The organism is Catenuloplanes niger, assembly GCF_031458255.1.
In the GTDB taxonomy this organism is placed as follows: domain Bacteria; phylum Actinomycetota; class Actinomycetes; order Mycobacteriales; family Micromonosporaceae; genus Catenuloplanes; species Catenuloplanes niger.
The window spans coordinates 1435001-1491841 of sequence record NZ_JAVDYC010000001.1 but is presented as its reverse complement, the minus strand read 5'-3'; the positions used below and the strand labels follow the sequence as shown (position 1 = coordinate 1491841).

52 protein-coding genes (2 of these 52 only partly in view) are annotated in these 56841 nt (G+C 74.4%); 25 read left to right on the top strand and 27 right to left on the bottom strand.

What is annotated here, in order from left to right:
* The 6 genes from J2S44_RS06525 to J2S44_RS06500 all read left to right on the top strand — a co-directional run.
* A protein-coding gene (locus tag J2S44_RS06525; protein ID WP_310409845.1) for a sensor histidine kinase crosses the window boundary here: on the top strand, positions 1–1674 show its 3' portion. It extends 762 nt beyond the left edge of the window; 1674 of the gene's 2436 nt are visible here — the last part of the coding sequence; its start codon lies beyond the left edge, outside the window; it ends in the stop codon at positions 1672–1674.
* Complete coding sequence (locus J2S44_RS06520) at positions 1674–2078, top strand: roadblock/LC7 domain-containing protein (protein ID WP_307237910.1); 405 nt, start codon at positions 1674–1676, stop codon at positions 2076–2078. The genes J2S44_RS06525 and J2S44_RS06520 overlap by 1 nt, the downstream gene beginning before the upstream one ends.
* Positions 2078–2443, top strand: coding sequence for a DUF742 domain-containing protein (locus tag J2S44_RS06515; protein ID WP_310409844.1), 366 nt, complete (start codon positions 2078–2080; stop codon positions 2441–2443). The genes J2S44_RS06520 and J2S44_RS06515 overlap by 1 nt, the downstream gene beginning before the upstream one ends.
* A gap of 18 nt (positions 2444–2461) precedes the next feature.
* Entirely contained in the window at positions 2462–3028 is a 567-nt protein-coding gene (locus J2S44_RS06510; RefSeq protein WP_310409843.1) for a GTP-binding protein, read from the top strand.
* A 60-nt stretch (positions 3029–3088) separates the two neighbouring features.
* Positions 3089–4714, top strand: coding sequence for an RICIN domain-containing protein (locus J2S44_RS06505; protein ID WP_310409842.1), 1626 nt, complete (start codon positions 3089–3091; stop codon positions 4712–4714).
* Positions 4715–4929: 215 nt separating this feature from the next.
* Positions 4930–5649 carry a magnesium transporter MgtE N-terminal domain-containing protein gene (locus J2S44_RS06500; RefSeq protein ID WP_310409841.1) on the top strand — a complete coding sequence of 240 codons (720 nt, stop codon included), beginning with the start codon at positions 4930–4932 and terminating at the stop codon, positions 5647–5649.
* Positions 5650–5692: 43 nt separating this feature from the next.
* On the opposite strand, the gene J2S44_RS06495 is transcribed toward J2S44_RS06500, so the two are convergent.
* Both J2S44_RS06495 and J2S44_RS06490 read right to left on the bottom strand, forming a co-directional pair.
* Positions 5693–6028, bottom strand: coding sequence for a nuclear transport factor 2 family protein (locus J2S44_RS06495; protein WP_310409840.1), 336 nt, complete (start codon positions 6026–6028; stop codon positions 5693–5695).
* Positions 6025–6852: a MerR family transcriptional regulator gene (locus tag J2S44_RS06490; RefSeq protein WP_310409839.1), complete on the bottom strand. Its 828-nt coding sequence runs from the start codon at positions 6850–6852 to the stop codon at positions 6025–6027. Before J2S44_RS06490 ends, J2S44_RS06495 begins: the two co-directional genes overlap by 4 nt.
* A 127-nt stretch (positions 6853–6979) precedes the next feature.
* On the opposite strand from J2S44_RS06490, the gene J2S44_RS06485 reads away from it, so the two are divergent.
* Positions 6980–7795, top strand: coding sequence for an SDR family NAD(P)-dependent oxidoreductase (locus J2S44_RS06485; protein ID WP_310429496.1), 816 nt, complete (start codon positions 6980–6982; stop codon positions 7793–7795).
* Between the two features lie 40 nt (positions 7796–7835).
* On the opposite strand, the gene J2S44_RS06480 is transcribed toward J2S44_RS06485, so the two are convergent.
* From J2S44_RS06480 to J2S44_RS06435, 10 genes are all read right to left on the bottom strand, one after another.
* A complete protein-coding gene (locus tag J2S44_RS06480) occupies positions 7836–8690 on the bottom strand; it encodes an anchored repeat-type ABC transporter permease subunit (RefSeq protein ID WP_310409838.1) in 855 nt (284 codons plus the stop codon).
* Positions 8691–9404, bottom strand: a complete 714-nt coding sequence (locus tag J2S44_RS06475) for an anchored repeat-type ABC transporter ATP-binding subunit (protein ID WP_310409837.1) — start codon at positions 9402–9404, stop codon at positions 8691–8693.
* Positions 9401–10279, bottom strand: a complete 879-nt coding sequence (locus tag J2S44_RS06470; RefSeq protein WP_310409836.1) for a choice-of-anchor M domain-containing protein — start codon at positions 10277–10279, stop codon at positions 9401–9403. The genes J2S44_RS06475 and J2S44_RS06470 overlap by 4 nt, the downstream gene beginning before the upstream one ends.
* An 11-nt stretch (positions 10280–10290) precedes the next feature.
* Complete coding sequence (locus tag J2S44_RS06465; protein WP_310409835.1) at positions 10291–11814, bottom strand: anchored repeat ABC transporter, substrate-binding protein; 1524 nt, start codon at positions 11812–11814, stop codon at positions 10291–10293.
* A 66-nt stretch (positions 11815–11880) separates the two neighbouring features.
* On the bottom strand, positions 11881–12498 hold the full coding sequence (locus J2S44_RS06460) for a choice-of-anchor M domain-containing protein (RefSeq protein WP_310409834.1): 618 nt from the start codon (positions 12496–12498) through the stop codon (positions 11881–11883).
* Positions 12495–13145 (bottom strand): choice-of-anchor M domain-containing protein, encoded by a 651-nt coding sequence (locus J2S44_RS06455; protein WP_310409833.1) that lies wholly within the window; start codon positions 13143–13145, stop codon positions 12495–12497. The genes J2S44_RS06460 and J2S44_RS06455 overlap by 4 nt, the downstream gene beginning before the upstream one ends.
* Positions 13146–13207: 62 nt before the next feature.
* Positions 13208–14851, bottom strand: a complete 1644-nt coding sequence (locus J2S44_RS06450) for a TIGR03773 family transporter-associated surface protein (protein WP_310409832.1) — start codon at positions 14849–14851, stop codon at positions 13208–13210.
* On the bottom strand, positions 14848–15888 hold the full coding sequence (locus J2S44_RS06445) for a WxL protein peptidoglycan domain-containing protein (protein ID WP_310409831.1): 1041 nt from the start codon (positions 15886–15888) through the stop codon (positions 14848–14850). Before J2S44_RS06445 ends, J2S44_RS06450 begins: the two co-directional genes overlap by 4 nt.
* Positions 15889–15984: 96 nt before the next feature.
* The gene (locus J2S44_RS06440) at positions 15985–17403 is read right to left on the bottom strand and encodes a choice-of-anchor M domain-containing protein (protein WP_310409830.1); all 1419 of its coding nucleotides are present in this window, start codon (positions 17401–17403) and stop codon (positions 15985–15987) included.
* A 101-nt stretch (positions 17404–17504) separates the two neighbouring features.
* Positions 17505–18674 (bottom strand): ankyrin repeat domain-containing protein, encoded by a 1170-nt coding sequence (locus J2S44_RS06435; protein WP_310409829.1) that lies wholly within the window; start codon positions 18672–18674, stop codon positions 17505–17507.
* Positions 18675–18846: 172 nt separating this feature from the next.
* On the opposite strand from J2S44_RS06435, the gene J2S44_RS06430 reads away from it, so the two are divergent.
* Positions 18847–19818 carry an alpha/beta fold hydrolase gene (locus J2S44_RS06430; protein WP_310409828.1) on the top strand — a complete coding sequence of 324 codons (972 nt, stop codon included), beginning with the start codon at positions 18847–18849 and terminating at the stop codon, positions 19816–19818.
* Between the two features lie 129 nt (positions 19819–19947).
* On the opposite strand, the gene J2S44_RS06425 is transcribed toward J2S44_RS06430, so the two are convergent.
* The gene (locus J2S44_RS06425; protein WP_310409827.1) at positions 19948–21480 is read right to left on the bottom strand and encodes a hypothetical protein; all 1533 of its coding nucleotides are present in this window, start codon (positions 21478–21480) and stop codon (positions 19948–19950) included.
* A gap of 140 nt (positions 21481–21620) precedes the next feature.
* Positions 21621–23276 carry an RICIN domain-containing protein gene (locus J2S44_RS06420; RefSeq protein WP_374727805.1) on the bottom strand — a complete coding sequence of 552 codons (1656 nt, stop codon included), beginning with the start codon at positions 23274–23276 and terminating at the stop codon, positions 21621–21623.
* 263 nt (positions 23277–23539) lie between these two features.
* On the opposite strand from J2S44_RS06420, the gene J2S44_RS06415 reads away from it, so the two are divergent.
* The gene (locus tag J2S44_RS06415; RefSeq protein WP_310409826.1) at positions 23540–25081 is read left to right on the top strand and encodes a tetratricopeptide repeat-containing diguanylate cyclase; all 1542 of its coding nucleotides are present in this window, start codon (positions 23540–23542) and stop codon (positions 25079–25081) included.
* Positions 25082–25162: 81 nt separating this feature from the next.
* Positions 25163–26248 carry an alpha/beta hydrolase gene (locus tag J2S44_RS06410; RefSeq protein ID WP_310409825.1) on the top strand — a complete coding sequence of 362 codons (1086 nt, stop codon included), beginning with the start codon at positions 25163–25165 and terminating at the stop codon, positions 26246–26248.
* A 115-nt stretch (positions 26249–26363) separates the two neighbouring features.
* Here the strand turns inward: J2S44_RS06410 and J2S44_RS06405 are convergent, their stop codons facing one another.
* The 3 genes from J2S44_RS06405 to J2S44_RS06395 form a co-directional block, all read right to left on the bottom strand.
* Entirely contained in the window at positions 26364–26885 is a 522-nt protein-coding gene (locus J2S44_RS06405; protein WP_310409824.1) for an acyl-CoA thioesterase, read from the bottom strand.
* A 31-nt stretch (positions 26886–26916) separates the two neighbouring features.
* On the bottom strand, positions 26917–27390 hold the full coding sequence (locus J2S44_RS06400; protein WP_310409823.1) for an NUDIX domain-containing protein: 474 nt from the start codon (positions 27388–27390) through the stop codon (positions 26917–26919).
* Positions 27391–27473: 83 nt separating this feature from the next.
* On the bottom strand, positions 27474–27842 hold the full coding sequence (locus tag J2S44_RS06395; RefSeq protein WP_310409822.1) for a hypothetical protein: 369 nt from the start codon (positions 27840–27842) through the stop codon (positions 27474–27476).
* 88 nt (positions 27843–27930) lie between these two features.
* On the opposite strand from J2S44_RS06395, the gene J2S44_RS06390 reads away from it, so the two are divergent.
* Entirely contained in the window at positions 27931–28905 is a 975-nt protein-coding gene (locus J2S44_RS06390; protein ID WP_310409820.1) for a DNA topoisomerase IB, read from the top strand.
* A gap of 160 nt (positions 28906–29065) precedes the next feature.
* On the opposite strand, the gene J2S44_RS06385 is transcribed toward J2S44_RS06390, so the two are convergent.
* Positions 29066–30472 (bottom strand): aldehyde dehydrogenase family protein, encoded by a 1407-nt coding sequence (locus tag J2S44_RS06385; RefSeq protein ID WP_310409818.1) that lies wholly within the window; start codon positions 30470–30472, stop codon positions 29066–29068.
* A gap of 140 nt (positions 30473–30612) precedes the next feature.
* Here J2S44_RS06385 and J2S44_RS06380 point away from each other — a divergent pair, with 140 nt between their 5' ends.
* Genes J2S44_RS06380 through J2S44_RS06335 form a run of 10 tightly spaced genes read left to right on the top strand, consistent with a single transcriptional unit; the run spans position 30613 to position 42089 of the window.
* Positions 30613–32256 carry a carbamoyltransferase family protein gene (locus tag J2S44_RS06380; RefSeq protein ID WP_310409816.1) on the top strand — a complete coding sequence of 548 codons (1644 nt, stop codon included), beginning with the start codon at positions 30613–30615 and terminating at the stop codon, positions 32254–32256.
* Entirely contained in the window at positions 32253–33716 is a 1464-nt protein-coding gene (locus J2S44_RS06375) for a glycosyltransferase (protein ID WP_310409814.1), read from the top strand. Before J2S44_RS06380 ends, J2S44_RS06375 begins: the two co-directional genes overlap by 4 nt.
* Positions 33713–35383, top strand: a complete 1671-nt coding sequence (locus J2S44_RS06370) for an HAD-IIIA family hydrolase (RefSeq protein WP_310409812.1) — start codon at positions 33713–33715, stop codon at positions 35381–35383. Before J2S44_RS06375 ends, J2S44_RS06370 begins: the two co-directional genes overlap by 4 nt.
* Positions 35380–36312 carry a glycosyltransferase gene (locus J2S44_RS06365; protein ID WP_310409810.1) on the top strand — a complete coding sequence of 311 codons (933 nt, stop codon included), beginning with the start codon at positions 35380–35382 and terminating at the stop codon, positions 36310–36312. The genes J2S44_RS06370 and J2S44_RS06365 overlap by 4 nt, the downstream gene beginning before the upstream one ends.
* The gene (locus J2S44_RS06360) at positions 36303–37502 is read left to right on the top strand and encodes a glycosyltransferase (RefSeq protein WP_310409809.1); all 1200 of its coding nucleotides are present in this window, start codon (positions 36303–36305) and stop codon (positions 37500–37502) included. The genes J2S44_RS06365 and J2S44_RS06360 overlap by 10 nt, the downstream gene beginning before the upstream one ends.
* The gene (locus J2S44_RS06355) at positions 37502–38101 is read left to right on the top strand and encodes a D-sedoheptulose-7-phosphate isomerase (protein WP_310409807.1); all 600 of its coding nucleotides are present in this window, start codon (positions 37502–37504) and stop codon (positions 38099–38101) included. The genes J2S44_RS06360 and J2S44_RS06355 overlap by 1 nt, the downstream gene beginning before the upstream one ends.
* Complete coding sequence (locus tag J2S44_RS06350) at positions 38098–39510, top strand: PfkB family carbohydrate kinase (protein ID WP_310409805.1); 1413 nt, start codon at positions 38098–38100, stop codon at positions 39508–39510. Before J2S44_RS06355 ends, J2S44_RS06350 begins: the two co-directional genes overlap by 4 nt.
* 5 nt (positions 39511–39515) lie before the next feature.
* Positions 39516–40196: an SDR family oxidoreductase gene (locus tag J2S44_RS06345; RefSeq protein ID WP_310409803.1), complete on the top strand. Its 681-nt coding sequence runs from the start codon at positions 39516–39518 to the stop codon at positions 40194–40196.
* Positions 40193–41107 (top strand): glycosyltransferase family 9 protein, encoded by a 915-nt coding sequence (locus J2S44_RS06340; protein WP_310409801.1) that lies wholly within the window; start codon positions 40193–40195, stop codon positions 41105–41107. Before J2S44_RS06345 ends, J2S44_RS06340 begins: the two co-directional genes overlap by 4 nt.
* Positions 41108–41144: 37 nt before the next feature.
* Positions 41145–42089 carry an AraC family transcriptional regulator gene (locus tag J2S44_RS06335; RefSeq protein ID WP_310409799.1) on the top strand — a complete coding sequence of 315 codons (945 nt, stop codon included), beginning with the start codon at positions 41145–41147 and terminating at the stop codon, positions 42087–42089.
* Positions 42090–42137: 48 nt separating this feature from the next.
* On the opposite strand, the gene J2S44_RS06330 is transcribed toward J2S44_RS06335, so the two are convergent.
* Together J2S44_RS06330 and J2S44_RS06325 are read right to left on the bottom strand one after the other, a co-directional pair.
* Positions 42138–42554, bottom strand: a complete 417-nt coding sequence (locus J2S44_RS06330) for a CBS domain-containing protein (protein WP_310409797.1) — start codon at positions 42552–42554, stop codon at positions 42138–42140.
* A gap of 38 nt (positions 42555–42592) precedes the next feature.
* Positions 42593–44824: a catalase gene (locus J2S44_RS06325; RefSeq protein ID WP_310409796.1), complete on the bottom strand. Its 2232-nt coding sequence runs from the start codon at positions 44822–44824 to the stop codon at positions 42593–42595.
* A 214-nt stretch (positions 44825–45038) separates the two neighbouring features.
* Between J2S44_RS06325 and J2S44_RS06320 the strand changes: the two genes are divergently transcribed.
* Positions 45039–46145 (top strand): SigB/SigF/SigG family RNA polymerase sigma factor, encoded by a 1107-nt coding sequence (locus J2S44_RS06320; protein ID WP_310409795.1) that lies wholly within the window; start codon positions 45039–45041, stop codon positions 46143–46145.
* 49 nt (positions 46146–46194) lie between these two features.
* Here the strand turns inward: J2S44_RS06320 and J2S44_RS06315 are convergent, their stop codons facing one another.
* The 4 genes from J2S44_RS06315 to J2S44_RS06300 form a co-directional block, all read right to left on the bottom strand.
* Positions 46195–47169, bottom strand: a complete 975-nt coding sequence (locus J2S44_RS06315; RefSeq protein WP_310409793.1) for a chemotaxis protein CheB — start codon at positions 47167–47169, stop codon at positions 46195–46197.
* A gap of 129 nt (positions 47170–47298) precedes the next feature.
* The gene (locus tag J2S44_RS06310; protein ID WP_310409791.1) at positions 47299–49497 is read right to left on the bottom strand and encodes a carbohydrate binding domain-containing protein; all 2199 of its coding nucleotides are present in this window, start codon (positions 49495–49497) and stop codon (positions 47299–47301) included.
* A 99-nt stretch (positions 49498–49596) separates the two neighbouring features.
* Entirely contained in the window at positions 49597–49719 is a 123-nt protein-coding gene (locus J2S44_RS06305) for a hypothetical protein (protein ID WP_310409790.1), read from the bottom strand.
* Positions 49676–50671: a hypothetical protein gene (locus J2S44_RS06300; protein WP_310409788.1), complete on the bottom strand. Its 996-nt coding sequence runs from the start codon at positions 50669–50671 to the stop codon at positions 49676–49678. Before J2S44_RS06300 ends, J2S44_RS06305 begins: the two co-directional genes overlap by 44 nt.
* 141 nt (positions 50672–50812) lie before the next feature.
* Here J2S44_RS06300 and J2S44_RS06295 point away from each other — a divergent pair, with 141 nt between their 5' ends.
* On the top strand, positions 50813–51544 hold the full coding sequence (locus J2S44_RS06295) for an AfsR/SARP family transcriptional regulator (protein WP_310409787.1): 732 nt from the start codon (positions 50813–50815) through the stop codon (positions 51542–51544).
* An 86-nt stretch (positions 51545–51630) separates the two neighbouring features.
* Positions 51631–53412, top strand: a complete 1782-nt coding sequence (locus J2S44_RS06290; RefSeq protein ID WP_310409785.1) for a heparinase II/III domain-containing protein — start codon at positions 51631–51633, stop codon at positions 53410–53412.
* On the opposite strand, the gene J2S44_RS06285 is transcribed toward J2S44_RS06290, so the two are convergent.
* Complete coding sequence (locus tag J2S44_RS06285; RefSeq protein WP_310409784.1) at positions 53387–54208, bottom strand: sugar phosphate isomerase/epimerase family protein; 822 nt, start codon at positions 54206–54208, stop codon at positions 53387–53389. The two genes, J2S44_RS06290 and J2S44_RS06285, sit on opposite strands and share 26 nt — an antisense overlap.
* 88 nt (positions 54209–54296) lie before the next feature.
* Here J2S44_RS06285 and J2S44_RS06280 point away from each other — a divergent pair, with 88 nt between their 5' ends.
* Positions 54297–55256 (top strand): helix-turn-helix domain-containing protein, encoded by a 960-nt coding sequence (locus tag J2S44_RS06280; protein ID WP_310409782.1) that lies wholly within the window; start codon positions 54297–54299, stop codon positions 55254–55256.
* Between the two features lie 111 nt (positions 55257–55367).
* On the opposite strand, the gene J2S44_RS06275 is transcribed toward J2S44_RS06280, so the two are convergent.
* Positions 55368–56021 carry a bifunctional 4-hydroxy-2-oxoglutarate aldolase/2-dehydro-3-deoxy-phosphogluconate aldolase gene (locus J2S44_RS06275; protein ID WP_310409780.1) on the bottom strand — a complete coding sequence of 218 codons (654 nt, stop codon included), beginning with the start codon at positions 56019–56021 and terminating at the stop codon, positions 55368–55370.
* A gap of 226 nt (positions 56022–56247) precedes the next feature.
* Positions 56248–56841, bottom strand: partial view of an OmpA family protein gene (locus J2S44_RS06270; protein ID WP_310409778.1) — the 3' portion only. It continues 402 nt past the right edge of the window; the window shows 594 of its 996 coding nt (coding positions 403–996); its start codon lies beyond the right edge, outside the window — the gene reads right to left on this strand; the stop codon is at positions 56248–56250.

The following is a 56841-nucleotide window of genomic DNA, read 5'->3' as shown; positions in this document are numbered from 1 at the left end:
AGCGACGCCTGGTCGCGCCTGCTCGCGGCGGAGAACGAGCTGATCGCGGCCGGCCCGTGGGGGAACGCGCCACCGGCCGGGCTGAACGTCGACGCGGCCTCCTGGGAGGCGGCCAGCGTCGCGGTCTCCGACGCGCTGCTGGAGCTCTCGATCACGCAGGCCGACGCGGTCTCCAAACGCACGCTTGACGACGCGAACACCACGCTGCTCACCGCGCTGCTGGTCAGCCTGGCCGCGATCGGGGTCGCGATCGCCGCGATCGTCTGGGCCGTCCGCCAGTCGCGGATCCTGGTCGACCGCGCGCTCTCCGTTCGCCTCGAGCAGCTCGGTGCGGACGCGGCCACGATGGTGGACAAGCGGCTGCCGGAGATGATGGACCGGTTGCGCCGCCGGGAGAAGGTCGACACCCGCGTCGAGCTGGCCTCGCGAGACTACGGCCAGGACGAGATCGGCCGGCTCGCGGACGTGCTCAACCGCTCGCTGAGCGTGGCGGTCGGTGCGGCCGTCGACGAGGCCGCGACCCGGGCGGCCGGCACCGCGATGCTGATGGGCGTCGCCCGCCGCCCGCAGCGCCCGCTGCAGCGCGGCCTGCGCACCATCGAGGAGCTGCAGAACAAGCTCGGCGACGAGGACGTGCTGGCGGAGCTGTTCGACGTCAACCACCAGCTCGCGCAGACCCGGCGCTTCCTGGAGAACCTGGTCATCCTGGCCGGTGGGCAGATCGGCCGCCGCTTCCACAAGCCGGTGCCGCTGCGCCGGGTGCTGCTCGGCGCGATCGCGGAGACGCAGAAGTACCGGCGCGTCACGCTGCGGAACACGCCGGACCTGTCGCTGGCCGCGGCCGCGGTGGCCGGCACCACGCACCTGCTGGCCGAGCTGCTGGACAACGCGCTGACGTTCTCGCCGCCGGAGTCCGAGGTCTTCATCAGCTGCGGCCAGGCCAGTCACGGCGTGGTCATCGAGATCGAGGACGCCGGCGTCGGCATGCCGCACGACGCGCTGGAGAAGGCGAACGCGCTGCTCGCGGACGCGCCCACGCCGGACGTGACCGCGCTGCGGGACGGCGCGCAGGTCGGCCTCTGGGTCGTCGCGGAGCTGGCCAAGCGCGGCGGCATCCAGGTGTCGCTGCGGACCAGCGCGTACGGCGGCCTGATGGCGATCGTGCTGCTGCCCACCCGCCTGATCCTGACCGCGCCGGACGCGGCCGCGACGCCGCCGGCCCCGCGCGAGCGGATGACACCGCCCGCGGCCGTGCCCCCGGCCGTGCCGCGGCGTGCGCCGGAGCCGCCGGCCCCGCAGACCCCCGCGACCACGGCCGCTCCGGTGGCCGTGGCGGAACCGCCGATGGACGACTCGTACCCCACCGCCGAGATGCCGGCGATCAGGGACGGGATCCCCGCCGTAGGAGGTCAGACGATCGCACCTACCCACGCACCGCCGACACCCCGGCCCGCGTCCCGCCCGCCGCTGCCGGTCCGCCGCCCGCAGGAGCACCTCGCGCAGCAGTTGCGTGACGAGCCACCGGGCCCCGCACCGGAGCCGCAGGCACCGGATACCACCCGCTCGCCGGAGCAGGCCCGCTCCCGCCTCTCGCAGTACCAGCGAGGCTGGAAGGCCGGCCGCGCCGCCGACGAGGGGGACGGACCTCGTACCGACGGAGACAGGAAAGCCTGATGGACCCGACATCGCAGAACGATCTCACCTGGATGCTCGACGAGCTGGTGCAGGTCCCCGACGTGCATCACGCGGTGGTCCTGAGCGCGGACGGTCTGATCATCCAGAAGTCCACGGCGCTCCAGCAGGACGCCGCGGAACTGCTCGCGGCCGGCGCGTCCTCGCTGCACAGCGTGGCGGCCGGCACCGGCCGCCGGTTCGAGAGCGGGCCGGTCGGCCAGGTGATCGTGGAGTACCAGGGGCACACGCTCTTCGTCGCGGCGGCCGGCCCGCACGCGCGGCTCGCGGTGCTCTGCGGCCAGGACGTGGACATGGGCACGGTCGCCTACGAGATGGGCCGCCTGGTCACCCGGATCGGTCAGTACCTCGGGACCACGCTTCGAGTGCCGCAGGGAGCCGCCTAATGCCGGACGAGACCTGGTACGGAGACGACGGCGAGCCCGGTGGCCGGCTGGTCCCGCTCTACATGCTCGTCAACGGGCGCACCACGCCGCGCAACACCAGCCTCAACCTCGCCACCCAGGTGACCGCGTTGCCGGTGGACACCTCGGCGCTGGAGCCGGAGTACCGGGAGATCATCGCCTGCTGCACCGGCTGGATCTCCGTCGCCGAGCTCGCCGCCTACCTGAACAAGCAGCTCACGGTCGTGAAGCTGCTGGTGGACGTGCTGCTGGAGCGGGGCTTCCTGGCGCTGGGCGACCCCGCCGAGCGGACCGTGGCCGACTACCGGCTCCTGGAAACCATTCTCGATCGACTCCAGCGCCTCTAGTACAAAGGACTCTGCTTCGTGAATCGCAAATCGGTCAAGGTGGTGGTCGCGGGCGGATTCGGCACCGGGAAGACCACGCTCGTCGGGTCGGTCAGCGAGATCGCGCCGCTGACCACGGAGGAGGTGCTGACCGCGCCGAGCGAGGGCGTCGACGACCTGACCGGCATCGAGGACAAGTCCAAGACCACGGTCGCACTGGACTTCGGCCGGATCACGGTCAACTCGGACGTGGTGCTCTACCTGTTCGGCACTCCCGGCCAGGACCGGTTCTGGTTCATCTGGGACGAGCTGGCGGTCGGCGCGATCGGCGCGATCGTGCTGGTCGACACGCGCCGGCTGGACGCGAGCTTCCCGGCGATCGACTACTTCGAGCGGCGCCGCATCCCGTTCGTGGCCGCGGTCAACATGTTCTTCGGCGAGTGCCCGTACACCGAGGACGAGATCCGCGGCGCGCTCAAGCTGAGCGCGGCCGTGCCGCTGGTCTGGTGTGACGCGCGGGACCGGCAGTCCAGCAAGCAGGCGCTGATCGCGCTGGTCAAGCACGCGATGACCCGGTTGCCGGCGGGAACCTCGGCCGCTCGTTGAACTGATGCACGCCGGCGTACGTCTTAAGGCCGAACTCCGGCGTCTAGAAGGGTGCGAGTCGTGCCGAACATCAGTCTCCGGTTACCGGCGGACCGGTCCGGGCGGATCACCGCGGCCATGTGCACGGCCCTGGCGATCGTGGTCCTGACCGCCGCGGTCCTCGGCTGGGGGGTGGCCCGCGCGGACGACGAGAAGATCACCGGCAACGCCGTCTCGGACGTGCAGCTCTCGGCGATCCTGCGCGCGGCGCACTCCTGCCCGATGCTCGGCTCGCACCGGATCGCCGGGCAGCTGATGGCCGAGTCCGGCTTCGACGCCACCGCCACCGGCACCGCCTCGGGCGGCTCCGGCCTGGCCGGCCTGAAGGACGCGGACTGGAAGAAGTGGGCGCCGTGGCCGGGCGCGCCGCGCACCGACACCACGGCCGGCGCGCTCGCGCTGGCGCACCGGATGTGCGGGCTCAGCGGCGAGCTGCGGCAGGCCGGGGTGCAGGGCGACCCGTGGCGGCTCTCGCTCGCGGCGTACCACTCGGGCCTGGACGCGGTGACCGAGGCCGGCGGCGTGCCGGAGGCGGCGCAGCTCTACGTCGACGAGTCCGCCGGGTACGCCGCCTACTACGCGGACCTGCCACAGTTCGGCGGCGCCGGCGCGGTCGAGGTGGTCGACGCGGTGGTCGGTGACACGCCGGAGGCGCAGCCGCTGCCGGACGCGTACGTCGGCCTGGTCGCCGAGGCCGGCCGGATCTGCCCCGAGGTGACCCCGGCCGCGGTGGCGGCCGAGCTGATGGCCGCGTCCGCGTTCGACGAGGGCAAGCTGGGCGAGGCCGGCCGCCAGGGGGTGGCGCAGTTCCGGTCGGACGTCTGGTCGCGGTACGCACCGCCCGGCGCGTCCGCGTGGGAGCCGGGCTCCGCGATCCCGGCGCTCGGCCGGGTGCTGTGCGCGCTGACCGACGAGCTCGACGGGCTGGAGGGCGACCCGTACGCGGCCGCGCTGGCCGCGTTCCACGCCGGGCCGGACACGGTGCGCCGGGCCGGTGGCCTGCCGGACGTGATGACCCGCGCGTTCCTGAAGAAGGTCACGGACTACACCGACTACTACCGGCTGGACTCGCGCCTGGGTGCGCCGGTGGCGCCGTCCCCGGTCGCCGGTTCGCCGTCCGCGAGCGCGTCCCCGAGTGCCAAGGCGACGCCGTCCGCGACGCCCAGCCCGACGCCGGGCACGCCGGCCCAGGCGGGCGCGCCCGCACCGGTCGCGCCGGCGCCGCAGGGCACCACGGCCGCGCCGAAGCCGCCGGTGTTGCCCGGTCAGCAGATCACCCACTGGAAGACCGGCAAGTGCGTCGACGCCGGCGCGGCCACCGACGGCGTGATCATGACGGTTACGGACTGCAACCCGACGTCGCGGACCGCGCAGCGCTGGGACGTCCGCTCGGACGGCACGATCCGGTCGTACCTGACCGGTCTCTGCCTGGACGTGGCCTGGGCGAAGGTCGAGAACAACGTCAAGGTCCAGACCGCCAACTGCAACGGTACGGCCGCGCAGCAGTGGACGATCGCGGACAACACGCTCTACACCGGACTGGACAGCAACTACTGTCTGGACGTGAACCAGAGCGAGGCCGGCCTGCCCGTGGTCATCTGGTGGTGCGTGCACCACGACAAGCAGTCCTGGACCGTCAAGAAGTGACGCAGCGTGGCGGCCCGGCGATGACCGGGCCGCCACGGCCGGTCGAACGGGGTGTGATCAGCGCCGTTCGGCGATGGCGCTCGTAACCTGGTCGTGCTATCCAGTCCTGAGCAAACGGTAAGCAGGTCCTCCACGGCCTGTCTCGGCGGCTGGGCGACCACAGGGAGAGCACCATGCTGATGGGCGGGATGATGCCCGTTAACCAGCTGATAGTCATGATCAGAAATTCTCCGCCGGCGAACGGCGTGACGTTGATGAAAGGCATGCCGCCGGACCGCCTGCCGGTGGTGGTGAAGGAGCTGACCCCGGCCGACCTGGCGCGGTTGATGCCCGCGATGACCGGGGACTACCGCGACCGGGTCATCGGGATGCTGTCCGACGCCCAGCTGGTCGGGCTGGCCGGGAAGGTGCCGCCGGACTCCGCGGTGGCGGTGCTGCGCACGCTGCCGGAGGACCGGCTGGTCGCGATCGTCGACCGGCTGCCCGGCGCGGTGTCCAGCGCGCTGTTCGGCTCGCTGCCGTCCGCGGTGCAGCCGGACGTGCTGTCGAAGCTGGATCCCCGGCAGGCCCAGGCCGCGGTCGCGCCGCACTACGAGCGTGCGGTGGCGGACGCGCTGGCCAGGGCGAACACCGAGGTGATGATCCCGCACTCGGGGCCGGCCGGGGTGTTGCTGGTGCCGCTGTTCGGCCGCCGGGTGGCGATCGCGGCGCGGCACGGGGACGACGGGCGGGTGGCGGTCCGCGACGCGGAGGAGGCCGCCTACCACCACCGGGCGCACGCGGCGCTGGCGATCACGGACCTGCCGGCCGCGGACGACGTGCTGGCGTACTGCTCGCAGGCCCGCCGCGAGGGCCGGGCGCTGGACACCGCGCTGTGGGCGAGCGACCGGCACGACAGCGCGCTGAAGAAGGCGTTGGTCAGCCTGTTCCGCTGACCCGGTGCCCGCCGCGCCGCGTCCAGCGGCGCGGCGGGCGCTCTCAGGGCGCGATCGTCAGTGACCGGATCAGGCCGTCGGCCAGCGTGAACTGGTAGTGCAGGTCGATCACGCCGCCGGGGAAGTCGCCCTCCAGGTGCACGACGACGTGGTGCCCGGTCCGGCCGACCGGTTCCGCGTGCGTGAGCGTGGCGGTGTAGGTGAAGGCACCGGCGGCCTCCTCGCGCCAGGCGCGGATGGCGGCCCGCCCGACGTGCAGGCGGGAGTCGTCGACCACCACGCTCTCCTCGTGGAAGCACGCCGCCAGCGTCTCCCAGTCGTGGTCGTCGCCGGCTCGGAAGTGCTTCTCCAGCAACGGTGGCAGTGTGCTGCGGGTCATGAGATCCCCTTCGGTGACGTGGTGGTGAAGACCGGCCAGCCGATCTCGGTGCGCCAGGCCGTGGCGTCCGGCGTGTCCCGCGGGCCGACCAGGTAGGTCTCGTGCACCGGGCCGTCGAGGACCAGCGCGTGCGCGGTGAGGTGGGCGCCGAGCGCGCCGTAGGTGACGTCGATGTCGTCGTGCGGCCCGTGGTGCATCACCAGGGCGAGCTCGCGGGCGGGCAGGTCGAGCGGCCGCACCCGGCCGGAGCGCACCTCGCGGTCGGTGGGCACGAAGACGGTCATCCGGCCGGTGCCGTGCGTGAACAGTTCGTTGTCGTACTGCCCGGCCGGCGGACCGGTGAGCCGCGCGCCGGTGCCGGTGACGGCCGCGCCGATCTCCTCCATCGCGTCCGCGTACCAGGTCAGCGTGTCCGCCACGGTCACCACGTCGCTGATCGCGGTGACCCGGCGGGCCGGGTCGACGCGGTGGGTGACCTCCAGACGCGGCGGGTCCGGGGCGAGCAGCCGGTGCAGCGCGCCGACGGCCGCGGCGGTCGAGGCCAGCCGCCGCTCCAGGCGCGTGAGGTGCTCGCTGATCAGCGAGGTCCGTTCGCCGACGTCCGCCGCCAGCAGGCGCGCGACGTCCCGGACCGGCATGTCCAGGTCCCGGAACCGGCGGATCACCTGCGCGGTCGGGATCTGCGCCGGCGAGTAGTACCGGTAGCCGGTGTGCGGGTCGATCCGTTCCGGCTCCAGCAGCCCGGCGTCGTGGTAGTGGTGCAGCGTCTTGACGCTCAGATGGGTCATCGCGGCGAACTCGCCGACGCTCAGCAACGCGGTCACGGCACCAGCCTGCACCCTCCGGCAGCCGGAGGGTCCAGCACCGGTGACGGTCCGCACGCCGCCTGGACCCTCCGGTGGCCGGAGGCCGGAGCGTTCGTGCCATGAATGACGACACGAAACCTGGTTCATCACCGGCGGTACGCCCGGCGGTCTCGGCGTCGCGTTCGCCGAGGAGGCACTGGCCCGTGGCGACCGGGTGGCGCTGACCACGCGCCGGCCCGGGCAGCTGGCGCGGTGGGTGGCCCCGTACGGGGACCGGGCCGTCCTGCTCGACGCGGACGTCACCGACCCGGCGGCGGTGGCGGACGCGGTGGCCGCGGCCGAGGAGCGCTTCGGCGGCATCGACGTGCTGGTCAACAACGCCGGCCGGGGCTGGGTCGGCTCGGTCGAGGGGATGGCCGGGCCGGCCGTGCGGGACCTGTTCGAGCTCAACTTCTTCGCGGTGGTCACGGTGCTGCGCGCGGTGCTGCCCGGCATGCGCCGGCGGCGTACCGGCACGGTCGTGAACGTCTCCTCGGTCGCCGGCCTGATCGGCGCGGCCGGGTTCGGCTACTACACGGCGGCCAAGTTCGCGATCGAGGGGCTCACCGACGTGCTGCGCCGCGAGGTGGAGCCGCTGGGCATCGACGTGCTCGCGGTCGAGCCGGGCGCGTTCCGGACCAACGCCTACGCCGGGTTCGCCGAGGAGCCGGTCGACGAGGCGATCGCGGACTACCACCCGCTGCTCACCGGCGTGCGGGACGCGATGATCGCCCAGCACGGCCGGCAGCCCGGCGACCCGCGGAAGGCGGCCCGGGCGGTCGCGGACGCGGTCCGCGCCGCGCGGCCGCCCCGGCAACTCGTCCTCGGCGGCGACGGCTTCGATCTGGTGGTGTCCCACCTGGAACGGCAGCTCGCCGAGATCAGGGCCAACGAGCGGATCTCCCGGGACGCGGACTTCTGAGCGGACCGCCTCCCCCACGCGCGTGGGGGAGGCGGTCCGCTCAGCGGGCGCGGGCGAGGCGGGTGACGGCGCCGTGGCGCGGGGCCAGCAGGAAGGCGAGCAGGAAGACACCGGTGAGGACCAGCACGACGGTGCCGCCGACCGGGAGGTCCCAGGACCAGGACAGGTAGAGGCCGAGCACCGCGGACAGCGCGCCGATCGCCGGGGCCAGCAGCATCATCACGACCAGCCGGTCGGTGAGCAGGCGCGCCGCCGCGGCCGGCGTGACCAGCAGCGCCAGCACCAGGATGTTGCCGATCGTCTGGACCGCCATCACCACCGCGAGCGTGACCAGCACGTAGAGGGTGACGTCGAGCCAGAAGACACGCAGGCCGAGCGCGCGGGCCATCTCCCGGTCCAGCGTGACCGCGACGAACTCCTTGTGCAGCAGCGCGACCGCGAGCAGCAGGAACAGCCCGGTGCCGCCGACCACGAACAGGTCCCGGTCCGGGATGCCGGTGATCGAGCCGAACAGGAACTGCTGGAGCGAGCCGGCGTACCCGGGCGCGCGCGAGATGATCACGATGCCGAGCGCGAACGCGGCCACGAAGAAGACGCCGATGACCGAGTCCTCCTTGATCCGCCGGTTCTGCGCGAACACCGCGACCAGCAGCGCGGTCAGCACGCCGGCCGTGATGCCGCCGAGCACCAGGCTGCCGGAGAACAGGAACGCCACGGCCAGCCCGGGGAAGACCGCGTGCGCCACGGCGTCGCCGATGAACGCCATGCCGCGCAGCACCACGTAGCAGCCGACCACGCCGCACATGATCGCGGACATGACCGCGATCGCCAGCGCCTTCGGCAGGAACGCCAGGTCCGGGTTCACCAGGTCGGCGAGGAAGTCGAGCGGTGACATTCAGACCCCCAGGGCCTTGAGCAGGTGACTGTCCGCGCCGACCTGGAACGTGCGCATCCACACGTCGCGGTCGCGCAGCTCGGCCGGCGCGGCGGCGGCCACCACGGTGCGGTTGATCAGGATCAGGCGATCGCAGGTGTACGCCGCGGCCGCCAGGTCGTGCGTGGCCATCAGCACCGCGCGTTCCCGGGCGATCGTGGTGAACAGCTCGGTCAGCACCTCCTGGGACGGCATGTCCAGGCCGGTGAACGGCTCGTCGAGCAGCAGCACGGCCGGGTCGAGCGCGAGCGCGCGGGCGACCAGCACGCGCTGCCGCTGGCCGCCGGAGAGCTCGCCGACCGGCCGGGTGCGCAGGTCACCGAGCCGGACCCGGTCGAGCGCGTCCCAGACCGCGGTCCAGTGCGCGACCCGGGGGCGGCGGAACAGCCCGATCCGGCGCACCAGGCCGCTGAGCACCACGTCCTGCACGGAGGCCGGGAAGTCCCAGGCGAACTCGTGGCGCTGCGGCACGTACCCCGGGCCGGTGATCGTGGTTCGTCCGGCGGCCAGCGGCAGCAGCCCGAGCGCGGCGCGGAGCAGCGTGGTCTTGCCGGCGCCGTTCGGGCCGAGCAGCGCCGCGAACTCGCCGCCGGAGACGCCCATGGTGACGTCCTCCAGCGCGGTCCGGCCGCCGAGCCGCACCGTCACGCCGTCGAGCGAGAGCACCGGGCTCATGCGGACGCACGCTCCCGCTCGGCCCGGCGGCGCACGGCGGCACCGCGCACGGCCACGCTGACCAGCAGCGCGACCAGCAGCAGGCCGGCGAGGCCGAGCACCCCGAGCAGCCAGCCCGGAAAACCCCGATCAGCGGCGGGTACGGCCGGGGCCGCGGACGGCGACGCGACCGTGATCGTGGCGGCGCGGGCCTCGTCCGGGCTCGCCGCGTCGCCGACCGCGAAACGCAGCGTGGTGCTCGCGGTCGCGGTGCCGCCGTCGGCCAGCTCCGCGGTCACGTCCAGCGCGACCAGGTAGACCCCGGGCGCGCCGAACACCCAGTTCGCGTGCGTGTGCGTGTTCCGGTCGACCCAGAGCGCCTGCGGGTACGCGTCGTCCGAGTTCCACAGCACCTGCGGCGCGCCGAGCGTGCCGGACTGCAGGAACACGGTCAGCTTCCCCGGCCCCTGGACGCCGCGCAGGTTCATGGTGACGCCGCGGCCGGCCCGTTCCAGCAGGCCGGGGTCCTGGGTGTTCCAGCCGAGCCAGACCACGTCCTCCCGCTGGGTCTGCGGCAGCACGTGCACGGACGTGCCCGCGGGCGCGCCGAGGAACGCGTACGCCGGGTCGTCCGGGATCTCCTGCGCGGCCGTGTCCCGCACGCGGATGACCGCCTCGTCCGGGCTGCGCCAGACCGGCGGCGTCGCCTCGTCGTCGTGGATCTGGACGCGGAACGCGCCGTCGCGGAACCGCGGTCCCACGTCGACGTGCCCGGTCTCCAGGACGGCGGGCCCGGCGGCCTGCCCCTGGTCCGGCGCGAGGCTCTGGGAGAGGCCGTCCGGCGACGGTACGGCCAGCGCGGCGGCCAGCATGACGCGGCCTGCGAGTGACAACACGGCGGTTCCTTCTATGAGAGGCAGCGTTTGAGCGAGTCCGCGTTGAAGCGCATCATCGCCAGGTACGTGGTGATCCGGCCGTCGAACGCGTCGCCGTAGATGTCGCAGACCGCGACGTCCTGCTCGCGCGCGACCTCGACCAGCGTGGACGAGCGGGCGCGCAGGTTCGGCTCCAGGAACACGGCCCGGATGCGCAGCGTCCGCAGCGTCTCGGTGAGCTTGCGCCGGTCGGCCAGGCTCGGTTCGGCCGCCGGGTTCGGTGTGACGAACCCGGCCACCGGGATGCCGTACGCCTTGGCCAGGTAGCCGAACGCGTCGTGCGTGGTGACCAGGTACCGCCGCGACGCCGGGATGGACGCGATCGTCTCGGTCAGGTAGGCGTCGAGTGCGGTGAGTTCGCGCAGGTAGCGGTCCGCGTTCTCCCGGTAGGCGCCGGTGCCGGCCGGGTCGACGCCGATCAGCGTGTCCCGGATCAGCTCGGTGTACGCCATCGCGTTGCCGGCGTCCTGCCACAGGTGCGGGTCGATCTCGCCGTGCACGTGCCGGCCGAGCACCGCCTGCGGCAGCTGGTAGACCCGGTCCCGGCCGAGGAACCGGAACGCGGCGCCGCCCGGCACCTCCTGCAGCGCCTTGGCCGGCACCTCGATCACGGTGCGCGCCGGGTCGTGCCGGTGCTGGTGCGCCTCGCCGCCGCCGTGCGGGTCCGCGTAGAGGTACAGCTCACCGCTGTCGATGTCCGCGGTCAGGTCCGCGTGCCCGTGGCCGAGCACGTCCGCGCCGGCCATGCCGGGGACGCTGTGCGGGTCGACGCCGACCGCGAACGTGAACGTGTTCTCGCCGAGCGGCACGGTGCCGGCGTCCGCCTCGATCGCCAGGTCCGCGCGCAGCGTCAGGCGGTAGACGCCCGGCTCGGTGAACGCCCAGCTCATGTGCGTGTGCGCGTCGGCGGGCAGCACCACGGTGCCCTGCTGCGCGGCGGAGTCGAACACCATCTCCGGCGCGCCGAACGAGCCGGTCAGGTAGGCGAGCAGCCGGCCGGGGCCCTCGGCGCGGGTCGCGGTCAGCCGCACGTCGGACGAGCGGGTGACGCCGTACTCCGCGCCGGTTCCGCGTGCCCGCAGCCCGAGCCAGATCGTGTCCAGGGAGACGTTCTCGACCAGCGGGATGATCTCGGCGGCGTACTTCGTGGCACCCTCGGCCAGCGAGATGTTCGGGACGCCGTCGCGCAGGTTCGCGTCCAGCGCCTTGATCACCGCGGCCGGTTCGAGCAGCAGGTAGTTGCTGAACGCCAGGTCTGCGTAGACCGTGTTGCGCACGTCGCGCAGCGTCGGCTCGTAGCCGTGCGGGTCCGCGTCGTCCGGGACCAGCGAGTCGACCAGCACCCGGTCGCCGCCGACGTTGCGGACCAGGTCCGCGAGGATGCCGGTGGTCGTCACGACCTGCACCCGGCGCTCGTCACCGGTGAACGCGGCCGGCGCGGCGCACCCGCTCAGTCCCAGCACCGCCGCGGTGACGGCCGCGAGCCTCGCCCTCATCTGCTCTCCGTACGCTGGTGGCGTTGCGGCCCGCTCCAATTCCGGTGGAGCGGGCCGCAACCCGATCTAGTTAGAGACCTGGAAGGTGTACGTCCGCGCGCCCGAGCTCAGTCCGCCCGCGCCGGTGACCTCGAACGTCACGGTGTAGGTGCCGGCCGCGCCGAACGCCCAGTTCGCGTGCGCGTGCGTGCCGGTCGCCACGGCCAGGCCGTCCGGCAGGCCGTCACCGGAGTCGAACAGCTTGCTCGGCGTGCCGAACGCGCCGGTCGTGTAGACGCTGAACCGGCCCGGCCCGCTGACGCCGGTGAGCCGGATCGTCAGCCCGGTGGCGCCGGTGGCCCCGGTCGTGTCCCAGCCCGCGTAGAGCAGGCTCGGGTTCTGCGACTGCGGCAGCACCCAGGCCGTGCTGCCCGGCGTGCCGAGGAACGACCAGGCGGACCCGCTGGGCACGGTCACCTTCGCGGCGGCCGGCACGGCGAGCGTGACGTCCGCCGGGTTCCGCTCGACCGGGGTGGCGCCGGTGCCGTCCCGCAGGTCCAGCGTGAGCGCGCCGCCGGTGTAGTCCACGTCGAGCACGTCCACGTGCCCGGCCGTCAGCGTGACCGGCGCGGCCTGCGCCGGGGTGGCGACCAGCGTGCCGGCGACGGCCGCGGTCAGCGCGGCGGCGAGCAGCCGGCCCCTCATCGCTGCACCCGGAACGTGTAGACGGCCGGCGCGGACGTGACGGTCTCGCCGGTCGCGGCCAGCGTGGCGGACGCGGTGACGGTCAGCCGGTACGTGCCGGCCCGGTCGAACGCCCAGTTGACGTGCTCGTGGTCGCCGGCGGCGACGGACAGCGTGTCGGGCAGGCCGTCGGTGTCGTCCGCGAGCACGGCCGGGGTGCCGACCGCGTCCTGCGTGAAGATCGCGATGTCGCCCGGGCCGCTGACGCCGGTGAGGTTGATCCGCACGGTGTCGCCGGCGAGGACACCGGGCTCCAGCTCCTCGGCGGAGAGGCCGGCGAAGAGCAGCTGCGGGTCCTGCACCTGCGGCAGCACCCAGACCGGCGCACCGGCCGCACCGAGGAACGCGTAGGCCGGGTCGGCCGGGACCGCGGTCCGCGCCTCCCGCTTGACCAGCAGCACGGCCTCGGACGGCGCGAACTCGGAGTCGGAGTTCTCGTCGTGGATCGCGAGCTCGAGCTCGCCGTCCTCGAACGCCACGTCGATCGCGTCGACGTGGCCGACGCTGAGCACGGTCGGCGCCGGGTGGGCCTGGGCCGGCCCGGCGGCCGCGACCAGCGCGGCGGCCACGGCCCCGGTGCCGGCCAGCAGGCGGATGGAGTGTCGCATGGGTTCTCCCATCGATGAGCCGTCCCCAGTGGACGACCCGCGCCAAACGATAATCGTTTTCATTAAGCGTGGGGAAGCGTGTCGTGGGTCACGGTCCGCCGCCGGCCGACCACGACGGCGACCAGGCCGAGCGCGAGCAGGGCCACCCCGGCGGCCGCGGTGAGCAGCACGTTCCCGCCGGTGAGCGGCAGTCGGCCGCCGCTGCCGCCGCCCGGGGCCGAGCCGCCCGGCGTGGTCCCGCCCGGGGCGGCACCACCGGTGAACCCCGCGCCCGCGTCGGTGGCGTCGCCGACCGCGATCGTCAGCGTGCGCGTGTCGGTGACCGCCTTGCCGGACCTGGTGGTGGCGGACATCTCCACGGAGAGCCGGTAGAGGCCGGGCGCGGTGAACGCCCAGTTGCCGTGCGCGTGCGTGTTCAGCCGGATCGGGAGCTTCTGCGGCATCGCCTTCGCGGAGTCGAACAGCACCTGCGGCGCCCCGAACGAGTCGGTCAGGAACAGCGCGACGGTGCCGGGGCCCTGCACGCCCTTGAGCGACCAGGTCACGTCGCCGGTCACGCCGGACGTGACGCTCGCGTGCTGGGTGTTCCAGCCCGGCCAGACGATGCCGGGCTGCTGCGTCTGCGGCAGCAGGTGGATCGGCGCGCCCGGCCGGCCGAGGAACGCGTAGCCGGCCCCGGCCGGGACCGGGATCTTCGCCTTGTCCGTCACCTTCAGCACCACGTCGGACAGTTCGCGCCAGACCGGTGGGCTGGCCGCGTCGTCCTTGATCCTGATGCGCCAGACGCCGTTCTCCAGCGTGGGGCCCATGTCCACGTGACCGTCGCTGATCACGGTGCCGCTCGCGGGCGCGGCCGTGGTGGCCGCCGCCCTCGCCCCGGCCGGCGGCGCCTGCGCCTGGGCCCGGGCCCGCGGAGCCGCGTCGGCCGCACCGGCGAGGTCCGCCGCGGGCGCCGGGTCCGCCGCCGGCGCGTGCGTGGTGGAACCGGTCGCGGGCGAGTCGTCCGTGACCGAGCCGCCCGCCGGGAAATCGCCCGCCGGGGAGCCGCCCGCCGGTGGTGCCGGGGCGGGTGCCGGCGGTGCCGGGGTGAGCGGCGGCACCGTGACCGTGTAGACCGCCGACGCGGTGCCGCCCGCGCCGGTGGTCGCGGCCGGGGCGGCGACGGTGAAGGCGAGCCGGTAGACGCCGGCCGTGTCGAACGTCCAGGCCACGTTCCGCAGCCGGGTCCCGGCCGGGAGCGTGGCGGCGGCCGGCCCGTCGCTGTCCAGCAGCACGGCCGGCCGCCCCCAGCGGGACACCGTGTAGGCGGCGAACCCACCGGGACCGTCCACGCCGGTCAACCGCAGCGACAGCGGGGCCGTGCCGGGCACCCCGGTGGTGTCGATCGAGGGGAACCGGCCCCCGCCGGCGGACAGTGACCAGACCGCGCGGCCGGGCGTGCCCAGGAACGCGTAGGCCGGATCGTCCGGCACGGTCGTGGACAGCCCGCCTTCGGGCCCGAACGTCAGCCCGGCCGGATCGTGCACGGCCCCGGTCGCGTCGCGGAACCGCACCGACAGCGCGCCGCCGCCGGCCGCGACCGAGAGCAGGTCGGCGCCGTCCGCGGACGGGCCGGCCGGCGCGGCGACGGCCGCACCCGGCGCGCCGGTCACCGCCAGCAGGGTCAGCGCGGCCGCCGTCGCGGCGGCCGCCCGGAAACGTCTCATGAGGTCGGCTCCTTCAGGGCATGGAGGGATGAGAGGGCACGGTCCCGGCCGCGCCGTTCGGCCGCCGCGAGCGCGGCGGCGGTGCGTCGGCGTCGTCGCCGGCGCAGCAGCAGCCCGGCCGCCACCAGCGCCGGCAGCGCGCCGAGCGCGGCCAGCTGGGACCAGGGCACGAGCCAGACGGTGGTACGCGCGACCGCGGTCGGCGGCCGTGGATCGAGTACCCGCCCGTCCAGCGCGACCGGCTCCACCGCGATCTCCACCGGCACCCGGAACAGCGGCCACACGCCACCGGTCGTCGCGGTCACCCGCACCTCGCCACCGGGCAGCACCTGCGGCAGGTCCGCCGCGGCGAAGACCCGTCCGGCGGTACGGATCGAGCGCGCGCCCGCGAGCCGCACGTTCCCGGTGTTCGCGACCGTGTACGCGGCGGTCAGCGTGGGCAGGCGCAGCGGGTTCCACGACGTGTGCCGGGTGATCGCCGGGTCGCGCACGCTCAGCTCCGGGCGCAGCGCGCCGGTCACCCGCAGGTGCACGCGCGTGCCGACCCGGTGGTCGACCGAGACCTCGGAGCCGTCCGGCCCGGTGGCTCGCGCGGACAGCGACGCCACGATCCCGCCCGCGTGGTCGCCGGGCGTCGCGGTGGCCGGGACCGCGACCGTGACCGGCACGATCACCCGCGACGTGGACGGCAGCACGATCGTGTCGCGCTCCGGCGTGATCCAGGCGCCCGCGTCGACCGGCGCGCGGTCCGCGGGCAGCAGGTCGAAACCGCCCTCCGCGGTGGTCAGCGCGTCGCTGGCGTAGAGCCGCAGCGTCAGCGTCCGTCGCGAGTGGTTCGCGACGACCACGTGGTCGGTGAGCGTGGCACCGGGGTCGAGCGTGTAGTCCAGCGCCGGCCGCCCGTCCGGTCCGGCCGGCCCGGCGGGCGCGACGGACCAGGTGATCGCGGCCGGTGCGGCCGGTGCGGGGGGTGCCGGGGCCGGCGTCGGGACGGTGGCCAGCAGGGGTGTCATCAGCAGTGCCGGGAGCCTGTGCATCGCGGTGTCCGATCAGTGCGCCGCACCGGGGTGATCCAGCGGGGGCGCGGGGCGGCGGCGCCGGGGGCGTGGGCCGCCGCCCCGCGTGGGGAAGGATCAGATGACGGTCAGGGTGAGCGTGCCGGTGTACGTGCCGGCCGCGGTCTCGGTCGGGACGCTCAGCCGGAGCTGGGCGTCGAGCTTCGCGGTGCCGCGGCCCTGACCGGCCGGCGCGGTGGCGAGCAGCGCGCCGGTGCCGAGGCCGGACCCGCCCGGCGTCGCGACCGGGCCGGCCTGCACGCCCTGCTCCGCGCCCTGCGAGACCACCGTGGGCGTCCAGCCGAGGTGCTGCGCGCCGAACGACGCGCCGTCGCCGGTGCGGAACCCGCCGGAGACCTGCCCGGAGACGCTCCAGCCGGGCGCGCCGGCGCGGGTGTCGGTCACCGTGACCGGCCGCAGCGCGCCGCCGGTCTCCCACGCGTCACCGCCGGGGGAGAGCGCGGCCGGCGGCAGCGTGATCGCCCGGTCCTCCGGCAGCACGCTCAGCACGAGCGCGCCGGCCGACGGGTCGATCGACGCGGTGACGCTCTTCGACGTACCCCCGGGTGGTGGTGTGGTGGTGACGCGCAGCGTGACCGGTGCGCTCGTCGTGCCGTCCGCGAGCCGGACCTGGTACTCCGTCCCGCTCAGCGCCTCGGTCGCGGTGAAGCGGTAGGCCGCGCCGGTCTCGCCGGTGATCTCGGTGAACGCGTCCGCGCCGGGTCGGCGGCTGTACCAGCGATACCCGGTGTCCGGGCCCTGCGGCGTCCGCACGGCCTGCAGCGTGACGGTCCGGCCGGGCGGGTACGAGTCCGCCAGGCCGCTGATCGAGAGCGCGACCGCGTCGCCGACCAGGAAGCGGTAGCGGACCGGGCCGGTGGACAGCGCGGTGCCGTCCGCCAGCGTGGCGTCGGCCCGGAACGTGAGCGTGTAGCGGCCGGTCGCGCCGAACACCCAGCTCGCGTGCGCGTGCGTGTGGACCGGCACGTCGATCCGGTCGGGCAGCCCGTCCGCGCTGCGGAACCGGATGTTCGGCTCGCCGAGCGAGCTGGTGTCGAAGACGGTCACCGCGCCCGGCCCGTCCACGCCGACCAGGCTGAGCCGGACGCTGTCGTCGCGGAACGTGCCGGACGCGAGCCCGGTCGTGTTCCAGCCCGGCCAGAGCAGCGACGGCTCCTGGACCTGCGGCAGCATCCAGATCGGCGTGCCGGGCGCGCCCAGGAACGCGAAGGCCTCGAGGTCCGGCACCTCGGTCCGCGCGCCGGGGAGCACCTGGAACGTGACGTCCTCGACGGACCGGGAGACCGGCGGGCTGACCGTGTCGTCGTTGACCCACAGCCCGAGCGCGCCGTTCGTGTACCGCACGTCGATCGCGTCGGTGTGGCCCTGGGAGAGCACCACCGCGTCGGCGGCGTGCGCCGGGCCGGCCGCGATCAGCCCGGCCAGCAGGGTTGCCGCGACCGAGCCGGCGGCGGCCCGTCGTCGCAGAGCGTTCATGGTTCTACCTTCCCGAGGTTTCCGGAGCTGAAAACCATTCCCATTAAAGCGAACGGAAGGTAGCACGAGGCGCTTCGCGCTGTCGACGCGGCGCCGGGCGCCTATCGGTGATGTTGCCGCTGGAGCTCGTCGAGCAGGTCGGCGAGCTCCAGCCGGTTCGGCACGGTCGATCGACCGTGGACGAGTGTGTCCAGCGCCAAGCGGACCACCGCGAGTTCATCCACGGTGATGTCGAGCTGTTGCCAGGCCCCGTCGGCCGACGGGGCGCTCCCGTCGCGCAGCCGTACGGCGAACGACCTGGCCAGGCCGGCGTTCTTGCACGCCCGGCGTTCCCACTCGTCGTCGCCGAGGCCGGCCACGGCGGTGTCGACGACGTCCGCCAGCAGCCGGAGCAGGCGCTCGTCGGCGGCGAGGCGCAGGCCGGCCGGCGCCAGGCGCACCGTGCTGCGGACGACCGGCACCTCACCCCGCGCGGCCCGCTCCTCGCCTGACTCGAGCCCGTGGTGGTGCTCGAGCCAGCCGCGCGTCAGGTGCGGCGCGGTCATGCCGTCCGCGCCGACCGTGTCGACGGCCGCGCCGGCGAGCAGCAGCGTGCCGAGGACGCGCCGCTCGTTGCGTTCGGCCGCGTGCATCAGCGCGGTGCGGCCGTGCCGGTCCTGGGCATCCACCTCGGCTCCGGCCGCCAGCAGCACGTCCACCAGGGCGTGGTCGCCGCGCCGGGCAGCGAGGACGATCGCCGGCGCGCCGTCGGAACGCCGCTGGTCCGGGTCCGCGCCGTGCGCGAGGAGCAGGCGCACCGCCGCCGGTGGTGCGTGCGGCAGCATCACCGCGGTGATCAGCGGCGCCTCCTCGCCCGGCGCCGGTGCCGCCCCCGCCTCCAGCAGGAGCCGCAGCACCGTCAGGTTCGCCGGCCTCGATCGGTGTGACAGGAACGAGACGGCGACGGTGAGCACGCTTCCGTTGGTGGTGGGCTCCACCGCGAGCGCACCGTGGGTCAGGAGGGAGCGCGCCATGTCCGCGTACCCACCCACCACGGCGCACCGCAGCGGCGTCACGCCGCGGAGGCCGACCGGGTCGACGCCGGCCCCCGCGCGCAGCAGGCGCTCCACGATTCCCTCGCACCCGCGGCGGGCGGCCAGCGCCAGCACCGACACCCGGAGCCGTTCGTGTGCGGCGTCCGGATCCGCGCCGTCGGCGAGCGCCCGTTCGGCGGCGGACTCGTCATCGCGGTAGACCGCCTCGAACAGGCGCTGATCGGCATCCGAGCCCATGACGTCTCCCCGTTCGGCGCCACGGTGCATGGCGCGGTGTGCGGCACCACGGTCGTCGGTGGACGACGCCGTCGTGCGGGCGGAGCGTAGCGGAGGCGGCGCCGCCGGTGGTGCGGCGGCGCTCCACCGTGGATGATCGTTCGGTGCACCGTCGAACCCGGAGCGAGACGCCATGAGTCCTGCCGTCATACGCGTGCTGCGTCCCGCCGGGATCGCGGTCGCCGCGCTGCTCGCCGTCCTGCTGGCGGCCGCTGTCGCGGTGTACACCTGGCCGCTGGACGCCGGCCGGCTGCACCCGGCCGGACAGCGGCTGAGTTACCCGGAGGCCAGGGCGCGGATCGCCGAGAAGGTGGCGGCGGAGCGGGCCGATCCCGGGATCCTGCCGGAGTGCCGGTCACTGGCGCTGGTGCACGAGGACCGGCCGGCCGCGGCGTCCGTGCTGATGCTGCACGGCTTCACGGACTGCCCGGTGCAGTTCGCGGAGCTGGCGCGGGTGTTCCACGAGCGGGGCTACAACGTGTACGTCCCGCTGGCGCCGCGGCACGGGTACCCGAACCGGGACGCGCTCACCCAGCTGCGCGCGCCGGACCTGGCGGGGTACGCGTCGGACGCGCTGGACGTGACCGCGGCGCTCGGCACCGAGGCCGGCGTGATCGGGCTGTCCGGCGGCGGGATGCTGGCCACCCGGCTGACCACCGAGCGGCCGGACGACGTGCGGCGGCTGCTCACGATCTCGCCGTTCTACCGTCCGGCGCCGGCGCAGGCCGCGCCGGCCACGATCCGGCCGCTGGTCGTGCTCTACGGCTTCGGCGTGCTGCCCGACCACGTGGACGACAAGAACATGTCGTACCGGGCGCTCGCCCAGTACATCCGCCTCGCCGAGACGATGGACACCGGCCGGGCCGGCGGCAACTTGGCCTCGATCGCGGTGGTGACCAGCGCGAACGACGACCTGATCGACATGGGGCGCGCGGCGTCCGTGCCCCGGGCCATCGCGGAGGCCCGTGGCCTGCCGTTGGTCACGCACGAGTTCCCGGACGCGTCCGGCCTCGGTCATGACCCGGTCGATCCGAACGACGTCGGCGCGGCCAGGGACGACGTCTACCGGCTCTACCTGGCCCTCTATCAGGGTCGCTCCGCCTGAACGGCGTGCTCGCCGGCCACCACGCAGCCGGCAGGGAGGCCGCCCGCGGCCGACCGGTGCCCGCGGGAGCACTCGGAACGTGCCCACGCCGGAAGCGGGAAAAGGATTCGGTGGGTTCTTCGTGGCTCGTCACCAGGGGACGGACGCGAGCCGGAGGTGGGCGAAGCCGTTGCGGTCGCCGGGGGAGTACCAGGAGAGCCAGAAGCGGTCGGCCGTGCTGAGCTCGGCGTGGCCGGTGAAGGCGTAGCAGCCGAAGCCGCCGCCCGGGCAGGTGTCCGGGACGCGGCCGGCCGGTCCGGCGGTCCACGGTCCGGCGGGCGAGGCGGCCTCGTAGACGCGGTAGCCGCCGGTGCCGAACGACGTCTGGACGATCATGGCGAGCCGGTGCGTGCCGACGCCGGTGAAGTCGGCGACGTGCGCGGACCAGATCTCCGGCGCTCCGGTGATCACGGAGACGGCCGCGGACTGGGTGCCGGTCCAGGTCGTGCCGTTCCACCAGCGGTAGTTCGCCGCGTCGCCCCAGGAGGCGGCGTTCGCGGCGACCCGGGCGGCGACCACGCGCGCGGTCGCGAAGTCGTGCGTGTAGAGGTAGAGGAACCCGTCGCCGCCGAAGACCGGCGAGCCGAGCTGCCGCACCACCGGCACGCCGTTCTGCAGCGGGGCCGCGGTGAACGGCGTGACCGTGCCGCCGAACCGGTTCGTGGCCGGGTCGTACTCGGTGAGCGTCACCCGCTCGACCGGCCAGTCCCGGTCGAGCGCCACGCAGATCTGGTGGTACGCGATCAGCAGCCGCCCGGTTCCGGGGATCCGGGTCATGCCGGACGTCCACGACGCCGGGTAGCTGCGGCTGCCCTCCGCGCCGCAGGCCACCGGCGGCGGGTTCGGGTTCTCCGCGGTCGGGGTGCCGGGGACGAGCAGCCCCTGCGGCTGCGGCAGGAACATCGCGACGCCGGTGCGGCCGGGCGTGGGCGCGGCCGGTGGCGTCGGTAGTTCCTGCAGCGTGGTCGGCACCTGGCCGCGCGTGTACGGCCCGGCCGCCGCGGTCGTGCCGAGCAGCCACGGCGGCGAGCCGTCGCGGTGCACGGTGTCGCCGAAGATCCAGAGCGCGTTCGTGGCCGAGTACGCCGCGCTGAACCCGGCGTCGCGGGAGATCGGCCGCTCCGCGGTGTCCGCCGTGGACAGCGGGCGGCCGAGGTCGACGGTGGCGGCCGTGCCCGCGTCCGCGGTGCGGAAGCGCTGCGTGGAGTTGTGGTCGCCGGTGTCCGGCCGGGTACCGGGCGAGGTGACCGCGCCGCCCGGCTGGCCCACGCACAGGCCGGGCGCGGGCACGTTGCCGTCGCCGAAGCCGCAGAACCGCGAGTGGTAGAGCGTGCCCGGGGTCAGGCCGGTGATCGCCTCGGTGACCTCCACGAAGCCGTTCGTGTTCACGTTCGCGACGCGCTGCGGCGTGCCGGTGACCGTGGTGGCGCCGTCCGCCCAGTACTGGAACCAGTACGTGCACGGGTTGGTGGTGCTCTCCGCGAGGCACCGGGTCTGCGCGCTCAGCGTGGCGGACGTGGTGCCGACCGCGGTGGGCGGGCCGGACCACCCGTCGCAGCCGGCGGTCGCGACCAGGACCAGCACCGACAGGGCCGCGACCCGCACTCTCGCATTGAGCGCCATCACGCCATCGTAGGGTCGGTGACCGGCCGCGGGCCGATGTCGCTCCTTGCGCCAGGAGAACGACGCGGCAGAAGCCGACGAGCCGGACCGCACCGGTGGGTCCGGCCGGCACGTGCCGGCCGGACCCGGGTCTCAGCGAATCAGCACCAGGTCAGCGTGGAGTTGTTGCGGGTCACGTTGGCGATGGTGTTGTTGCTGCCGGTGCACGGGCTCCAGGTGATGTTGGTGTTGGACACCGTCAGGTTCTGGAACCGGATGCCGGACGAGGGCGGGAACTCGGTGCGCGCCGCGATGCGGATCTCGCCGCCGCCGCTGACCGTGCCGGAGACGCCGGCCACGGTCACGTTGTAGCAGTTCTCGACCAGGATCGAGTTGTTGCCGGTGTTGGCGATGTCGACCCGGTCGATGGTGGCGCCGCCGCTCTCCGACACGCAGAAGATGCCCCGGCCGCCGCCGCGCGCCTTGACCGTACCCACCCGGATGTTGTCGGGGTAGGAACTGCCGACGCGGCCGTTGCGGTTGGCCATCCGGAACGCGGCGTACCCGGTGCCGGCGCCGGCGTTCTCCGCGTCGACCGTGCCGATCGTCGCGTTGATCGTCTGGTTGAGCAGCAGGCCGGACTCGCCGACGTTGCGGGCGGTGACGGTGCCGACGGTCAGGCCGTCCACGCCGTAGGTCTCCACCGCGTGCGACGAGGCGCCGGAGACGTACGCGTTGTCCAGCCGCACGTTGCGGGTCCACTGCGAGGTGTCGCCGCGGTTGTCGATCCGCACGCCGAGGCCGGCGGACAGGCGCATGTCGATCTGGCCGAGCCAGACGTTCGTCACGTTGCGCATGAAGATGCCGTACAGCGGCGTGCCGGTCACGTTGAGGTAGGGCACCTCGATGTTGCTGACGCCGCGCGCGTAGATCGGCGCCTGGTCACCGCTGCCGGAACCGGTCACGTTGATCGTGCCGCAGACGGACAGCGAGGTCCAGTTGGCCAGCGAGATGCGGCTGCCGGCCGACATGCTGCCGTTGCCGCGGACCACGACGCGCTGCATCGAGGTGCGCCCGGCGGTGAGGCTGCCGATGCCGGCCTGCACCGCGGCCCGGAAGTCGGTGCCGGTGTAGACCGCGGCGCCGGACGCGTTGCGCGCGGTCCAGGTGCTGCCGCTGACCGTGACCTCGGACTGGTAGGTGCCGGTGCCGCAGGCCGCCGCGGAGCCGCCGCCGGTGCCGACCTGGACCAGCTGCCAACGCTGGTTCGCGCCGTCCGCGTCCGCGAACTGCGAGATGATCCCGCCGTCCGCGGTGGACCACTCCCACAGGTCCAGCGCCTTACCGGTGTGCCGGTTGATGAACCGCACGTCACCGTTCGCGGAGTCCTTCAGCGTGAACTGCTGGCGGGTGCTGCCGTTGTCGGCGTTCTGGATCAGCTGGGTGCCGTCGGTCGCGTTCGGCAGCTCCAGCAGCAGGCCGCTGTGCCGACTCTTGATCTTGTACCACCCGCTGCCCGCGTCGACGAACTGCCACTGCTGCCAGTTGCCGTCGTTGCGGGTGAACTGCGCGATGCCGGCACCCGCGCTGGTCGCCAGGTCGTAGACGTCCATCGCCTTGCCGCTGTGCCGGTTGACGAACACGTACCAGGCGTTGGTGTTGACGGTCGCGGCGTCGGCGGCCTGGACGCCGAAGAGCGCGGCACCGGCCGCGAGCACCGCGACGGTCGCGCCGGTCAGGGTCGCGCGCCATCGCCGGCGGGCGGGTGCGGGGGCCGCGCGCGTGGGCGTACGCGCGGCGGTGTCGTCGGGAGCCACGTGGGGGACTGCCTCTCTCTCGGGACATATCGGCCGGAGCCGGACGGTACCCCGGGGTCCGGCGATCGAGGCGGAAGATGAGAAAGACATAAGGAATCCGCCTTGAAACGATACATCGAAGTTTCTAAATGGCTACCGTCTGGTGTCCGTCCTGTCAAGGGCTGCGGCCCATGTCGGGTTGACGGCGGTTTCGGATGCGACGTGAGCACCTGTTGTAATCTTGCTGCAGCTGAGCGTGTGGTTGATCATGGGGGCGGGCGCGGGTGACGATCGGGGCGCAGGCGCGTCGGGCGGATGACGCGCTCCACGCCGTCCTCGACGCCCACGAGGGCCGCTCGGCCGGCGACCCGCGCGCGGTGCTCGGCCCCGCGATCGAGGCCCGCCGCGTCGCCGAGCAGCTCGGCGACGAGGACTCCGTCCGGCGCGCCGTCCTGCTGCACGCGGACGTGTTGCTCCGCGGCGGCCGGCTCGCCGAGGGCGGCCGGATGGCGCAGCAGGTGCTCGCCTGGGCCGAGCAGCACGACCGCCCGTTCCTGCGCGCCCGCGCCCACCGCGAGCTCGCGCTCTTCCACCGCCTGGTCGGCGAGTTCTCCGACGCGCTCGCGCACGCGGTGCAGTGCGTCGCCGGCCTGGCGGGCGCGCCGGCCGGCACCCGCGCGCAGCACCTGATGATGCTGGCCGTCTCGCTCGACGACAACGGGCGCTTCGCGGACAGCGACCGGTACTACCGCACCATCCTGGAGATCGCGGCGGAGGTCCGGGACCACGCGCTCACGCTGCGCGTGCTCAACAACATGGCCTACAACGCGTACGAGACCGGTGACGAACCCGAGGCGATCGCGCTCGCCGAGCTGCTGCGCCAGGCCGGCGCGCGGTTCGGTCACCCGCTCGCGGCGAAGGAGCGGGACACGATCGCGCGCGTGGAGCTGATGGGTGGGCGGTACGCGGCCGTGGAGGAGACGCTCGCGGGCGCGCTGACCGGCGCGCTGCCCGACCACGACGGCGACGGCGTCGCGGAGTGCCTGCTCACGCTGGCCGAGGCGCGCCGGCGGGCGGGCCGCTACGACGAGGCCCAGGTCGCGCTGGATCACGCGGTCGCGCTGTGCGACGCGAACGGGCTCGCGGGCGTGCGCGCCCAGGCCCGTCAGGAGCAGGCCGCGCTGCACGCCGCGGCGGGCCGGTTCCGGGAGGCGTACGAGGAGCACCGGGTGTTCCACGCCGAGTCCACCGCGCTGCACCGGGAGCGGCAGCAGGCCCGCGCGTTCGCGCTGCAGGCGCTGTTCGAGGCGGACGAGGCCCGGCGCGCCACCGAGCGCTTCCGCGAGATGGCCCACCGGGACGCGCTGACCGGGCTCTACAACCGGCGGTACGTGGACGAGCGGCTGCCCGCGCTGCTGGCCGCGGCCGACGGGCCGCTCTCGATCGCGCTGCTCGACCTGGATCACTTCAAACGGATCAACGACACGCTCTCGCACGCCACCGGCGACACCGTGCTCCAGCAGGTCGCGCTGCTGCTGACCGAGGCGGCCGGGCCGGACGGCTTCGCGGCCCGCTGGGGCGGCGAGGAGTTCGTGCTGGTCATGCCGGGTACGCCGGCCGCGTCCGCGACCCGGCGGGCGGAGCGGCTGCGGCGCCGGGTGCGCGCGCACGCGTGGGCGCCGCTGACCGGCGTGCTGCCGGTCAGCACCAGCGTCGGCGTCGCGACCACGGTGGACGGCCGCGTCACGATGGCCGCGCTGCTCGCCGAGGCGGACCGCAATCTCTACGCCGCGAAGCGCGCCGGCCGGGACCGCGTCGTCGCCTGATCATTCCTTTGTGTATGCACGATCACCCTTAGCGGTGTCGATAAGGCGACTTTATGATCCCTAAGGCTGAATGAGGCCGGAATGAGACTTTCTCATCTCAAATTTCCGGCGATTATGAGCCTCATGATGGCACTGTTCTATCGATCTTTTCCACGCATTGTCGCCGCGATCTCCATCGCGGCGGCCGGCGGCCTCGCGGCGGGTGCGCCCGCGGCCGCGCACAGTGGACAATGCGCCCGCAGCCTGGTCACGGTCGCGTTGACCGCGGACCGTGCGGCGCCCCGGTACCGGCTGATGACATGGCTCTGCACACCGAAACGGCCGACCTCGGTGGTGCAGGTTCTGATGTCGGGATTCACGTACGATCACCATTACTGGACCGTGGCGAGTCCGGGCCGGAGATCATATGTGCAATCCGCGCTCGCGGCCGGGTACGCCGTTCTCCATGTCGATCGAATAGGGGTCGGCGGCAGTGACCGCCCGCCCGCGGATCAGGTGAACGCGGACACCGAGGCGCACGTGGCGCACCAGCTGGTGCAGCGGCTGCGCAAGGATCGATACCGGACCGTCGTCGCGGTCGGCCACTCGTACGGCTCGCTGATCTGGGCCGCCGAGTCCCACCGCTACGACGACGTCGACGCTCTGGTGCTCAGCGGCTACCTGCACGGCACGGACGTGCCCACCCAGCTGCTGATCCGCGCCCACCTGCAACAGGCCGAGGGTGCGCCACCCGGCTACCTCACCCAGGCGCCGAACTTCCGCCGCCGCGCCTACCTGCACCCGCCCGGCGTCACCCGCCAGATGACCGAACTGGACGAGCGCCTGCGCACCACCGGCACCAGCGGCGAGCTGACCTCGCTGAAGAACCTGGCCGACCCGACCTACACCAGCCGGATCCGCCGCCCGGTGCTGCTCCAGATCGGCGTCCAGGACCTGCTCTTCTGCAACCCGCTCACCGGCCTGTCCTGCGCCACCCCGGCCGACCTGTGCGCGCGTGAGAAAGCGCTCTACCCGCGGGCCCCGCTGTCCACCACGGTCCAGCGCGACACCGGCCACTCCATGCTGATCCACCGCTCCGCCCAGGCCGGCACCGCCACCACGCTCGCCTGGATCGACCACACGCTCCGCCGGGGACCACACCCCCGCGCGGTCCTCGACTGCCGCTGACCGGCAATGCCCGATCCGGCCCGGCCCCGCCACCCCGACCGGTGGCGGGGCCGCTTCATCGCGCACGTGGAGCCGCACCCCGACCGGCCCGAGCGTCGACGGCACCGGCCGTCGGTCAGTCGAAGATCGCGCGGCTGCGGTCGGCCCAGTCGAGGACCCACCGCGGAGCCGGGTGGGCGTCGACGTCGACGTCGGCGACGGCCGCGATCTCGTGCAGCGGGACGACGCCGCCGGTGCGTCTCAGGATGCGGTTGCGGACGATGCCGACCGCGACGGTCTCGTCGCCGGCGACGAAGCGCTGCTCCACGAAGGCGGAACGGTCGTCGTAGCCGAGCATGCGGGTCTCCAGCACGAACGGCCGGCCCGGCCGCAGCGCGCGGCGGTAACTGATCGTCTGAGCGGCGACGACCGGGTACCAGCCGCGCGGCCGCATCAGGTCGAGCACGCCGGACCGGCGCAACAGGTCGAAGCGGCCCCGGTCCATGTACGCGAGGTACCGGCTGTTGCTCATGTGCCGGCCCAGGTCCACGTCACCGGGCAGCACCCGCAACCGCAACCGCGTGGTGTCGTGCAGGTGGTAGCCCGGTGCCTTCGGCCCGGGCCGGGTCGCCCACAGCTGGTCGATGATCAGTCGCATGCCGGGTAGACGTCGGGTGCGCCGCCGAGGTTCAGTTCACCGGGAAGCCGTTCTCCAGGTAGGCGGACGTGCCGTCGGCGTGGGCGCGGCACGCGGCGGCGATCCGGCGGGCGAGCAGCGCCGGAAGCCGGGTGGTGGCCTCGGCCGCGGTGCACCAGGCCCAGGAGCGCAGCTCGTCCGCGGGGACGCGGATGGCGGCGACCTGCGCGGCGGTGAGCGGCCCGCCGTCGAAGACCAGGTGCAGGCCCTCGGTGCGGCCGGGGCGCGGCGGCGTCCAGTCGATGACCAGCAGGCGGCCGGGGGTGATGGTGAGGCCGAGTTCCTCCCGGATCTCGCGGGCCGCGGCCGCGTGCGGTGACTCGCCGGCCTCGACCGTGCCGCCGGGCACCTCCCAGTACGGCTTGTAGGTCGGCTCGACCAGCAGCACCCGGCCCGACTCGTCCTGGAACAGCAGGCCCGCGCTCATCCGTTTGCGCGGCAGCGTCGCGGTGAAGTCCTCGGTCATCGAGACAGACTAATGTGATCGGGCGCTTCGCCGGGGCCCTCGCCGGGCGGGAGCCCGGCGAGGGCGGCGAACGGGACGAGGGGTCAGTGCAGTACCGCGGCCGCCTCCGGGTTGAGTTGGATGAACTCGGCCAGTTCGCCGTCCGAGATCTCCGCCACCAGGCGCCGGCCGAGCGGCACCTCCGCGGCCGGCACGATGACGCCGACGTACCGGGCGGTCAGCGCCGCCTCGACGGCGTCGAGGTCGTCGACGACGAACACGGCCCGGGCGCGGGCCGCGGGCTCGACCGGTCCGTCCGTCGCGACCGCGAACAGGACACCACCGACGATCGCGACGTCGGTGAAGCCGTTGCCGGCGCGGATCGCGGTCTCGCCGCTCAGCGCCTCGAACAGGTCGACCGGGCCGTCCAGGCCGTCGACGGCGTACCGGGTCAGGGATTTGAGGATCTTCACGCCCGGGGGACGACGGGGCGACCGGAAAGGTTCGCGCATCGGCGGATGAGCCAGGTGAGATCGTCGCGAGCCGGGGTACTGCGGCTCCATGAACAGACTCCGGCGCAGCAGGCTGGACCGGCCCGGGATCAGCCGCAGGCGGCAGGGGACCGGGTTCAGCTACCGGGACGCGACCGGCCGGCCGATCCGGGACTCGGCGACGCTGCGCCGGATCCGGGCACTGGTCATCCCGCCGGCCTGGAAGGACGTGTGGATCTCACCGGACCCGCGCGGCCACGTGCAGGCGACCGGCATCGACGACGCGGGCCGCAAGCAGTACCGCTACCACGACGAGTGGCGGACCGCGCGCGACGCGAAGAAGTTCGACCGGGTCCTGGAGGCGGCCCGGCACCTGCCCGGCGTGCGCGCCAAGGTGCGCCGCGACCTGACCGGTGGTCAGGGACTCAACCGCGAGCGGGTGCTGGCCGCGAGCGTGCGCATGCTCGACCTGGGCCTGTTCCGGGTCGGCGGCGAGCAGTACGCGGCGCGCGACGAGGACCCGTCGTTCGGGCTCTCCACGCTCCGCGCCGACCATCTGACCGTCCAGAACGGCGCGGCGACGCTCTGCTTCCCCGGCAAGTCCGGCGTCGAGCACTGCGTCACGATCTCCGACCACCTGGTCAACACGGTGCTCACCCGGCTGAAGAGACGCCGGCACGGCGACGAGCGGCTGCTGGCCTACTGGGATCCGGACGCACGCCGCTGGGTCGAGGTCTCCGCCGAGTCGATCAACGCGTACCTGCGCGAGGTCAGCCACCGCCGGATGACCGCGAAGGACTTCCGCACCTGGCACGGCACGGTCGAGGCCGCCTCGGCACTGGCCGAAAGCGGTCAACAGCCGACGAGGGCGAAGCGGCGGCGGGTGATCTCGCGCGCGATGAAGCACGTGGCGGAGGCGCTCGGCAACACGCCGGCGGTCGCCCGCGCCTCCTACGTCGACCCGCGCATCGTCGCGCACTACGAGAACGGCGGCGAGATCAGGACGGGCAGCGAGCGCGAGGTGCGCGAACTTCTGGAACATTAGAGCGGTTTCCCGCTTCCGGCGTGGTCGCGTACCGGTGCTCCCGCGGGCACCGGTCGTCGCCAGGGCTCCTCCCTGCCGGTTCCGCCGGGGTGGAGAGCCGGGGTGTCCCGCCACGTCGTGCCGACGACCCGGCGGGACACCTCTACCGTGGTCGCGGGGGTTACCAGCCGGCCGGGGGCGCCTCGATGTGCACGGCCTTGGTCACGGTCATCTCGTCGAGGAGCTCCGGGCCGTACCCGAAGCCGTGACCGCTGCTCTTGCGCGGGTGGGCCGCGCCGCCGGGTGCGCCGCCGAAGACCGCGTTCACCTTGACGGTGCCGGCCGGCAGGTCCCGCCAGGCGCGCTGAGCACGCGACATCGACGGCGTCAGCACGGTCGCGGCCAGGCCGTACGGTGAGTCCGCGGCCCGCTTCAGCGCCTCGTCGAACGACTCCACCACCATCACGGGCGCGACCGGGCCGAACGTCTCGTCGCGCATCACCGCCATCTCGTCCGTGCACCCGGCCAGCACGGTCGGCGGGTAGAACGCGCCCGGCCCGTCCGGCACCGCGCCGCCGGTCAGCGCCCGCGCGCCGGCCTCGACCGCGGCGCTGACCTGGGCGTGCACGCCGTCGCGCAGCCGCGTGTCGACCAGCGGGCCGATCCGCGCGGCCCACTCCCGCGCCTCGGCGGTGAGCGCGTCCAGGAACGCGTCCGCCACCTCCCGGTGCACGTAGATCCGCTCGACCGCCACGCAGATCTGCCCCGAGTTCGCGAACGCGCCGGTCGCGGCCTGCCCGGCGGCCCAGACCGGGTCGACGCCGGCGTCCACGATCAGCGGGTCGCTGCCGCCGTTCTCCAGCAGCGCCTTCGCGCCGGTCCGCGCGCACGCGGCCGCGATCGACCGGCCGGTCGCGGTGGAGCCGACGTGTGCGACCACGTCCACCTCGGCCGCGGCCAGCGCGGCGCCGACCGGGCCGTCGCCGTTGACCAGCGACAGCACGCCGTCCGGGACGTGCGGGGCGAGCAGCTCGGCCAGCCGGTGACCGGTCGCGGGCGTACGCTCGCTGGGCTTGTGCACGACCGTGTTGCCGGTGACCAGCGCGGCGCCGAGCAGCCCGCAGGCGACCGCGACCGGATCGTTCCACGGCGTGATCACCGCGACCACGCCGCGCGGGCCGAACGCCATCAGGTCGATCGCGGTGTCGTCGCCGGCCAGCGCGCGACCGCGGTGCACCGGGCCCAGCTCCGCGTACTGCCGCAGCGTGCCCACGCCGGCCTCGATCGAGCCGGCGGCCTCGTCGGCCGGCTTGCCCATCTCCGTGTGCATCAGCGCGGCCAGCTCGCCGGTCGCGCGCTCCACCGCGTCCGCCGCGGCCCGCAGCGCGGCGGCCCGGTCCGCCGGTGACGTGCCGGCCCAGCCCGGCGCGGCCTGCCGCGCGGCGTGGACCGCGGCCGTCACGTCCGCGTCCGAGGAGACCGGTACGGTGCTGACCGGCGTTCCGGTCGAAGGATCAAAAACGGTCAGGGTGCGGCCGGAGCCACCCTCGCTCCAGGTGCCGGCGATGAGCTGTCGCACGAGATTCATCGCGCATGCTTTCCCCAGTGCAAATAGCTCAAACGGGCCCGTTTGGGCTCTATCAGTGCAGGTGGCAGCCCTGTAGAGGGAATTTCAGAGAAGTCGGTGATCTTGCGAATACTCCGGCACTTGTAGGGAATCCGGCCCTCATGCGAGTCCTGGGAATCAATGCGATCTTCCATGATCCGGCCGCCGCGCTGATCATCGACGGCCGTGTGGTCGCCGCCGCCGAGGAGGAGCGGTTCAGCCGGCGCAAGCACGGCAAGCGCCCGGTCCCGTTCTCCGCCTGGGAGCTGCCCGAACTCTCCGCGGCCTGGTGCCTGGAGTCGGCCGGCCTGAGCCCGGCCGACGTCGACGCCGTCGCCTACTCCTTCGACCCCGCGCTGACCGCGGACGCGGAGAGCCTCGGCCTGCGCGACCCGTGGGACCACCTGCGCGTCGACTACGCGCGCCGGGCACCGCAGTTCCTCGCGGCCGCGCTGCCCGGGCTCGACCCGGACAAGGTGCGCTTCGTGCCGCACCACGTGGCGCACGCCGCCTCCGCCGGACTCTCCGTGCCGGAGGACAGCGCGGTGCTGGTGCTCGACGGGCGCGGCGAGAGCGCCAGCCACCTGGCCGGCGTCTACCGCGACGGCGAACTGACCACGCTCGCGGCGCAGCGGCTGCCGCACTCGCTCGGCCTGCTCTACGAGGACCTCACCCGGCACCTGGGCTTCCTGCACTCCAGCGACGAGTACAAGGTGATGGCGCTCGCCTCCTACGGCACGCCGCGCCACCTCGGGCTGTTCCGCGAGCTGGTGCACGCGGACGGCGAGGGCGGATTCCGGGTCGAGCGGATCGACTGGCCCGCGCTCGCCAAGGCCCGCGCCGCGGACGGCGAGATGACCGCGGAGCACGCCGACCTGGCCGCCACCGTGCAGGCCCGGCTGGAGGAGGTGCTGCTCGACCTGGCCCGCTGGACGTACGACGCGGCCGGCGGCCCGGCCACGCTCACCATGGCCGGCGGCACCGCGCTCAACTGCGTCGCCAACGCGCGGCTCGCCGCGGAGGGCCCGTTCCAGCGGGTCTGGGTGCAGCCGGCCGCCGGTGACGCTGGTACCGCGCTCGGCGCCGCGCTCGCGGTCGCCCGCCCGTCCGGCCCGGTGGAGCCGTTCACCGGCGCGGACCTGGGCCGCGGCTGGTCCGACGACGAGCTGGAGGCGGAGCTGCGGCGCGCCGCGCTGCCGTACACCCGGCCGGACTCGATCGCGGCCGAGGCCGCGCGGGTGCTGGCCGGCAACGGGATCGTCGCCTGGTTCCAGGGCCGCAGCGAGTACGGCCCGCGCGCGCTCGGCCACCGGTCACTGCTCGCCCACCCGGGTGACCCGGAGACGCAGACGCGGATGAACGACGTGAAGGGCCGCGAGCAGTTCCGGCCGATCGCGCCGATGGTCCGCGCGGAGCGGTTCGCGGACATCTTCGACGGCGTCTACCCCAGCCCGTACATGCTGTTCGTGCACACGGTGAAGCCGGAGTGGAAGGACCGCATCCCGGCGGTCACGCACGTCGACGGCACCGCCCGGGTGCAGACCGTGCACGCCGAGACCGAGCCGCGGGTGGCCGAGATGCTGGCCGAGTTCGAGCGGCTCACCGGCCTGCCCGTCGTGATCAACACGTCGCTCAACACGGCCGGCCGGCCGATGGTCGACACACCGCGCGAGGCGATGGAACTTTTCGGCTCCGCCCCGGTCGACCTGCTGGCACTGGGCCCGTTCGCGGTGCACCGCGCGTCCGCGTTCGGAACCGCACGATGACCGGCGTCTCCGTCGTCATCCCCACGCTCGGCCGCCCCACGCTCGGCACGCTGCTGACCACGCTGGCCGCGCAGCTGCCGGACCTCGGGCCGGCGACGGCCGCGCCGGGTCCGGTCCACGCCGCGCCGGGTCCGGTCCACGCCGCGCCGGGTCCGGTCCACGCCGCGTCGGGTCCGGTCCATGCCGCGGCCACCGTGCCCGCCTGGACCCTCGGCGGCGCCACCACGGGCACCGGGGTCGCCGCGGACGGTGAAATCCCGGCGGGCACCGGAATCCCCGCGGGTACCGGAACCTCAGCGGGTGAGTCCGTGGGCGCCGGAACCGCCGCGGGCGCGTCCGTGAGGGCCACAGACGCCGTCGGCGCCGGAACGGCCGGCGGCGCCGGAACGGCCGGCGGCGGAGCGGCTGCGGCTGCCGGATCGTCCGTCGCTACCGGGCGGACCGCGATCGCCGGGCGCACGCCGCCGCCGGAGCGCACCGGGCTCGCCGGCCGGACCGTGCTCGCCGGGCGGACGCCGCCCGCCGAGCGGACCGGCCTGGCCGGGCCCGGCGAACCGGCCGGGTGGGCCGCGCCGGCGGTCGAGATCCTGGTGGTCGACGACCGGCCGGACACCACCGAGCCGCTGCCGCTGCCCGCCGGACTGGACGTGAAGGTGCTGGCCGGCCGCGCGGCCGGGCCCGCCGCGGCGCGCAACGCCGGCTGGCGGGCGGCGAGCCACGAGTGGGTGGCGTTCCTCGACGACGACGTGGTGCCGGAGCCGGGCTGGCTCGCCGCGCTGGCCGGTGACCTCGCCGCCGCGCCCGCGCGGGCCGGAGGCGTCCAGGGCCGGCTGCGCGTGCCGCTGCCGGCCGGCCGGCGGCCGACCGACTGGGAACGCGGGACCGCCGCGCTCGCGGACGGCAAGTGGATCACGGCGGACATGGCGTACCGGCGCGCGGTCCTGGAGGTCTGCCGGGGTTTCGACGAGCGGCTGCCGCGCGCCTTCCGGGAGGACGCGGAACTGGCGTTCCGGGTGCGCCGGGCCGGCTGGGACCTGGTCCGCGGCACGCGCACGGTGACCCACCCGGTGCGCGACGAGGACCGCTGGGTCAGCGTCCGCCAGCAGCGCGGCAACGCGGACGACGCGCTGCTGCGCCGGCTCTACGGCCCGGACTGGCGGCACCTGCTGGAGATCCCACCCGGTCGCCGCACCCGGCACGCGGCCGTCACCGCGGCCGGCGCGCTGACGCTGCTCGCGCTCGCGGCCCGCCGGCCGCGGACGGCCGCGGTCACCGGCGCGCTCTGGGCGGCCGGCACCGCGGAGTTCGCCGCGGCCCGCGTCGTACCGGGCCCGCGCACCGCCCGCGAGATCACCACGATGGTGCTGACCAGCGCGGTCATCCCGCCGGTCGCGATCGCCTGGTGGCTGCGCGGCTGGACCCGCTGGCGCGGCGCCCACCGGCTGGAGTACGCGCGGTGACGAGCCTTTACGACGCCGTCCTCTTCGATCGGGACGGCACGCTCGTGGTGGACGTGCCCTACAACGGCGATCCGGAGCTGGTGCGGCCGATGCCCGGCGCCCGCGCGGCGCTGGACCGGCTGCGCGCGGCCGGTCTGCGGCTCGGCGTGGTCACGAACCAGTCCGGGCTGGCCCGCGGGCGGTTCACCCAAGCGCAGCTGGACGCCGTGAACGCGCGTGTGGAGGAGCTGCTCGGGCCGTTCGACACGTGGCAGATCTGCCCGCACGACGACCGGGCCGGCTGCCGCTGCCGCAAGCCCGCGCCCGGCATGATCATTGACGCGGCGACCGCGCTCGGCACCGACCCGCGCCGCTGCGTGATGGTCGGCGACATCGGCCGGGACATGCAGGCCGCCGCGGCCACCGGTGCCGCCGGGGTGCTGATCCCGACGGAGGTCACGCTCGCGCCGGAGATCGCGGCCGCGCCCGCGGTCGCGGACACGATCGAGGCCGCGGCCACGCTGCTCCTGGACCGGATCGCCTCCGTCACCCCGGCCGAGACCAGAAGGGCCGGAAGAGTCCTGGTGGTACGCGCGGACTCGGCCGGTGACGTGCTGGTCACCGGCCCGGCGATCCGCGCGGTCGCGGCGCACGCGGACGAGGTCGTGCTGCTCTGCGGCCCGCGCGGCCGGGACGCGGCCTCGCTGCTGCCCGGCGTCGACGAGATCGTCGAGGCCCGGCTGCCGTGGATCGTCCCGGACCCGGAACCGGTCGACGCCGCGCTGGTCGCGGAGCTGACCGCCGGGCTCACCGCGATCGCCGCGGACGAGGCCGTGATCTTCACGTCGTTCCACCAGAACGCGCTGCCGCTGGCCCTGCTGCTGCGCGCGGCCGGCGTCGGCCGGATCACCGCGATCAGCGAGGACTACCCGGGCTCGCTGCTGGACGTGCGGCACCGAGGCGTCCCGGCCGGTGTCCCGGAGCCGGAGCGGGCCCGATCGATCGCGGCCGCCGCCGGTTTCCCGCTGCCTCCGGGCGACGACGGTGCGCTGCGCGTCGCCCTCCCGGTCCCCGGCGCCGCCGGATCGCCGCCCGCGCGGCCGGGCGCCGCCGCGGTGCGGTGGCCCGGCGAGCCCGGTCCCGCGCGGCCCGTCCCGGGCGGTGACGGGCCTCGACCGGCGCGTGGCGGCTACGTCGTGGTCCATCCCGGCGCGTCCGTGCCGGCCCGGTCCGGCCCGCCCGAGGTGCTGCGGGAGATCACCGCGGCGCTGGTCGCGGACGGCCACGACGTGCGGATCACCGGCGGGCCGGGGGAGCGCGACCTGGCCGCGTTCGTGGCCGGCGGCACCGCCACGGTGGTGGAGCCGACCGACCTCGCCGGCCTCGCCCGGCTGCTGTCCGGCGCCGGCTGTGCCGTGGTCGCGAACACCGGCCCCGCGCACCTGGCCGCCGCGGTCGGCACGCCGGTGGTCAGCCTGTTCGCCCCGACCGTCCCGTACGGCCAGTGGGGTCCGTACCGGGTGCCGCACGTGCGGCTCGGCGACGCGACCGCGGCCTGCCGGGACACCCGGGCGACGCGCTGCCCGGTCGCCGGGCACCCGTGCCTGTCCACGATCACGCCGGCCGAGGTCCTGGCCGCCGTGCGCACGCTCATGCCTCACGACACGATCAGGGAGATGGCCGCGTGAACATCCTGTTCTGGCATGTGCACGGCTCCTGGGCGACCGCGTTCGTCCAGGGGAAACACCGCTACCTGGTGCCGGTCAACGACGCGCGGGACGAGTGGGGGCGGGGCCGGGCGCGCACGTTCCCGTGGCCGGACACGGTCGAGGAGGTCGACGTCGCGGCGCTGCGCCCGGACGACGTGGACGTGATCGTGCTGCAGCGCCCGGCGGAACTGGACCGGATCGCGCACCTGCGGCAGCGGCCGAAGATCTTCCTGGAGCACAACACGCCGAAGGGGAACGTGCCGGACACCCGGCACCCGATGGCGGACCGGGACGACCTCGCGATCGTGCACGTGACCCACTTCAACGACCTGTTCTGGGACGCGGGCGGCACCCGCACCCACGTGATCGAGCACGGCGTGGTGCCGCCGGCCGTGCGCTGGACCGGCGAGCTGGAACGGCTCGCCGTGGTCACCAACGAGCCGGTGCGCCGCAACCGGGTCACCGGCACCGACCTGTACCACCGGTTCACGCCGGTCGCGCCGCTGGACGTCTACGGCATGGGCGTGGCCGGGCTGCACCTGGACCGGGTGTTCACGCACGACGACCCGCCGCAGGCCGCGATGCACGAGCAGATCGCGCACCGCCGGGCCTACCTGCACCTGTGCCGGTGGACGTCGCTCGGGCTGAGCCTGATCGAGGCGATGCAGATCGGCATGCCGGTGCTCGCGCTGGCCACCACGGAGGCGGTCGCGGCCGTGCCGGCCGACGCCGGTGTGCTCGCCACCCGGGTGGACACGCTGGTCGAGGCCGCGCAGTGGCTGATCGACGATCCCGCCGCCGCGCGTCGCATGGGTGCCGCCGCCCGCCAATCCGCCCTGACCCGGTACGGCCTGGACCGTTTTCTCGCCGACTGGGACCGACTCCTGGAGGAACACACATGCGCGTAGCGATGATCTCCGAACACGCCAGCCCGCTGGCCGCGCTCGGCGGGGTGGACGCGGGCGGCCAGAACACCCACGTGGCCGCGCTCGCGGCCGAGCTGGCCGGGCAGGGCCACGACGTGCGCGTCTACACCCGGCGCGACGACCCGGACACGCCGGAGCGGGTGGCGGTGCGCGGCTTCGAGGTGGTGCACGTGCCGGCCGGCCCGCCGTCCGTGCTGCCCAAGGACGACCTGCTGCCGCACATGGGCGCGTTCGCGGAGTGGATGGCCGCGGACTGGCGGGCGACCGGCCTGCCGGACGTGGCGCACGCGCACTTCTGGATGAGCGGGCTGGCCGCGGTCACGGCGGGCCGGGTCTGCGGCGTGCCGGTGGTGCAGACGTACCACGCGCTCGGCACGGTCAAGCGCCGTCACCAGGGCGCGGCCGACACCAGCCCGGCGCACCGCACCGCGTACGAACGGCAGCTCGGCCGGGTGGTGGACCGGGTGATCGTGCAGTGCCGCGACGAGGAGCACGAGCTGGCCTCGATGGGCGTGCCCCGGGAGCGGATGAGTCTCGTACCGTCCGGTGTGGACGGTGAGCTCTTCCGCCCGGACGGCCCGGCCGCGCCGCGCGGCGAACGCCCTCGGATCCTCACGGTCGGCCGGCTGGTCGAGCGCAAGGGCTACGCCGAGCTGATCCGCGCGCTGGCCGCGGTGCCGGACGCGGAGCTGGTGATCGCGGGTGGCCCACCCCGGGACCGGCTGATGGACGATCCCCGCGCGCGCCGGCTGCAGGAGCTGGCCCGCGCCGCCGGGGTGGCCGGCCGGGTGCGGCTCACCGGCGCGATCGCACCGGCGGAGATGCCCCGCTGGTACCGGTCCGCGGACGTGTTGGCGGCCACGCCCTGGTACGAGCCGTTCGGCCTGACCCCGCTGGAGGCGATGGCGTGCGGTGTGCCGGTGGTGGCGACCGCGGTCGGCGGCCTCACCGACACCGTGGTCGACCGGGTCACCGGTGAGCTGGTCCCGCCGCGCGACCCGGCCGCGCTCGCGGTGGCGCTGCGCCGGTTGCTCGGCGACGACGTGCGCCGGATCTCCTACGGCGCCGCCGCGCTCGACCGGGCCCGCAGCGTCTACGGCTGGCCGACGGTCGCGTCCCGGATCGCGGACGTCTACGCGTCGGTCGCCCGGGTCCGAGAGGCGGTCGCCTGATGGATCCGCTCGACGCCCACCTGAGCGGCCTGCAGGCCGCGCTGCCCGAGTTCCGCACGCTCGCGTCCGCGACGCTGCCGCGCTGGGGTGAGCGGCTGGCCCGCCACCTCGGCACCGGCGGGCGGCTGCTGGTCGCCGGCAACGGCGGCAGCGCGGCCGAGGCCCAGCATCTCGCGGCCGAGCTGGTCGGGCGGCTGCGCGACGAGCGGCAGCCGCTGTCCGCGATCGCGCTCACGCCGGACTCGTCCGCGATCACCGCGATCAGCAACGACTACGGGTACGAGGAGGTCTTCGCCCGCCAGGTCCGCGCGCACGGTCGCCCCGGCGACGTGCTGATCCTGATGTCGACCAGCGGGCGCAGCCCGAACCTGGTCAAGGCCGCGCACGCGGCCCGGGAGGCGGGCGTGCGCACCTGGGCGATGACCGGGCAGCAGCCGAACCCGCTCTCCCGCGCCTGCGACGAGACGCTGGCCTGCCCGTCCCCGGACTCGCAGGTCGTGCAGGAGCTGCACCTGGTCTCGGTGCACCTGCTCTGCGAGTACGTCGATCTGGCGCTGCCGACGGTCGTGGACGCCCTCGAGGAGGCATTAGCGCGATGAGCGCCGACAAGAACACTGCGATGAGTCGACAGATGCTGGTCGTCGTGGGTGACACGCTGCTGGACCGGGACGTGGACGGCAGCGTGCGCCGGATCGCGCCGGACGCGCCCGCGCCGGTGCTGGACGAGGAGTCCACCACCGACCGTCCGGGCGGCGCCGGGCTCGCCGCGCTGCTCGCGGCCGGCACCGGCATCGACGTGGCGCTGGTCACCGCACTCGCCTCGGACCCGGCCGCGGCCCGGCTGGTCGAGCTGCTCACCGCGGCCGGGATCGAGGTCTACGCGCTGCCGTCGGCCGTGCCCACGCCGGAGAAGATCCGGCTGCGCGCCGGCGGTCAGGTGCTGGTCCGGCTGGACCGGGGCGGCGAGCCCGCGGTGCCGGCGGACGCGCCGCGGGCCGCGCTGGACGTGATCGGCCGCGCCACCGCGATCCTGGTCTCCGACTACGGCCGCGGCGTGGCCCGTCAGCCGGCCGTGCGGAAGGCGCTGGAGGAGGCGCGTGCGCCGATCGTCTGGGATCCGCATCCGCGCGGCCCGGTCCCGGTGCCGAACGTGCGACTGTGCACGCCGAACGCGGCCGAGGCGCGCGCGATGTCCGGTGACGCGGGCGGCGGGACCGCGCTGGCCGCGGCGGAGCGGGCCGGGTTCGCGCTGAAGCGGCACTGGCGGGCCGGCGCGGTCGCGGTGACCGTGGGCGCGGCCGGTGCGGTGCTGTGCCACGGCGGCTCGACGCCGCTGGTGCTGCCGGCCCCGGACGTGCCGGACGGGGACACCTGCGGTGCGGGGGACCGGTTCGCGTCCACGGCCGCGCTGGCGCTGGCCCGGGGCGCGCTGGTCTCCGAGGCGGTGCGGGAGGCGGTGGACGCGGCGTCGGCCTACGTCGCGGCCGGTGGCGCGGCCGGGGCGTTCGCGGAACCGGAGCGGCCGGCCGGGCCGGAGCGCGGGGACGCCGGTGCGATCGTGGCCGAGGTGCGGGCCCGGGGTGGCACGGTCGTCGCGACCGGTGGCTGCTTCGACCTGCTGCACGCCGGGCACCTCGCCACCCTGCGCGCGGCCCGCGGGCTCGGCGACTGCCTGATCGTCTGCCTCAACTCCGACTCCAGCGTGTCCGCGCTCAAGGGCCCGGACCGGCCGCTCACCGCACAGCAGGACCGGGCCGCGCTGCTGGCCGCGCTCGACTGCGTGGACGCCGTTGTGATCTTCGACGAGCCGACGCCGGAGGCGGTGCTCACCTGGCTGCGGCCGGACGTCTGGGTCAAGGGCGGCGACTACTCCGGCGACGCGGAGCTGCCGGAGTCCGCGCTGGTCCGGCGCTGGGGCGGCCAGACCGTGATCGTGCCGTACCTGAGCGGCCACTCCACCACGTCCACCATCGAGGCCGCGCGGGCCTCGCTCTCGGTCAAGGGATGATCACCATGGATGCAGTCATCGTCACCGGCGGGTCGAGCGGCCTGGGTGCCGCCGTCGTGGACGCCGTCACCAAGGCCGGCGGGCGCCCGCTGGTCATCGACCGTCAGGCGCCCGCGGACGGCGTCGAGTGGATCGAGTGCGACCTGGCCGACACGCGTGCGGCCGAGGCGGCGACCCGGGAGTTGATCGAGCGGGCCGGCGGGAGCCTGGACGGCGTGGTCACCGCGGCCGGCTTCGACGTGCCGGGTGCGCTGCGGGACGTGCCGGGCGACGTCTGGGACCGGATCGTCATGGTCGACCTGCTGGCCACGGCCGCGGTGATCCGGGCGGCGCTGCCCGCGCTGGAGGCCTCGCACGGCGGCGTCGTCACGATCTCGTCCACGCTCGGGATCAAGGCGGTCAGCGACGCGACCGCGTACTGCGCGGCGAAGTTCGGCGTGGTCGGCTTCACCCGCGCGCTCGCGGCCGAGCTGGCCGGCACGGTCGGCGTCACGCTGGTCATCCCGGGCGGCATGCGGACGAAGTTCTTCGACGAGCGGGACGAGCGGTACAAGCCGGGGCCGGACGCGGTGCTCAACGACCCGGCGAACGTGGCGGACGCGATCCTGTTCGCGCTCCGGCAACCGGCCGGGTCCGCGGTCCGCGAGCTGGTCATCGCGGCCGAGCGGGAGAGCTCGTACCCGTGATCCTGGTGCTTCGCGCGCTCGGCGTGGGCGATCTCGCCACCGGCGTGCCCGCGCTGCGCGCGCTGCGGGCCGCGTTCCCGGCCGAGGAGCTCGCGCTGGCCGCACCCGCCTGGCTGACGCCGCTGATCGACCTGATCGGCGGCGTCGACCGGGTGGTGCCCTGCGCCGGGCTGGACGATCCACTGCCGCCGCTGCCGGGCGTCACGCTCGCGGTCAACCTGCACGGCCGGGGCCCGCAGAGCCATCAGAGCCTTCTGGCGGTACGGCCGGGAGCGCTCTGGGCGTTCGCGCACGAGTCCTTCCCGGCCGGGCCGGAGTGGTCGGACGACGAGCACGAGGTGGCACGCTGGGCTCGTCTGCTGCGCTTCCACGGCGTACCGGTGAACGAATCTGATCTTGATCTTCGGCCGCCGGCCGTCGCGGTGCCGCACGGCGTCACGATCGTCCACCCGGGCGCGAAGTCACCGTCCCGGCGATGGCCGGCCGGCCGCTACGCGGAGGTCGCCCGGTCGCTGGCCGGCGCCGGGCACCGGATCGTGGTGACCGGGTCGGCGGCCGAGCGGGAACTCGCGCGCGACGTCGCCGGCCGGGCCGGGCTGGGACCCGAGTCGGTGCCGGAGACCGGGCTGGCCGAACTGGCCGGGCTGATCGCGCACGCCCGGCTGCTGATCAGCGGCGACACCGGCGTGGCGCACCTGGCGACCGCGTTCGGCACGCCGTCGGTCACGCTGTTCGGCCCGATGCCGCCGAGCCGCTGGGGACCGCCGCCGGACCGGCCCCGGCACCGGACGATCTGGCACGGCGTACGGGCGGAGCGCGGTGATTCGCCGGATCCCGGCGTGCACCCGGCGCTGCGGAAAATCACCGTGGCGGAGGTCCTTCGCGAGACTCTCCCCATCGCGCGCGTGTGACGGCGGTAATGTCGGCCTCCGGTAGGGAGGTCGCGTCGTGGACACGCCGCAGCGCATGGACGTCGTCACCCATGATCGGGACGCGGTGGCCGACGCGGTCAACCGGATCATCCGGCACCGGGCCCGGGTCTCCTTCGCGGACGCGGACACCACGGATCTCGCGGTGCGGTCGGTCGCCTACCGCGATCTCAGCGCGTTCCGGGTGCGGCTGACCGGCGTCCGCTACGGCGCGGACGTGCCGCCGATGCCGATGGTGACCGCCGGGGTGATCGCCGGCGGCCGGGCGCGGATCCGGATCGGCCGCCAGGAGATCCTGCTGAGCGGCGGGGACGGCGTCGTCTACCCGGAGGGCGTCACGTCCGGCGGCGAGTACGGCGACACCAGGATGATGTTCGTCCAGCTGCCGCTCTCCTACGTCGCCGCGGTCGCCGGCGAGCCCGGCCTGCGGTTCGAGTCGTTCACGCCGGTGAACCCGCGCATGCGCCGGCACTGGGCCGAGACCGCCGACTACCTGGTCCGGCAGATCACCGCGCCGGCGCTGGACCTGCCGCCGCTGCTCGCCGACCAGTTGCGCCGGCTCGCGGCCACGTCCGTGCTCACGGTCTTCCCGAACACCGCGATGATCGCCGGGTGCCGGCGGGTGCCCGGCCGGGAGCCGACGGCGGTGGTCCGGCGGGCGATCACGTTCATGGAGCAGCATGCGGCCGACCCGCTGACGATCATCGACCTCGCGGCCGCCGCCGGTGTCGGGCCGCGCGGCCTGCAGGCCGCGTTCCGCCGCCACCTGGACACCACGCCGCTGGCACGCCTGCGCCGCATCCGCCTGGAACGGGTGCACCAGGAGTTGCGGTCCGCCGACCCGGCCGGCGGTGTCACGGTCCGCGCGGTGGCCCACCGCTGGGGCTTCGCCAACCCGGGCCGTTTCGCCGGGCAGTACCGCGCCCTGTTCGGCGAGACCCCGGCTCACACGCTCCGCAACTGACGACGGGCGTCCCGCGGAAGCGGAACGCCCGTCGTCGGATGGAGCGGGTCAGGGCTTGCTGATGGCGTCGAGCAGGTCACCGGTGGGCTTGTCCGGGAGCGCGCGGGCCACGTCGGCCAGCGCCACCATGCCGACCAGGTCGTGCCCGTCGATGACCGGCAGCCGGCGGACCTGGTGCTTGCTCATGGTGCGGAGGATCTCGGTGGTGTCGTCGTCCGCGCCGATGGTGACCGGCTTGCCCTGGGCCAGGTCGCCGGCGCGGACGTCGGCGGGGTTGCGGCCCTGGGCGATCGCCTTCACCACGATGTCGCGGTCGGTGAGCATGCCCTTCAGACGGTTGTCGGCGCCGCAGATCGGCAGCGCGCCGACCTCCAGCTCGGCCATCTTGCGGGCGGCGTCGGCGAGCGTCTCCTGCTCACCCACGCAGGTGGCGTCGGGGGTCATGATCTCACGAGCGGTGGTCATCTGATCTCCTCTACGGTGAGAAGGTCGCTCGCCGGGGATCAGGCGAGCGTGGCCGGGAATCGTTCCCACACGCGGTGCAGCGCGAGGAACTGCTGGAGCGTGGTGAGCGCGCCGGGCCCGGACTCGGCCAGGAAGACGCCGGGCGTGCCGGTGATCCCGGCCTGCTCCAGCACGGCGGCGCCGGAACCCCAGGCGCCGACCGGCTTGGCGTGCCGCCAGGCCTCCTCGATGAGCAGCCGCACCCGGGGGTCGACCGCGATCGTGCCGGCCGCGCCGGCCTTCGCGTCCCGGGCCGGGATCGCGTCGGCGGCGGGGGCGGCGGCGTCCGCGACCAGGATCGCGTCGAACTCGACGGACCGTGCGGTGTTGAACGTGCGCTGCACGACCAGGCCGCCGGCGTGCCCGCCGACCGGCGCGATGATCAGCGGCAGCGCGCCGGCGGCGAGGATCGCCTCACGCACCGCGCCGGCGCCGTCGGCACCGTCCGGGCCGACCACGATGCCGATGATCCGGCCGTCGGCCGGCCACTCCTGACCGAGCTGGGACAGCGCGGGGCTCGGCGCGACCTCGACCGGCTCCACGGTGGGGGCCGGCGCGGGCAGGCCGAGACCGGCCGCGACCTGTGCGCACAGGTCCGCGTCGATGTTGGCGAGCGCGAGCAGCTGACGTTCCTTGATCGCCTGCTCGTAGCACTTGCCGAGCTCGAACGTGTACGCGGAGACGATGTGCTCCTTCTCCACCGGCGTCATGCTCTGCCAGAAGAGGCGCACCTGCGAGTAGTGGTCGTCGAACGAGGCCGGGTTCTCCCGCACCTTGGTCGACTCGGCGACCCGGACCGGCAGGTCGGCGAACGCCTTCTCGGTGGTCTCGAACGGGTTGCCGCCGTCCAGCGAGTTCGGCTTGTACGGCGCCACGCCCGCGTGCACGCCCTGCTGGTGGAAGCCGTCCCGGAGCATGTCGTTGACCGGCGCGTGCGGCCGGTTGATCGGGATCTGCGAGAAGTTCGGCCCGGCCAGCCGGGTCAGTTGCGTGTCCACGTAGGAGAAGAGCCGGCCCTGGAGCAGCGGGTCGTTGGTGACGTCGATGCCGGGCGGCAGGTTACCGAGGTGGAAAGCGACCTGCTCGACCTCGGCGAAGAAATTGGTGGGGTTCCGGTTGAGCACGAGGCGGCCGATCGGCTGCACCTCGGCCAGCTCCTCCGGCACGATCTTGGTCGGGTCGAGCAGGTCGATGCCGGCGAACGTCTCGTCCGGCGTGTCCGGGAAGACCTGCACACCGAGTTCCCATTCCGGGTATGCGCCGGCTTCGATCGCGTCGTAGAGGTCGCGCCGGTGGAAGTCCGGGTCGACGCCGCTCGCGAGCTGCGCCTCCTCCCAGACCAGCGAGTGGACGCCGAGCTTCGGCTTCCAGTGGAACTTGACCAGCACGGTCTCGCCGGCGTCGTTGACCATCCGGAACGTGTGGACCCCGAAGCCCTCCATGTGCCGGTACGAGCGCGGGATGCCCCGGTCGGACATGTTCCAGATCGTGTGGTGCTGGGCCTCGGTGTGCAGGGAGACGAAGTCCCAGAACGTGTCGTGCGCGCTCTGCGCCTGCGGGATCTCCCGGTCCGGGTGCGGCTTACCGGCGTGGATGATGTCCGGGAACTTGATCGCGTCCTGGATGAAGAACACCGGGATGTTGTTTCCGACCAGGTCGAACGTACCCTCGCTGGTGTAGAACTTGGTGGCGAAGCCGCGGGTGTCGCGGACCGTGTCGGCCGAGCCGCGCGAGCCGAGCACGGTGGAGAACCGGACGAACACCGGCGTCTCCGCGTTCTTCTTCAGGAAGCCGGCGCTGGTGATCGCCTCCGCGCTGCCGTAGGCGGTGAACACGCCGTGCGCGCCGGCGCCACGCGCGTGCACCACGCGCTCCGGGATGCGCTCGTGGTCGAAGTGCGTGATCTTCTCGCGGAAGTGGTGGTCCTGCATCAGGATCGGGCCTCGCGGGCCCGCCTTCAGTGAATGGTCCGTGTCCCGGAGCCGGGCTCCCTGCGCGGTGGTGAGGTATGCGCCCTGCTGGCCCCGTGCGGTCTTCGGCGCCCCGGTGTCGAAGCCGGTCGGGGTGACCGGCTCCGGCGTGCCCTGATCGCTCTTCGGCGGCAGTGGCTCGCGGGGCGTCGTCGGCTCCGCCACGGTGGGGGTGCCGCTGCCCGGCGTTCCGGGGACCGTGGGTTCGGTGACGGCTTCCACGGCATCCTTCACCGCGTCAACGATCTTGCGCGCTTCCATGCGGTAGCCCCTTCGAGTGTGGTCTTCACGGCCCGCATACCCGGGCGGTGAGGTGCCAAACGGGTCATTACCAGAACTGATAGTGATCGAATAGTTACTTAGAGCATTCGCCTGTGCGAGTCTGGCGATTGTGGTTTCAGGCGGTCGACGGGGGGAAGGAACGGGGCCGCGGGGTCGACCGGCCGTCGCGGAGTCGGAAGGGTGGGGTCATTGCATGTCGGCACTCGTCGGTGAAGAGCTCGACCTCGACCTGTGCGCCGAGGAGTACACCCGGGCGCGCCTCGACGCCGGGCCGGCCGAACGGGAGCGACTGCGCGAGGACCTGATCCGTGCCGCGATGCCCCTCGCCGGTCGCCTGGCCAGCCGTTACCGCGGCCGGGGCGAGCCCGCGGAGGACCTGGAGCAGGTCGCGCGGATCGGTCTGGTCAAGACCGTCGACCGGTACGACTCGGACCGCGGCTCGTTCACCGCGTTCGCCGTGGTGACGATCCGGGGCGAGCTGCGCCGGCACTTCCGGGACCACACCTGGAGCGTGCACGTGCCGCGCCGGCTGCAGGACCTCGGCCTGGAGGTCAAGCGCGCCGCGGACGCGCTGACCGCCCGGTTCTCCCGCCCACCGACGCAGGCGGAGATCGCCGACTTCCTCGGCGTCGAGGAGTCGGACGTGCGTGCGGCCCGCACCTCGCTGGCCGGTTACTCCTCCGAGTCGCTCAACCGCCGGATCTCCGACACGGACGACACCGAGATCGGTGACCTGTTCGGCGCGCTCGACCCGGAGATGGCCGCGGTCGACGACCGGGCGACGCTCGCCGACCTGCTGCTGCGCGTGCCCCGCCGGGACCGGCGCATGCTGGCGCTGCGCTTCTGGGGCAACCTGAGCCAGGCGGAGATCGCGGAGCAGTTCGGCATCTCCCAGATGCAGGTGTCCCGGCTGCTCAGCCGCGCGCTGACCTGGCTGCGGACCGCGATGCTGACCGACGTGGTGCCGCCGTGGCCGGGCGAGACCGACGAGCCCGGCGTGCGCATGGTCGTGACCAGCGCGCCCGGCCGGACCCGGATCGCCCGCCTGCACGGCGAGATCGACCGGGACAACGCGAGTGAGCTGCGGGTACGGCTGATGGCCGCGCTCTCCACCGGGCGGCCGAGCCGGCTGGACGTCGACCTGAGCGGCGTGTCGCTGCTGGACGCGGCGGGCATGCGGGCGCTGATGGCGGTCCGGGAGATCGCGGCCGCCCGCGGGGTCGGGCTGCGGTACACCGGCGTCTCGGCGTACCTCGAGCAGCTGATCCGGGCGACCGGCCTCGGCGTGCTGCTGAGCTGACCGGCGCACGTCGCCGGACGGTGCGGCCCCGGGATTCGCCCGCGGCCGGTCACGAGGGTTGGTCGGCGATCCGGTCGATGAGCTGGCGGATCAGCGCGGCTGCGTGGTCGGCGTCGTCCGCGGTCCGCCGGTAGCCGTCCGCCGACGTCCGGCCGGCCATCCGCCGGCTGAGCGCGGCCTTCTCCTCGAGCGCCCGCAGCGCGGTCCACAGCGCACCCTCGGTCGCCACCGCCTGCTCGGCCAGCAGGCTCTCCGGGGACCAGGCGTGCCCGACCCGGCAGCGGAAGTGCGGGATCGGCTCGCCGCCCAGCTCGAACAGGTTGCCTCCGCAGTCCGGGCAGCCGAACCCGGCGGGCGTGGCGCCGGGCGTCCGGTCGGTGGTGCGGGCCTCGACGTCGCTGATCGCGACCTCGTCCTCCAGGCGCGGGTCCATGTGCAGATCAAGACCTTCGGGCAGCGGTACGGATGTGAGCTTCGCCAGCAGGCCGCCCATCTCGGCCGCGGTGGCGACGTGGTCCGGCGCGCGCCGGGCGGACACCGCCATCGGCATCGACGGGTAGAGCGCGTCCGCCGGATCCTGGATCACGGTCAGGCCGCCGCGCCGCGCGATGTCGACCGCGCCGGACGCGCCGTCCGCCTGGGAACCGGACAGCACCACGCCGATCGCGCGCGGGCCGGCGGACCGGGCGACGGACCGGAACAGCGGGTCGACCGCGGGCCGGTGCCCGTTCTCGGACGGCCCGTGGCTGAGCCGCAACCGGCCGCCGAGCAGCAGCAGGTGGTGACCGGGCCGCGCCACGTAGACCCGCCCCGGCGTGATCTGCTCGCCGTCGGCCGCGGCGACGACCGGCAACGCGCAGTGCCGGCTCAGGATCGCCGGCAGCGCGCTCGGCGCCTCCCGCGGCATGTGCAGGACCACGAGCACGGCCGCGGGCAGCCCGGCCGGCAGACCCTGGGCGAGCGCGCGCAGCGCCTCCACCCCACCGGCGGACGCGCCCACCGCGATGACGTCCCGGCATGTCATCGCCACTGGTTACCCCCGACGACCGACGGTGAACCCCGGTCGCCGTCAGCCCGGGTCGCCGGGCGGACGGCGTCACATCCGTGCGGGCCGGTGCGGGCGGGTCGGCCCCGCCCGCACCGGCCGTGCCGGTCAGGGCCGGAGGTAGCCGGCGAAGACCTGGTTGCCGATCTGGGTGCCGGTGGCGACGCCGTTGTCCGCGTCCCACTGGTAGTGCACCCCGAGGTAGATGCGACTGCGCCCGTTCTCCGCGGCCGCGGCCGTGAAGCTCGGCAGCGTGCGCACCACGGTGGGCCGGCTCGGGTCCTCCGTGGTCAGCCGCATCTCCAGGTGGTCCAGGCCGAAGTAGTTACGCATCACGGCCGCCCAGGCGCCGCCGAACGTGGCGTGCCCGCTGATGTAGGCCGGGAACGCGGGCGAGAACCGCTGCCCGGCCGGGTTGATCGACAGCGGCAGCCAGGCCGCGTCCTTCACGGTGTCGGACCGCCCGTCCAGGTCCGCGTTCTGCACCGCGCTCTGCGGCCGCCACAGGTCGATCGGCGTCAGGAACTTCGCGTCCCACGCCGCGATCGCCGCGTCCGCCATCGCCAGCGACACCAGCGCGAACAGCCGTGCGTGCTCGAGCACGCCCAGGCCGCGCTGCACCGCCACGATCTCGGTGTGCTCCAGCAGCTGACCCGGCGGCTTGTACGTCCCGGGGACGTCGTTGGCCCAGAAGAACGCGATGTCGGTCTGCTCCGCGGTCCGCGTCGAGCCGGTCGCCCGGCCCAGGTTCTTCACCTCGTTGAGCTGGTCCGCGTACGCTTGGCTGGCCAGCAGCGTCGAGTAGGAGCTGTAACCGCCGGGCAGCGGCGGCCGGAACTGCGACCCGCTGGTCATCGTCCACGGCCGCACCTGGCCCCAGAACGGGGTCACCGCAGGCGTCGTGTCCGTCGGCCGCCACGCGCCCGGCGTGGTGCTCGGCGTGTACGTCGCGGTCGAGGTGGACCCGTCGTTCGACCGGTTCGCCACCACCGCGGACGCGGCGGCCGCGCCGACGCCCTCGCCGCGGTCGCGCTGCACCGAGTTCGTGCCGTTCGGCAGCACACCGCGCGCGGCGGTCAGCTCGTCGGTGAACGTCAGGTTCGGGAAGAGGACGCGCAGCGTGTCGAACGCGGCCATGTTGACCGCCGACTCCAGCGACGCGACGTGCGTGTCGACCGGCACCGTGATCCGGCCGACGTAGGGCGTGCCGATGTTCGTCACCGAGGTGACCGCGTCGAAGATCGCGGTGTTCATCACCGCGGCCGCCCGGGCCAGGTTCGTCGGCGAGCGCTGCGGCTCGACCGACTCGCGGATCGCCTGCTTGAGCACGTCGTTCCAGTACAGCACCGGGTCGTTGGCCAGCGCCGGCTGCTCGACGAGCGAGATGTTGTCGAACCGGGCGGTGAACCCGGCCGTGCCGCCGATCTGGAACAGCAGCTGCCCGGCTGTGATCGTCAGCGGCGACGTGAACGTCCAGGACAGCGTCTGCGCGCTCGTGGTCAGCCCGAAGTCCTGCTGCAGCGGCGAGGTCCACGGCGACGCCTCGGTCTGCACCACGGTCCGCACCGTCCGCGCGGCGGTTGCGGAGCCGGTGAGCGTCAGCCGGTACTGCTTGCCGGCGCGCAGCGTGACGCCGCTCAGGCCGACGATGTCGTCCCACGGGTTCGCCGTGCCGCCGGGCGTGTCGATGCGCAGCTGCCCGGACTCGGCCGCGATCGTGGTCTGCGCGCGGCCCTTCCACCAGTGCTGGATGCCCGCGTCGAAGGTGCCGTTGGAGACCTCGTTCGTCTCGACCAGCGTGACGTTGTCGAAGCAGACCGTCATCGCGGCCTGGTAGCCGCCGACCTGGAAGGTGACCTGCCCGTCCGTCCGGGTGAGCGTGGAGGTGAACGGCATCGCGTACCGCCGCAGGCCGGGGGAGACGTTGAAGCCCTGGTCGAGCACACCGGTGTACGGCGCGGCCCCGTCCTGCACGCGGGTGCGCAGCTGCACGGCGGCGGTGGACTTGGCGTCGAAGGTCAGCGTGTAGGACCGGCCGGCCGTCAGTTGCACGCCGGACCGGCCGACGATGACGTCGTGGATGACCGCGGTGCCGCCGGTGACGTCCGCGCAGAGCTCGTTGTTCTCCGTGCGGATCGGGGCGGCCGAGCTGGACCACCACGAGCCCACACCGGTGCCGAACGTGCCGTCATCGATCTGGTTGGAATGCGTGGCGAGTGCGGGGCTGCCGGTCGTGACGACGGCGAGCAACCCGGCGACGAGAGTGAGGACGAGGGTCAGGCCGAGGCGGCGCGGAACGGGTCTCATCACTGTTTCCTCCGGTGCGGGACCGGCCCCCGCCGATCCCGAGCGGAAGAATGAGCGCCGCCGTCATCGTCCCGGTAGCGCCGGGATAGCGCGGTGGGGTCAGCCGGCCGGGCGCAGCGACACGTCGTCCAGCGTCAGCGAGTACGCCGTCCGCTGCCCGCCCACGCCGAACCCCAGCTCACCGGCGTCGGTGTCGGCGTCGGCGACGAACCGCAGCGCCACCAGGCACGGCTGCGGCCCGGCCGGCACGTCGTGCACCAGCATCGGCCCGGCCTCCGGTGACGCGCCGTCCTGCACCGTCACCCGCACCCGCGCCGGGGTGCTCGCCGCGATCCGGAACACCAGCGCGTAGCCCGTGTCCGCGCGAAGCCCGAGTCCACCATGGACGAGCCCGGCGTCCCACGCGTTCACGGTCCCCGCCCATCACGTGGGCGACCAGCGCGTCGCCGGCCGCGGTCAGCTCGACCTTCGGCGAGTCCGTCCACCACGGACGGCGGAGCGGGCGGTCGAACGCGCCGTTGCTGATCAGCTCGGGGCCGTCCGGCGGGGCGGGCAATGCCGTCCGGCACGTCACCTCCGGGGGCGCGGACCCGGACGCGGCCGTGGCCGGCGCGCCGGAGTCCCGGGGCAGGAACCAGACACCGACCGCGCCGACCAGCAGCCCGGTCAGGAACAGCCCGGCCGCGGCCAGCATCCGGGCCGACCGGCGGCGCGGCGGTGCGAGCACGATCGTCCGCGGTGGCGGATCGGCCGCCGGCAACGGTTCCGGCGTGACCACGGTGACCGGTGGCAGCGGGTCCGGCGCGCGGGCGAGCACCGGCGGTGGACCGTCCGCGATCGCGTACGGCCGGTCCGAGGTCAGCCGCCGCCACGCGTCCCGCCAGCGCTGCACCTCGGCCTCGGTCTCGGCCGGCTCGGCACCGCCGTGCACCCGCAGGCACGTGCGCACGTAGGCCTCGACGAACTCCAGCCGCGGCAGGTTCGGCAGCCGTCGCCCGGCCAGGATCTCGTGCACCGTGCTGGTCGGCAGCGCCCCGGCCGGCCGGGCCAGGTCCCGCAGCGTCCGCAGCGACGGCTTGCCCGCCCACACCCGGAGCGCCACGAGCGCGTCCGTGAATTCGCCCGCACTGTCCGATCCGGACGGATCCGGACGGCCGGACACCTGCTTCTCCACCGATCCCACAGCTTCCCCGATTCGTGGTGCCGCAGGTGAGACAGTACTTGCTGATTGACAACCGTGCGTGCCCGTCCGGATACGTCCGGTTCCGTCCGGCGTGCTTGCCGGATGATCGTCCGCACTGGTTCGGTATCCGCCATGAACGACGCTCTCCCGGAGACGCGATACCGCCTCCTCGGCCCGGTCGAGGCCCGGCGCGGCGGTGAGCCCGTGCCGGTCCCGGCCGCACGGCAGCGCGCGATCCTCGCCGCCCTGCTGCTGCGCGCCGGCCGCATCGTCGCGGTCGGCACGCTCGTCGACCTGCTCTGGGGCGACCGGCCGCCGCCCACCGCCGTCGTCACCGCCCGCAACTACGTCTCCCGGCTGCGCAAGGCGGTCCCGGCCGTGCGCACCGCGGCCGGTGGCTACCGGCTCGACGTGCCGCCGGGCACGCTCGACCTGGACCGCTTCGAGCGCCTCACCGCGGACGCGCGCTCGCAGTCACCGGCCGCGGCCGTACCGCTGCTGGACGAGGCCCTCGCGCTGTGGCACGGCCCGCCGCTGGCCGACCTCGGCGCGCTGCCGATCCACGCGATCGAGGCGCCGCGCCTGGACGAGCTGCGGCTGGCCGCGATCGGCGACCGGCTGGACGCGTTGCTGCGCACCGGCGAGGCCGGGCGGCTGGTGCCCGAGCTGGTGCGCCTGGTCGGCCGGCACCCGCTCCGGGAACGCTTCGTCGGCCAGCTGATGCAGGCGCTGCACGCGTCCGACCGGCTGCCGGAGGCGCTCGACCTCTACCGCCGCACCCGCAACCGGCTGGTCACCGACCTCGCGGTCGAGCCCGGACCGGTCCTGCGCCGCCTCCACCAGCGCCTGCTCGAAACGATCTGAGTGTGTCCTGCTCGAAACGATCTGAGTGTGTTCGGTCGTGAACGGTTGATCGTCTCCCGGGACGTCCGGTGCTACGGTCGGCCGCCATGCGCACCGACCAGCCCGGCCCGCTGAGCGCCGCGCTCCGCGAGGGCCGGCTCGCACCCCGCGCCGGCGTCGACCGGGCCGCGTTCGCGGACGTGCCGGCGCCCACCCGGGACGGGATCGTGGCGATCGCGGACGAGACACTCGGCACGCCCTGGCCGCAACCGACGCTCACCCACTGGCGTGCCTACCTGCGCGAGGGCAGCCGGCTCGCCTGGGAGGAGCCGTACTTCGCCCGCCGCCACCGGCTGCACGCCACCGCGCTCGCGCTGGCGCTCACCGGCGACGCGGACCGCTACGCGGACGAACTGCTCGACGGCGTCTGGCTGCTGGCCGAGGAGACCACCTGGTGCCTGCCCGCCCACGACGACCTCGCCCTCGGCCCGGAGCGGGTGGTGCCCGACCCCGCCCGGCCGTACCTCGACCTCTTCGCGGCCGAGACCGCGGCCACGCTCGCCTGGATCCGGTGCCTGCACGCGGACCTGTTCGCCACGGTCCCCGGCACGGCGGAGCGGGTCACGGCCGAGATCCGCCGCCGGGTGCTCGACCCGTTCCGCACGGACGGCCCCGGCTACCCCTGGTTCGGCGCGCCGATGAACTGGAACCCGTGGATCATCAGCAACGTCATCGCGGCCGCGCTGCTCACCGACGACGACCCGGCCCCGATCGTCGCCGCGGCCGTGCGCAGCCTGGACGCCTACCTCGACGGCGTGCCCGGCGACGGCGGCTGCCCGGAGGGCATCTCCTACTGGTGGCACTCCGGCGCCCGGCTGTTCGAGGCGCTCGAACTGCTGGGCGTACCCGCGGCGGTGTGGTCCACGCCGCTGATCCACCGGATCGCGCGCTTTCCGCTCACCGCGCACCTCGGCGGGGAGTGGAGCGCCAGCTTCGGCGACGGCGCCGCCCGGGTGCCGCACGCGCACGGCCGCGCCCGCAAGGACCATCTCTCACCCGCGCTGCTGCACCGGTACGGCCGCGCGGTCGGCGACGACGAGATCACCGCGTTCGCCCGGGCGTCCCGTGGCGACGACCCGCTGACCACGCTGCCCAGCCCGATGGGCCGGGCGATCGCGGCGCTGACCGACCCGGTCTGGCGCGACGCCGCGCCACGCACCTTCCCGGCGCCGCCGGTGCAGTGGCTGCCGGAGACCCAGGTGGCGTCGCTGCGCGGCGGCGCGCTGCACCTGATCGCGAAGGCCGGCCACAACGACGAACCGCACAACCACAACGACGTCGGCAGCTTCGTGCTCGCCGTGCACGGTGAGCCGGTCGTGGTCGACGCGGGCACCGGCGTCTACGACCGGGACAGCTTCGGCCCGGACCGCTACCGCGCCTGGTTCACCCGGTCGGCGTTCCACAGCGTCCCGGAGATCGACGGCCACGAGCAGCGGCCCGGCCCGGGGTTCGCCGCCCGGTACGTGCGACTCGCCGGGCGGACCTTCACGCTCGACCTGGCCGGCGCCTACCCGCCCGAGGCCGGCATCGAGTCCCTGCGCCGCACGTTCACCGTCGACGACGACCTGGTCACCCTGACCGACGCCTGGCGGCTCGACCACCGTCCACAGCGGATCCGGCTGCGCCTGCTGCTGCGCGACGACCACCGGGCGGTACGCATCGCGCTGCCGGGCCACGTGCGGCCGCGCACCGAGCACCTCGACCTGACCGACCCGCAGCTGCACGCGGTCTGGGGCGACCGCCTGACCCTGATGACGCTGGACGTGACCGCGCCGGCCGTCACCGGCGAGGTCACCATCAGGTTCACCCCCGGGCGAGCAGCGACGTGACCGCCGCCATGGTCCGCCGGGCGTTCTCCGCGGGGCTCAGCGCCCGCAGCTCGGTGGAGAGCACCTCCACGGACAGCGGTACGTCCGCGCCGGTCGCCCCCAGCGCGGACAGCAGCCCGGCCAGGTCGAAGTCGCCCGCACCCGGCAGCAGCCGCTCGTCGACGCAGTCCTGGTAGATGCCGCCCTTCGGCGTGGCAAGCCCGTCGGTCAGCTCCAGGCCGGCCACGTGCCTGGCCGCCACCGAGCGCACCACCCCCATCCCGGCCGGGTCGCGGAACACGTGCCAGGCGTCGAACAACAGGCCCGCGTTCGGCCGGTCCACCGTGCGGACCAGGTCGTGCGCGGCCACGTGGTCGAAGCCGGGCAGCACCACGACCGGCTCCAGCGCCACCGTGGTCCCGGCCGCGGCGGCCCGGTCGCACAGCGCCGCGAACCGCTCGGCCAGCAGATCCGCGTCCGGCCGCACGGCCGGCGGCAGCAGCAGCACCGCCGTCTTGATCCGCGGCACGCCGAACAGCTCCGCGTACCGCAGCAGTGCCTCCTCCGGCCCGCGGTCGCCGGCGAACCAGCCGTACATCGCCTCCAGCTCCACGAACCGCACGCCGTGCGCGTCCAGCAGCGCGCGCACCTCGGCCGGTGAGCGCGTCGCCAGCAGCTCGTCCAGTTCGAACACCTGGGTGGCGAGCCCGGTACCGCCGGCACCGGCCACGGCCGCCAACCGCTCGTCGAACCCGAAACGCGGCGGCTCCGGCGGCAACGCACCGGCCAGCTGCAGATGAGTGAACGTGATCTCCATGGCGGCCACGCTAGGCAGCGGCGGACCACGCCCGGTTGAACCTGGGTGCCGCACCGTGGAACCTCCGCGCCGGGTGTTGGATGGGCGGATGAGCGCATCGCGCGGCACGGTCCGGTTGGACACCGAGCGGATCGACGACGGCACGTTCGGCGACTGGGACCGGCAGATCGGCCTTCCGCTGCCCCGCTTCACCCAGGACACCACCGGGGCCTCGTCGCGGCTGCGCGGCGTCGCGTCCCGCGCCCGGGACGTGGCGGTGATGGACTTCCACACCACCACGCGGGTACGGGCCGGCGGCGTGCCCGGCCGCGGGGAGCTGCGGCTGCACGTCGTCCAGCGGGGCGCCTGGACGTTCCGGTACGGCCGCGATGCCGTGCCGGTCCCGGCCGGCCGGTTCCTGCTCGGCCGCTCGACCGGGATGACCGGCTTCGACGTCGGACCCCGGACAACGGCCCGCACGGTCGGGCTGTCCCCGGGCGCGCTCGCGCCGCTCACCGGCGATCCGTTCATCCGCGGTGCGGCCGGCGCGCCCGAGGTACGGCTGCTGCTGGCGCACGCGAGCATGCTGCACGAGACGATCGGCGAGCTCACCGAGGCCGGCCTCGGCGCGGCCCGGGACGCGATGGTCGAACTGGTCCGCGGCGTGCTGCACGGCTACGTCGACGAGGCCGAGCCACGCCTGGCGCACGCGCTCGCCCGGGCCGCCCGCGACCTCGCCGACACGCGCCTCACCGATCCGGAGCTCACGCCCGCCACCCTGGCCCGCGCGCTGCACGTCTCCGTCCGCACGCTGCACCGCGCGTTCGCCGGTACGGGCGAGCCGGTCACCGCCTACCTTCGGCGCCGCCGCCTCGAGGAGGCCCACGCCGCGCTCACCGCCGCCGCACTGGTCTCCGCCGCGCCGCCGGCGGTCTCCGCGCTCGCGGCGCGCTGGCACTTCGCGGACAGCAGCCACTTCATCCGCGCGTTCCGCCGCCACTACGGCCTGACTCCCGCGCGGTACGCCCGCGAGGTGGCCCGCCGTGCCCCCGGCGAACCCCGCACGTGAGCCGCGCTCTGCACGCCCGGTAGCGCACGGCCCGGCGTACCGGCCGCCTCGGCACCGCGCCGCCGGCGTCGATGCGCGCACCGGTGGGGCCGGGGACCGGGCCGCGGTCCGTCAGGCCGGTGCCGCCCCGGGGCCGGTGGCGTCAGGCACCGGGCCCAGCGCCGCGACCAGGGCGGCGAGGCCGCCGGGCGGCAGGAGCGCGCCGTCCACGCCCAGGCAGCGCGCCCCCGCGGTGCGGAACTCGGCCGCGTTCGCGACGGTCACGTCGCCGGTGGCGATCAGCGCGACCTGTGGGAAGACGTCACGCAGCGCGCGGATCCAGGACGGGCCGAGCGGCGCCGCCGGGAACGCGGTCAGCCACCGGCAGCCGGTCCGGAGCGCACGCTGGATCTCCGTCGGGGTGCTGGCACCCGGCACGTGGGCCAGACCGGCCGCGAGGCTGACCCGGAGCACGTCCGGGTCGAAGCCGGGAGACAGCGTGAACGCGGCGCCTGCGGCCTTCGCGACCGGCACCAGATCGGGCGTGAGGACGCCGCCCGCGCCGACCACCTCGCCACGTTCGGCGCCGAGACGGGCGACCGCGGCGAGCGCGTCCCGGGACGACGGCGCGTGCAGCGGCACCTCGACCACGCCGAGACCGGTGTCCCAGACGGCCTCGGCGAGCGCCACCGTCCGATCGATCGGCAGGCCACGCAGCACGGCCAGCAGCACCCGCCCCGCGAAGACGCGATCCAGCACCTGCGCGGCCGACGGCAACTCGCGCACCGCCCGCGCGGCTCCTGGCCGACGCCCGTTGATCTCGTACCCCCGTGGTGGTGTTTTGTCCAGTTTATCGGCGGTGATGCCGTGGACGCGCCGGAAAGCCGGCACCCCGACCGTCCTCGGCGACGGCACCGACCGTCTCCGGTGGCATCGGACGGCGGGTGGCCGCTCACCGGGCCGGGTGGCCGGTGCCCGGGGCGCCGTGACCGCCCCGGGCGCCGGCCATCCGTCAGGGACCGGCCGGGCCGGTGACCGCGAGCACCGCGCGCCGGTTGTGGGCCCGGCCGTCGTCGGTGTCGTCGGGCCGGTCCGGACGGTCGTGGGCGAGACCGTCGGTGGTCAGCCGGCCGCCGTCGATGCCGAACGAGACGAGGACGTCGCGAACCGCGACGGCGCGCTCCGCACTGAGCGGATCGCCCGCCTCGAACGCGTCGGTGTGCCCCTCGATCCTGACCGTCGCGCTCGGATACGCGTTCAGCAGCCCGGCGGTGCGCCACAGGTTCCGCTGCGCCTGCGGCGACAGCCAGGCACTGCCCTCCGGGAACAGCAACGGGGGTACGTCGGCCAGCTGCGCACCGAGGTCCACGACACCGAGCCGGTCGACGACCGTCAGCCCGGTGCCGCGGGCGGCCGTGGTCAGCGCGATCCACTCGGTCTCCGACCCGGCGGTGCCGGTCAGCGTCAGCACGCCGGCCGCCAGTTCCACCGTGAGCTCGGCCGCCCGCCGCGGCAGCCCGGCCAGCAGCGCGGGCAGCCCGGCCAGCCCGTCGCCGGTGACCTCGCCGGCGACCACCCGGTCGTCGACCGTGGCGAAGCCGTCGAC

Coding starts and splice junctions, on each gene's coding strand:
- J2S44_RS06360 (WP_310409809.1), top strand. CDS start 36,303: ATGCGCGTAGCGATGATCTCCGAACACGCCAGCCCGCTGGCCGCGCTC.
- J2S44_RS06495 (WP_310409840.1), bottom strand. CDS start 6,028: ATGACCCGCAGCACACTGCCACCGTTGCTGGAGAAGCACTTCCGAGCC.
- J2S44_RS06405 (WP_310409824.1), bottom strand. CDS start 26,885: ATGCGACTGATCATCGACCAGCTGTGGGCGACCCGGCCCGGGCCGAAG.
- J2S44_RS06290 (WP_310409785.1), top strand. CDS start 51,631: ATGCGCACCGACCAGCCCGGCCCGCTGAGCGCCGCGCTCCGCGAGGGC.
- J2S44_RS06380 (WP_310409816.1), top strand. CDS start 30,613: ATGCGAGTCCTGGGAATCAATGCGATCTTCCATGATCCGGCCGCCGCG.
- J2S44_RS06430 (WP_310409828.1), top strand. CDS start 18,847: ATGAGTCCTGCCGTCATACGCGTGCTGCGTCCCGCCGGGATCGCGGTC.
- J2S44_RS06400 (WP_310409823.1), bottom strand. CDS start 27,390: ATGACCGAGGACTTCACCGCGACGCTGCCGCGCAAACGGATGAGCGCG.
- J2S44_RS06425 (WP_310409827.1), bottom strand. CDS start 21,480: ATGGCGCTCAATGCGAGAGTGCGGGTCGCGGCCCTGTCGGTGCTGGTC.
- J2S44_RS06330 (WP_310409797.1), bottom strand. CDS start 42,554: ATGACCACCGCTCGTGAGATCATGACCCCCGACGCCACCTGCGTGGGT.
- J2S44_RS06435 (WP_310409829.1), bottom strand. CDS start 18,674: ATGGGCTCGGATGCCGATCAGCGCCTGTTCGAGGCGGTCTACCGCGAT.
- J2S44_RS06375 (WP_310409814.1), top strand. CDS start 32,253: ATGACCGGCGTCTCCGTCGTCATCCCCACGCTCGGCCGCCCCACGCTC.
- J2S44_RS06460 (WP_310409834.1), bottom strand. CDS start 12,498: ATGAGGGGCCGGCTGCTCGCCGCCGCGCTGACCGCGGCCGTCGCCGGC.
- J2S44_RS06320 (WP_310409795.1), top strand. CDS start 45,039: ATGTCGGCACTCGTCGGTGAAGAGCTCGACCTCGACCTGTGCGCCGAG.
- J2S44_RS06465 (WP_310409835.1), bottom strand. CDS start 11,814: ATGAGGGCGAGGCTCGCGGCCGTCACCGCGGCGGTGCTGGGACTGAGC.
- J2S44_RS06345 (WP_310409803.1), top strand. CDS start 39,516: ATGGATGCAGTCATCGTCACCGGCGGGTCGAGCGGCCTGGGTGCCGCC.
- J2S44_RS06310 (WP_310409791.1), bottom strand. CDS start 49,497: ATGAGACCCGTTCCGCGCCGCCTCGGCCTGACCCTCGTCCTCACTCTC.
- J2S44_RS06350 (WP_310409805.1), top strand. CDS start 38,098: ATGAGCGCCGACAAGAACACTGCGATGAGTCGACAGATGCTGGTCGTC.
- J2S44_RS06295 (WP_310409787.1), top strand. CDS start 50,813: ATGAACGACGCTCTCCCGGAGACGCGATACCGCCTCCTCGGCCCGGTC.
- J2S44_RS06500 (WP_310409841.1), top strand. CDS start 4,930: ATGATCAGAAATTCTCCGCCGGCGAACGGCGTGACGTTGATGAAAGGC.
- J2S44_RS06385 (WP_310409818.1), bottom strand. CDS start 30,472: ATGAATCTCGTGCGACAGCTCATCGCCGGCACCTGGAGCGAGGGTGGC.
- J2S44_RS06285 (WP_310409784.1), bottom strand. CDS start 54,208: ATGGAGATCACGTTCACTCATCTGCAGCTGGCCGGTGCGTTGCCGCCG.
- J2S44_RS06440 (WP_310409830.1), bottom strand. CDS start 17,403: ATGAACGCTCTGCGACGACGGGCCGCCGCCGGCTCGGTCGCGGCAACC.
- J2S44_RS06455 (WP_310409833.1), bottom strand. CDS start 13,145: ATGCGACACTCCATCCGCCTGCTGGCCGGCACCGGGGCCGTGGCCGCC.
- J2S44_RS06445 (WP_310409831.1), bottom strand. CDS start 15,888: ATGCACAGGCTCCCGGCACTGCTGATGACACCCCTGCTGGCCACCGTC.
- J2S44_RS06515 (WP_310409844.1), top strand. CDS start 2,078: ATGCCGGACGAGACCTGGTACGGAGACGACGGCGAGCCCGGTGGCCGG.
- J2S44_RS06280 (WP_310409782.1), top strand. CDS start 54,297: ATGAGCGCATCGCGCGGCACGGTCCGGTTGGACACCGAGCGGATCGAC.
- J2S44_RS06355 (WP_310409807.1), top strand. CDS start 37,502: ATGGATCCGCTCGACGCCCACCTGAGCGGCCTGCAGGCCGCGCTGCCC.
- J2S44_RS06315 (WP_310409793.1), bottom strand. CDS start 47,169: ATGACATGCCGGGACGTCATCGCGGTGGGCGCGTCCGCCGGTGGGGTG.
- J2S44_RS06410 (WP_310409825.1), top strand. CDS start 25,163: ATGAGACTTTCTCATCTCAAATTTCCGGCGATTATGAGCCTCATGATG.
- J2S44_RS06520 (WP_307237910.1), top strand. CDS start 1,674: ATGGACCCGACATCGCAGAACGATCTCACCTGGATGCTCGACGAGCTG.
- J2S44_RS06475 (WP_310409837.1), bottom strand. CDS start 9,404: ATGAGCCCGGTGCTCTCGCTCGACGGCGTGACGGTGCGGCTCGGCGGC.
- J2S44_RS06390 (WP_310409820.1), top strand. CDS start 27,931: ATGAACAGACTCCGGCGCAGCAGGCTGGACCGGCCCGGGATCAGCCGC.
- J2S44_RS06480 (WP_310409838.1), bottom strand. CDS start 8,690: ATGTCACCGCTCGACTTCCTCGCCGACCTGGTGAACCCGGACCTGGCG.
- J2S44_RS06325 (WP_310409796.1), bottom strand. CDS start 44,824: ATGGAAGCGCGCAAGATCGTTGACGCGGTGAAGGATGCCGTGGAAGCC.
- J2S44_RS06450 (WP_310409832.1), bottom strand. CDS start 14,851: ATGAGACGTTTCCGGGCGGCCGCCGCGACGGCGGCCGCGCTGACCCTG.